General features: G+C 72.0%; 40 protein-coding genes and 1 pseudogene. 23 read left to right on the plus strand and 18 right to left on the minus strand.

Translation table 11 applies throughout. The features are described 5' to 3' along the window. Positions 1–221: 221 nt before the first annotated feature. The 3 genes from ACFXPK_RS07070 to ACFXPK_RS07080 form a co-directional block, all read right to left on the minus strand. Positions 222–1013, minus strand: coding sequence for a sugar phosphate isomerase/epimerase family protein (locus tag ACFXPK_RS07070; RefSeq protein ID WP_384992308.1), 792 nt, complete (start codon positions 1011–1013; stop codon positions 222–224). 68 nt (positions 1014–1081) lie between these two features. Continuing rightward, positions 1082–2257, minus strand: a complete 1176-nt coding sequence (locus ACFXPK_RS07075) for a dihydrodipicolinate synthase family protein (protein WP_385072565.1) — start codon at positions 2255–2257, stop codon at positions 1082–1084. Further along, the gene (locus ACFXPK_RS07080) at positions 2254–3405 is read right to left on the minus strand and encodes a Gfo/Idh/MocA family protein (RefSeq protein WP_384992216.1); all 1152 of its coding nucleotides are present in this window, start codon (positions 3403–3405) and stop codon (positions 2254–2256) included. The genes ACFXPK_RS07075 and ACFXPK_RS07080 overlap by 4 nt, the downstream gene beginning before the upstream one ends. A 160-nt stretch (positions 3406–3565) precedes the next feature. Here ACFXPK_RS07080 and ACFXPK_RS07085 point away from each other — a divergent pair, with 160 nt between their 5' ends. The 3 genes from ACFXPK_RS07085 to ACFXPK_RS07095 all read left to right on the plus strand — a co-directional run bounded on the left by ACFXPK_RS07085 (position 3566) and on the right by ACFXPK_RS07095 (position 6606). Continuing rightward, positions 3566–4642, plus strand: coding sequence for a LacI family DNA-binding transcriptional regulator (locus ACFXPK_RS07085; protein WP_384992219.1), 1077 nt, complete (start codon positions 3566–3568; stop codon positions 4640–4642). A 183-nt stretch (positions 4643–4825) separates the two neighbouring features. Then, on the plus strand, positions 4826–5818 hold the full coding sequence (locus ACFXPK_RS07090) for a GNAT family N-acetyltransferase (protein WP_385072568.1): 993 nt from the start codon (positions 4826–4828) through the stop codon (positions 5816–5818). Continuing rightward, positions 5815–6606: a sugar phosphate isomerase/epimerase family protein gene (locus ACFXPK_RS07095; protein ID WP_384992223.1), complete on the plus strand. Its 792-nt coding sequence runs from the start codon at positions 5815–5817 to the stop codon at positions 6604–6606. The genes ACFXPK_RS07090 and ACFXPK_RS07095 overlap by 4 nt, the downstream gene beginning before the upstream one ends. A gap of 2 nt (positions 6607–6608) precedes the next feature. Here the strand turns inward: ACFXPK_RS07095 and ACFXPK_RS07100 are convergent, their stop codons facing one another. Continuing rightward, positions 6609–7250 carry a protease gene (locus ACFXPK_RS07100; protein ID WP_385072571.1) on the minus strand — a complete coding sequence of 214 codons (642 nt, stop codon included), beginning with the start codon at positions 7248–7250 and terminating at the stop codon, positions 6609–6611. Between the two features lie 381 nt (positions 7251–7631). On the opposite strand from ACFXPK_RS07100, the pseudogene ACFXPK_RS07105 reads away from it, so the two are divergent. Beyond that, a pseudogene (locus tag ACFXPK_RS07105) lies at positions 7632–8564 on the plus strand (GlxA family transcriptional regulator); the annotation flags it as partial. Here the strand turns inward: ACFXPK_RS07105 and ACFXPK_RS07110 are convergent. Further along, entirely contained in the window at positions 8518–9522 is a 1005-nt protein-coding gene (locus ACFXPK_RS07110; RefSeq protein WP_385072574.1) for an EamA family transporter, read from the minus strand. The pseudogene ACFXPK_RS07105 and the gene ACFXPK_RS07110 overlap by 47 nt on opposite strands. Before the next feature lie 112 nt (positions 9523–9634). On the opposite strand from ACFXPK_RS07110, the gene ACFXPK_RS07115 reads away from it, so the two are divergent. Together ACFXPK_RS07115 and ACFXPK_RS07120 are read left to right on the plus strand one after the other, a co-directional pair. Continuing rightward, on the plus strand, positions 9635–10564 hold the full coding sequence (locus ACFXPK_RS07115; RefSeq protein WP_385072577.1) for a LysR family transcriptional regulator: 930 nt from the start codon (positions 9635–9637) through the stop codon (positions 10562–10564). Between the two features lie 299 nt (positions 10565–10863). After that, positions 10864–12687, plus strand: a complete 1824-nt coding sequence (locus ACFXPK_RS07120) for a glycoside hydrolase family 3 protein (RefSeq protein ID WP_385072580.1) — start codon at positions 10864–10866, stop codon at positions 12685–12687. Positions 12688–12871: 184 nt separating this feature from the next. Here ACFXPK_RS07120 and ACFXPK_RS07125 read toward each other — a convergent pair whose 3' ends face one another. The 7 genes from ACFXPK_RS07125 to ACFXPK_RS07155 all read right to left on the minus strand — a co-directional run bounded on the left by ACFXPK_RS07125 (position 12872) and on the right by ACFXPK_RS07155 (position 24453). Continuing rightward, positions 12872–14314, minus strand: coding sequence for a S28 family serine protease (locus ACFXPK_RS07125; RefSeq protein ID WP_385072583.1), 1443 nt, complete (start codon positions 14312–14314; stop codon positions 12872–12874). Positions 14315–14424: 110 nt separating this feature from the next. Then, the gene (locus tag ACFXPK_RS07130; protein WP_384992310.1) at positions 14425–14787 is read right to left on the minus strand and encodes a hypothetical protein; all 363 of its coding nucleotides are present in this window, start codon (positions 14785–14787) and stop codon (positions 14425–14427) included. Between the two features lie 184 nt (positions 14788–14971). Further along, positions 14972–18811 (minus strand): ABC transporter ATP-binding protein, encoded by a 3840-nt coding sequence (locus tag ACFXPK_RS07135; protein WP_385072585.1) that lies wholly within the window; start codon positions 18809–18811, stop codon positions 14972–14974. A 140-nt stretch (positions 18812–18951) separates the two neighbouring features. Then, a complete protein-coding gene (locus tag ACFXPK_RS07140) occupies positions 18952–19971 on the minus strand; it encodes a serine hydrolase (protein ID WP_384992240.1) in 1020 nt (339 codons plus the stop codon). A gap of 152 nt (positions 19972–20123) precedes the next feature. After that, the gene (locus tag ACFXPK_RS07145; RefSeq protein ID WP_385072642.1) at positions 20124–21806 is read right to left on the minus strand and encodes a thiamine pyrophosphate-binding protein; all 1683 of its coding nucleotides are present in this window, start codon (positions 21804–21806) and stop codon (positions 20124–20126) included. After that, the gene (speB, locus tag ACFXPK_RS07150; RefSeq protein ID WP_385072589.1) at positions 21803–22834 is read right to left on the minus strand and encodes an agmatinase; all 1032 of its coding nucleotides are present in this window, start codon (positions 22832–22834) and stop codon (positions 21803–21805) included. Before speB ends, ACFXPK_RS07145 begins: the two co-directional genes overlap by 4 nt. 140 nt (positions 22835–22974) lie before the next feature. Beyond that, positions 22975–24453, minus strand: a complete 1479-nt coding sequence (locus ACFXPK_RS07155; protein WP_384992244.1) for a sodium:solute symporter — start codon at positions 24451–24453, stop codon at positions 22975–22977. A 170-nt stretch (positions 24454–24623) separates the two neighbouring features. Here ACFXPK_RS07155 and ACFXPK_RS07160 point away from each other — a divergent pair, with 170 nt between their 5' ends. After that, complete coding sequence (locus ACFXPK_RS07160; protein ID WP_385072591.1) at positions 24624–26105, plus strand: PucR family transcriptional regulator; 1482 nt, start codon at positions 24624–24626, stop codon at positions 26103–26105. A gap of 74 nt (positions 26106–26179) precedes the next feature. Here ACFXPK_RS07160 and ACFXPK_RS07165 read toward each other — a convergent pair whose 3' ends face one another. Further along, positions 26180–27394, minus strand: a complete 1215-nt coding sequence (locus ACFXPK_RS07165; protein ID WP_385072644.1) for an amidohydrolase family protein — start codon at positions 27392–27394, stop codon at positions 26180–26182. Between the two features lie 102 nt (positions 27395–27496). Here ACFXPK_RS07165 and ACFXPK_RS07170 point away from each other — a divergent pair, with 102 nt between their 5' ends. Beyond that, on the plus strand, positions 27497–27961 hold the full coding sequence (locus ACFXPK_RS07170; protein WP_385072593.1) for a MarR family winged helix-turn-helix transcriptional regulator: 465 nt from the start codon (positions 27497–27499) through the stop codon (positions 27959–27961). 42 nt (positions 27962–28003) lie between these two features. Here the strand turns inward: ACFXPK_RS07170 and ACFXPK_RS07175 are convergent, their stop codons facing one another. Then, positions 28004–28339, minus strand: coding sequence for a hypothetical protein (locus ACFXPK_RS07175; RefSeq protein WP_385072595.1), 336 nt, complete (start codon positions 28337–28339; stop codon positions 28004–28006). A 139-nt stretch (positions 28340–28478) separates the two neighbouring features. On the opposite strand from ACFXPK_RS07175, the gene ACFXPK_RS07180 reads away from it, so the two are divergent. Together ACFXPK_RS07180 and ACFXPK_RS07185 are read left to right on the plus strand one after the other, a co-directional pair. After that, the gene (locus tag ACFXPK_RS07180; RefSeq protein ID WP_385072598.1) at positions 28479–29288 is read left to right on the plus strand and encodes a helix-turn-helix domain-containing protein; all 810 of its coding nucleotides are present in this window, start codon (positions 28479–28481) and stop codon (positions 29286–29288) included. Then, positions 29275–29505, plus strand: coding sequence for a DUF397 domain-containing protein (locus tag ACFXPK_RS07185; protein ID WP_385072601.1), 231 nt, complete (start codon positions 29275–29277; stop codon positions 29503–29505). Before ACFXPK_RS07180 ends, ACFXPK_RS07185 begins: the two co-directional genes overlap by 14 nt. Here the strand turns inward: ACFXPK_RS07185 and ACFXPK_RS07190 are convergent. Both ACFXPK_RS07190 and ACFXPK_RS07195 read right to left on the minus strand, forming a co-directional pair. Further along, positions 29462–30475 (minus strand): GNAT family N-acetyltransferase, encoded by a 1014-nt coding sequence (locus ACFXPK_RS07190; RefSeq protein ID WP_385072603.1) that lies wholly within the window; start codon positions 30473–30475, stop codon positions 29462–29464. The genes ACFXPK_RS07185 and ACFXPK_RS07190 overlap by 44 nt on opposite strands. A gap of 61 nt (positions 30476–30536) precedes the next feature. After that, a complete protein-coding gene (locus ACFXPK_RS07195; RefSeq protein WP_384992264.1) occupies positions 30537–31103 on the minus strand; it encodes a TetR/AcrR family transcriptional regulator in 567 nt (188 codons plus the stop codon). A gap of 139 nt (positions 31104–31242) precedes the next feature. On the opposite strand from ACFXPK_RS07195, the gene ACFXPK_RS07200 reads away from it, so the two are divergent. The 3 genes from ACFXPK_RS07200 (at position 31243) to tesB (ending at position 34380) form a co-directional block, all read left to right on the plus strand. Then, positions 31243–32181 (plus strand): NmrA/HSCARG family protein, encoded by a 939-nt coding sequence (locus tag ACFXPK_RS07200; RefSeq protein WP_385072606.1) that lies wholly within the window; start codon positions 31243–31245, stop codon positions 32179–32181. Between the two features lie 114 nt (positions 32182–32295). After that, positions 32296–33453, plus strand: a complete 1158-nt coding sequence (locus tag ACFXPK_RS07205; RefSeq protein WP_385072609.1) for an acyl-CoA dehydrogenase family protein — start codon at positions 32296–32298, stop codon at positions 33451–33453. 9 nt (positions 33454–33462) lie between these two features. Then, positions 33463–34380, plus strand: coding sequence for an acyl-CoA thioesterase II (tesB, locus tag ACFXPK_RS07210; protein WP_385072612.1), 918 nt, complete (start codon positions 33463–33465; stop codon positions 34378–34380). A 36-nt stretch (positions 34381–34416) separates the two neighbouring features. Here tesB and ACFXPK_RS07215 read toward each other — a convergent pair whose 3' ends face one another. After that, complete coding sequence (locus tag ACFXPK_RS07215) at positions 34417–35196, minus strand: phosphatase (RefSeq protein ID WP_384992276.1); 780 nt, start codon at positions 35194–35196, stop codon at positions 34417–34419. A gap of 200 nt (positions 35197–35396) precedes the next feature. Between ACFXPK_RS07215 and ACFXPK_RS07220 the strand changes: the two genes are divergently transcribed. After that, complete coding sequence (locus tag ACFXPK_RS07220; protein WP_384992277.1) at positions 35397–35882, plus strand: peroxiredoxin; 486 nt, start codon at positions 35397–35399, stop codon at positions 35880–35882. Here ACFXPK_RS07220 and ACFXPK_RS07225 read toward each other — a convergent pair. Then, entirely contained in the window at positions 35869–36531 is a 663-nt protein-coding gene (locus ACFXPK_RS07225; protein ID WP_384992280.1) for a TetR/AcrR family transcriptional regulator, read from the minus strand. The two genes, ACFXPK_RS07220 and ACFXPK_RS07225, sit on opposite strands and share 14 nt — an antisense overlap. Before the next feature lie 218 nt (positions 36532–36749). Between ACFXPK_RS07225 and ACFXPK_RS07230 the strand changes: the two genes are divergently transcribed. The 9 genes from ACFXPK_RS07230 (at position 36750) to ACFXPK_RS07270 (ending at position 49426) form a co-directional block, all read left to right on the plus strand. Further along, positions 36750–38351, plus strand: coding sequence for a carboxyl transferase domain-containing protein (locus ACFXPK_RS07230; RefSeq protein WP_385072647.1), 1602 nt, complete (start codon positions 36750–36752; stop codon positions 38349–38351). Positions 38352–38379: 28 nt separating this feature from the next. Continuing rightward, positions 38380–40533, plus strand: a complete 2154-nt coding sequence (locus ACFXPK_RS07235; RefSeq protein ID WP_385072616.1) for a biotin carboxylase N-terminal domain-containing protein — start codon at positions 38380–38382, stop codon at positions 40531–40533. Next, complete coding sequence (locus ACFXPK_RS07240) at positions 40530–41504, plus strand: hydroxymethylglutaryl-CoA lyase (protein WP_384992285.1); 975 nt, start codon at positions 40530–40532, stop codon at positions 41502–41504. Before ACFXPK_RS07235 ends, ACFXPK_RS07240 begins: the two co-directional genes overlap by 4 nt. Before the next feature lie 4 nt (positions 41505–41508). Next, a complete protein-coding gene (locus ACFXPK_RS07245; protein WP_384992288.1) occupies positions 41509–42669 on the plus strand; it encodes an acyl-CoA dehydrogenase family protein in 1161 nt (386 codons plus the stop codon). Between the two features lie 245 nt (positions 42670–42914). Next, positions 42915–43814 carry a siderophore-interacting protein gene (locus tag ACFXPK_RS07250; RefSeq protein WP_385072619.1) on the plus strand — a complete coding sequence of 300 codons (900 nt, stop codon included), beginning with the start codon at positions 42915–42917 and terminating at the stop codon, positions 43812–43814. Positions 43815–44159: 345 nt separating this feature from the next. Beyond that, entirely contained in the window at positions 44160–45602 is a 1443-nt protein-coding gene (locus ACFXPK_RS07255; protein WP_384992294.1) for a pyridoxal phosphate-dependent decarboxylase family protein, read from the plus strand. Beyond that, positions 45586–46881 carry a lysine N(6)-hydroxylase/L-ornithine N(5)-oxygenase family protein gene (locus tag ACFXPK_RS07260; protein ID WP_385072622.1) on the plus strand — a complete coding sequence of 432 codons (1296 nt, stop codon included), beginning with the start codon at positions 45586–45588 and terminating at the stop codon, positions 46879–46881. Before ACFXPK_RS07255 ends, ACFXPK_RS07260 begins: the two co-directional genes overlap by 17 nt. Further along, positions 46878–47615, plus strand: a complete 738-nt coding sequence (locus tag ACFXPK_RS07265; protein WP_385072625.1) for a GNAT family N-acetyltransferase — start codon at positions 46878–46880, stop codon at positions 47613–47615. Before ACFXPK_RS07260 ends, ACFXPK_RS07265 begins: the two co-directional genes overlap by 4 nt. Next, on the plus strand, positions 47612–49426 hold the full coding sequence (locus ACFXPK_RS07270; RefSeq protein WP_384992300.1) for an IucA/IucC family protein: 1815 nt from the start codon (positions 47612–47614) through the stop codon (positions 49424–49426). Before ACFXPK_RS07265 ends, ACFXPK_RS07270 begins: the two co-directional genes overlap by 4 nt. The last annotated feature ends 150 nt before the right edge of the window (positions 49427–49576 follow it).

Genomic DNA, 49576 nt, shown 5'->3' on the forward strand with positions numbered 1-49576 from the left:
GCAGACCCCGCGCGCGCGCGCGCGCGCGGCGCTGGGGCGCGCGCCGCCCGGGCTGCCGCCCCCCCGCCAGAGCGGGGTCGCCCGTCCCCGCCGCCCCCCCCCCCACGCGCTCCCCCTCCGGCAGAGCTTTCAATCCCCCCGGATCTACCCCCCGAAAGCCCTGCTGACATATACGACTCACGTCACCGCAGAAGGGTTGCACGGTTCCGCAGAGTTATTTTTCAGAGCGCGTGCCGCACGTACCGCTCCGCGGTCTCCGTGAGGAGTTCGACGCCGTCCCGCTGCCAGAGGTCGTCGTTGAACAGCTCCACCTCGATCGGGCCCGAGTAGCCGGCGGCGTCGACCCGTTCACGCCAGACCCGCAGGTCGACGGCGCCGTCACCGAGCTGGCCGCGCCCGTTGAGCACCCCGGCGGGGAGCGGCGTCGTCCAGTCGGCGAGCTGGAAGGTGAAGATCCGCTCCGCCGCGCGGGCGACCGCCGCGGGGGCCCGGTCGTCCCACCAGATGTGGTAGGTGTCCACGGCCACCCCGACCTGGTCCGCGGGGAACCGTTCCGCCAGGTCGAGTGCCTGGTCGAGGGTGGAGACCACACAGCGGTCGGAGGCGAACATCGGGTGCAGCGGCTCGATGGCCAGCCTGACCCCGCGCTCCGCGCCGTACGGCGCCAGCTCGCCCAGGGCGTCGGCGATGCGTTCACGCGCCCCGTGGAGGTCCTTGTCGCCCTCGGGGAGGCCGCCGGAGACCAGCACCAGGGTGTCCGTGCCGAGCGCCGCCGCCTCGTCGACGGCGGCGCGGTTGTCGGCCAGGGCCTCGGCGCGCCGCGCCGGGTCGACCGCGGTGAGGAAGCCGCCGCGGCAGAGCGTGGTGACCGCCAGCCCGGCGTCCCGTACGAGCTTGGCCGCGGCCTCGACCCCGTACGCCTGGACCGGCTCGCGCCACAGGCCGACGCCGGGTACTCCGAGGCGTACGCATGCCTCGGTCAGCTCGGGCAGGCCGAGCTGTCTGACGGTCATCTGGTTGATGCTGAAGCGCGTCAGATCGCCTGTCGGTGAGGTGTTCACGGATCCGCCCACTGTTCCGGTCACTGTGCCACCCCGCCCACGTGGAGCAGGGATTTCATCCTGGCCGCGGCCACCGCGGGGTCCGGGAAGAGCCCGAGCCCGTCGGCCAGTTCGTACGCCGTCGCGAGGTGCGGCAGCGAGCGCGCCGACTGGAGGCCGCCGACCATCGTGAAGTGGTCCTGGTGGCCCGCCAGCCAGGCGAGGAGAACCACGCCCGTCTTGTAGAAGCGGGTCGGTGTCCGGAAGAGGTGACGGGAGAGTTCGACGGTGGGGTCGAGGAGTTCCCGGAAGCCCTTGGTGTCGCCGGTGTCCAGGACCCGTACGGCCGCCGCCGCGAGCGGCCCCAGCGGGTCGAAGATGCCGAGCAGCGCGTGGCTGAAGCCCTGCTCGTCGCCCGCGATCAGCTCGGGGTAGTTGAAGTCGTCGCCCGTGTAGCAGCGCACGCCCTTCGGCAGCCGGCGGCGCAGCTCGATCTCGCGCTGGGCGTCCAGCAGGGAGATCTTGATGCCGTCGACCTTGTCGGGGTGTTCGGAGATGACCTGGAGGAAGGTCTCGGTGGCCGCGTCGAGATCGGCGCTGCCCCAGTACCCGTCCAGCGCGGGGTCGAACATGGGCCCGAGCCAGTGCAGCACGACCGGTTCCGACGCCTGGCGGAGCAGGTGGGAGTAGAGGTTCAGATAGTCGTCGGGGGTGGTCGCGGTGGCGGCGAGGGCGCGGGAGGCCATCAGGATCGCCTGCGAACCGGTGTCCTCGACGAGCGTCAACTGCTCCTCGTACGCGGCTCGGACCTCGTCCAGCGAACGGGGCCCCGGCGCGAGCTGGTCGGTGCCCACGCCGCAGGCGATCCGGCCGCCGACCGCCTTCGCCTCGGCGGCGGAGCGGCGGATCAGCTCGGCGGCGCCCGCCCAGTCCAGGCCCATCCCGCGCTGCGCGGTGTCCATGGCCTCGGCGACCCCGAGACCGTGCGACCAGAGGTGGCGGCGGAAGGCGAGGGTGGCGTCCCAGTCGACGGCGGCCGGTTCGTCCGGGCCGATGTCGGCGTACGGGTCGGCGACGACATGGGCGGCGGAGAAGACCCTGCGGGAGGCGAGGGCGGCTCCGCCCGCCGTACCGGCCACTACGAAGGGCGCCGGTTCCGAGCGGGGCGTATAGGCGCGTGAACCGCCGCCGGGGGAAGGAAGGCGGAGCGTGGTCACAGCGTCAGCTCCGGTACGTCGAAGCGGCGGCCCTCGGTCGAGGAACGGAGCCCCAGCTCGGCGAGTTGCACGCCGCGCGCGCCGGCGAGGAGGTCCCACTGGTAGGGCTCGTCGAGGACGACATGGCGCAGGAAAAGCTCCCACTGCGCCTTGAACCCGTTGTCGAACTCCTCGTTGTCGGGCACTTCCTGCCACTGGTCGCGGAAGGACTCGGTGGCGGGGAGGTCCGGGTTCCAGACCGGCTTGGGGGTGGCGCTGCGGTGCTGGACCCGGCAGCGGCGCAGCCCGGCGACGGCCGAGCCCTGGACGCCGTCGACCTGGAACTCGACGAGTTCGTCGCGGTTGACGCGGACGGTCCAGGAGGAGTTGATCTGGGCGACGGCGCCGCCGTCCAGTTCGAAGATGCCGTAGGCCGCGTCGTCGGCGGTCGCGGCGTAGGGCTTGCCGTGTTCGTCCCAGCGCTGCGGGATGTGCGTGGTGATGTGCGCCTGGACGCTGGCGACGCGCCCGAACAGCTCGTGCAGGACGTACTCCCAGTGGGGGAACATGTCGACGGTGATGCCGCCGCCGTCCTCGGAGCGGTAGTTCCAGGAGGGCCGCTGGGCGTCCTGCCAGTCGCCTTCGAAGACCCAGTAGCCGAACTCTCCCCGGATGGAGAGGATCTCGCCGAAGAAGCCGCCGTCGATGAGGCGCTTCAGCTTGAGCAGTCCCGGCAGGAAGATCTTGTCCTGGACGACGCCGTGCTTGATCCCGGCGGTACGGGCCAGCCTGGCCAGCTCCAGGGCGCCTTCGAGGTCGGTCGCGGTCGGCTTCTCGGTGTAGATGTGCTTGCCCGCGTCGATCGCCTTCTTGATGGCCTCCACGCGGGCGGAGGTGACCTGGGCGTCGAAGTAGATGTCGATGGTCTCGTCCGCGAGGACGGCGTCGAGATCGGTCGACCACTCCGTGAGGCCGTGCTGTTCGGCGATCTCCTTGAGGGCGTGTTCCCTGCGGCCGATGAGGACGGGCTCGGGCCAGAGCGTCTCGCCGCCCCCGAGGTCGAGTCCGCCCTGTTCACGGAGGGCGAGGATGGAGCGCAGCAGGTGCTGTCGGTACCCCATCCGCCCGGTGACGCCGTTCATGGCGATCCGCACTGTCCTGCGTGTCACGAAGTTCCTCCATGGGCCGTGGCAGCCGTGGCGAGCGATATGGCCGTATGGCCGTAGCAAGCGCTTTCTATGAGGTAAGAAGCTAGCCTGCGACAGCGGTCCGGACAAGAGCCCGGCCCGATCACCGCCCGAACTCACCCGTACCCCTCGGAGGAAAGCGATGACAGTCACCCTGGCGGATGTGGCGGCCCGCGCCCGGGTGTCACCCGCCACCGTCTCGCGCGTGCTGAACGGCAACTACCCGGTCGCCGCAGCCACCAGGGAGCGGGTGCTGCGGGCGGTGGACGACCTGGACTACGTGCTGAACGGCCCCGCCAGCTCGCTCGCCGCCGCCACCTCCGACCTGGTCGGCATCCTCGTCAACGACATCGCGGACCCGTTCTTCGGAATCATGGCGGGGGCGGCGCAGACCGAGATCGGCGGCCAGGAGGGGACCGGACGCGCGGGCGGCGAGAAGCTGGCCGTCGTCTGCAACACCGGCGGGTCCCCCGAGCGCGAACTGACGTATCTGACCCTGCTCCAGCGCCAGCGCGCCGCCGCGGTCGTCCTCACCGGCGGGGCGCTCGAAGACCCCGGGCACATCGCCGCGATGACCACGAAACTGGCGAAGCTCGCGGACGCGGGGACCCGGGTGGTGCTGTGCGGACGGCCGCCCCTGCCCGGCGGCGACTCGGCCGTCGCCTCGCTGGCCTTCGACAACCGGGGCGGCGGACAGCGGCTGACGGAACATCTGCTGGCGCTGGGACACCGCAGGATCGGTTACGTCGCCGGGCCGGCGGAGCGGACGACGACCCGGCACCGGCTGGAGGGACACCGGGCGGCGATGACGGCGGCGGGGATCGGCGGGAGCGGCGGCGGGGCGCAGGATCCGCTGACGGTGCACGGCCCGTACACCCGCCGGTCGGGGTACGAGGCGACGCTGGAACTGCTGCGGCGCGCGCCGGATCTGACGGCGGTGGTCGCGGCGAACGACACGGTGGCGCTGGGCGCCTGCGCGGCGGTGCGCGAGCGGGGGCTGCGGATCCCGGAGGACGTCTCGGTGGCGGGCTTCGACGACCTGCCGTTCTCGGTGGACGCGACACCGGCACTGACGACCGTACGGCTGCCGCTGCACGAGGCGGGGGCGCGGGCGGGCCGGCTGGCGATGGGGACGGAGACGCCCCCGCCGGGCGGGATCGCGACGATCGCGGCGGAGCTGATGGCACGGGCGTCGACGGCGCCGCCCCGGTCGGCCTGAGCACGGGCGCCGGCGGGGGCGAACGGCCCCTGACCTCGGTCTCGGACGGGCCGGTGAGCGGGCGACGGGGGCCTGTTGGCGTGTGGACGCCAAAGCGTCGGGAGGGCCTTGCCAGGCGTCGGCGGCCCGATCTACCGTTGACTCAGTCAAAGGTGTGGTGGCGCGGGCATCCGGAGGTGGACCATGGCTGTGCAGGAAATGCGTGCGTTCAACCGTTTTTACACGAATCTGATCGGTGCGCTGGACTACGGCAAACATCTCTATACCCCGTACACCCTCACCGAGTCGCGGGTCCTGTACGAGCTGGCGCACGCGCCGCGCACGGACGCGGCCGACCTGCGTGCCGAACTGTCGCTCGACGCCGGGTATCTGAGCCGACTGCTGACCAAGTTCGAGCGGGACGGGCTGGTCGGCCGCGCGCCGTCGGAGGAGGACGCGCGGCGGCAGCGGATCACCCTCACCTCGCGGGGGCGCGAGGCGGCGGCGCTGCTGGACGAGCGGTCACGGGAGGCCGTGATCTCGCTCCTCGACCGGGTCGAGCCGGAGCGCCGTCCCGAACTCGCCGACGCGATGCGGACGGTGCGGGACCTCCTGCGGACGGACGGGGCCGCGGTCCGCGGCGGGCGGGGGACGCCCATCCTGCGCGAGCCGATCCCGGGCGAGCTGGGCTGGATGGTGCAGCGCCACGGCGCCGTGTACGCGGCGCACTACGGATTCGACACGGAATTCGAGGGGCTCGTCGCCCGGATCGTCGCGGACTTCGCCCAGGACCACGACCCACGGCTGGAGCGGGTGTGGATCGCCGAGGTGGACGGCATACCGGTGGGCTCGATCATGTGTGTACGGGACGACAAGCCGGGTGTACGGGGTGACGACGACGGGCCGGTGACCGCCAGACTCCGTCTGCTCCTGGTCGAGCCCGAGGCCCGGGGCCAGGGCATCGGCGAACTCCTGGTCGGCGCGGTGGTGGATTTCGCCCGCGAGGCGGGGTATGAGGAACTGACGCTCTGGACCAATGACGTCCTCTCCGCCGCCCGCGTTCTCTACCAGCGTGCCGGATTCACCCTCGTGGCCGAGCAACCGCACCACTCCTACGGGGCGGACCTGACAGGCCAGGACTGGCGGCTTCTCCTGAAGGAAGGAGCCGCCGCACGCCAGAAAGGAACACCACAGTGAAGTTCGCTTTCTCCACCCTCGGAATCCCGGGCCTGCCCATCCCCGAGGTCGTCGCCCTCGCCTCCGCGGCCGGCTATCAGGGGGTCGAGCTGCGTACGCACCCGGAGGAGCCGGTGCACCGGGGCCTGGGCCGCCGCGAGCGCGCCCAGGTGGTCGAGGAATTCCAACGGGCCGGCGTCGAGATAGTGGGGCTGGCCGGGTACGCCCGGGTGGCCAAGGCGGATGTGGACGAGGACGAGTTGCGCCAGGAGCTGGAGGAACTGCTCTCCCTGGCAGGCGACCTCGGCGCCCCGTTCATCCGTGTCTTCCCCGGCGGCGGTGACCAGCCCGCCGACGAGGCGGACGCGCTGGCGGCGCGACGGCTGGCCGCGGCGGCGGAGACGGCCACGGACCATGGCGTACGCATCCTGCTGGAGACCCACGACTCGCACCGCACGGGCAAGGACGCGGCCCGGGTGCTGGGCCCGGTCGGGCATCAGCAGGTGGGGGCGCTCTGGGACGTGATGCACACCTGGCTGGGCGGCGAGTCCCCGATCACCACCCACGGGATACTCGCCCCGCACCTGGGCTACGTGCAGGTGAAGGACATCGCCTCCGCCGAGGACACCACACCGCTGCCCCTGGGGGCCGGGGTGCTGCCGCTGGGCGAGTGCCTGTCCCTGCTCGACGACGACGCCTGGGTCTGCTGGGAGTACGAGAAGCGCTGGTACCCGCAGGCGGCGGACCTCCCCGAGCTGCTGGCGCCGGGGCGGGCGTACCTGGAGGGACTGATACGCGGGCGCGGCTGAGGTCAGGCGCCGGTGGTGGAGCCGGGCCTGATGATCATCAGGACGGTGACCGCGGCCCACAGGAGGTTGAAGACGCCGGTGAACATCGCGAGCTGAACCGTCGTGGACCTCGGCACCGATGTGGTCGGGTCCTCCTCCCGCACGCCGGGCACGCCCGGAGTGCCCAGGGCTGCCGGGGCTGCCGGAGTGCCCGGGGCGCTTGAGGTGGCCGGGGTGCCCGAGGTACTTGCGGCGCCCGGGGTGCTTGCGATGGGCGGGGCGTCGGGGGTGGTTCCTCCGGCCGGGGCCGCCGCGCGCTCGGGGCTCTCCAGCAGCTCCAGCAGGGCGCTCTGGCGCGGGAGTACCAGGGCGCCCAGGACCACCGCCGCCACCAGCGTCAGGGCGATGGAGACAATCAGCCAGGTGTCTCCCAGGACGCCCATGTTCTTCGCCGTGGCGAAACCGAAGACGGGGACCGCGACGCCGAACACGGCGTATACGCGGCAGATGCGGTGCAGCAGGGCCACGTTCGCCGAGGCGCTCCGGTCGTCGGACGAGGCCATCGCGTGACGGACGGCCGGGGGGAACATGCTGGCCGCCACGGTGACCGGACCTATGGCGACGATCGCCGCGATGACATGGAGGGAGAGGAGGAGCTTGGTCATGGTGAGAAAGGCCCGTCAGATGCGGCCGGCGGAAGCCGGGACGGCGGAGACGACGAGAGCGGCGGGGACGGCGGGAGCGGCGGGAGCCGCTGCGGGGCGCCGGACGGTGCACCGGCGTCCGTCGGCGACAGCCGACCTGTCGGGCCCGTCGGACCTGTCGGGCCCGTCGGACGACATGAGCTGGACGAGCACGCGCGTTCCGTCCCTTTCACCTGGTCGAGGCGCCCGGTCGGGCGCCGCTGCCGAACGTAGTGATCAGCCGGAACCCGGGACAGTGGCTGGAGTGCCACACTCCAACGGATTCTCGCCACGCCCCTCCACCGCACCGCCCCGGACCACCCCGGGCGTGGCGGGAATCCGTGGGACCTCTAGGTTTTCGCCATGCACATCCTGGCCGTTCTCGCTCTCGACGGAGTCATCGCCTTCGACCTCGCCACCCCCATCGAGGTCTTCTCCCGGGTCCGGCTGCCCGACGGCGGACCCGCCTACGAGGTACGGATCTGCGCGGCGGGCGACGAGGTCGACACGGGGACCTTCACGCTGCGGGCACCGTGGGGGCTGGAGGCGCTGGCCGAGGCCGACACGATCGTGCTGCCGGGGCTCGCCGACCCGACCGCGCCCGTCCCCGGGGAGGTCCTGGACGCGCTGCGGCGGGCGGCGGCCGGTGGCACCCGTATCGTCTCGATCTGCGCCGGAGCGTTCACGCTGGCCGCCACCGGACTGCTGGACGGGCTGCGGGCCACCACGCACTGGGTGGGCGCTCCGCTGCTGGCCGAGATGTATCCGGCGGTCGAGGTGGACGCGGCGGTGCTGTACGTGGACAACGGGCAGTTCCTGACCTCGGCCGGAGCCGCCGCCGGGCTCGATCTCTGTCTGCACCTCATCCGGCGGGACCACGGCTCCGCGATGGCCGCCGACGCGGCGCGGCTGTCCGTGATGCCGCTCGAACGGGACGGCGGCCAGGCCCAGTTCATCGTCCATGCCCGGCCTCCGGCGCCCCGGGGATCCGCCTTGGAGCCGCTGCTGCGCTGGCTGGAGGAGAACGCGGGACAGGATCTGACACTCGACGACATCGCCGACCGGGCCGGCATGAGCACCCGTACCCTCAACCGGCGCTTCCGGGAGCAGACCGGGACCACGCCGCTCCAGTGGCTGCACCGGGCGCGGATCCGTGAGGCGCAGTATCTGCTGGAGACGACCCCGCACCCCGTCGACCGGATCGCCACACGGGTCGGCTTCGGTTCCCCGACCGCCTTCCGCGACCGCTTCAAGCGCCTCGTGGGGACGAGTCCGCAGGCGTACCGGCAGGCGTTCCGGCGGGTACCGGAGCCTGCGGGGAACGCGGGGAAGCCGCATTCCGCGGAGAACGAGGGGATCGCGGGGATCGCGGGGATCGCGGAGCCCGCGCGGACGGGGTGCCGCCCCGGGTCAGCGATGCCAGCGCCACTCCCCCGACCAGCAGGGCCGCCGCGCACCAGCGCAGTGGGCTGACCGACTCCCCGAGCAGTACGGCGGCCGAGGACATCCCGAAGACGGGCACGAGCAGCGAGAAAGGAGCGACGGAGGAGGCCGGGTAGCGGCGCAGCAGATAGCCCCAGGCGCCGAAGCCGAAGACGGTCGTGACCCAGGCCACGTAGAGGACCGTACCGGCGCCGGACCAGTCCAGCGCGCGCAGCGCGGCCAGGTCGGCTTCCGGGCCCTCGAAAAGGAGGGAGAGTCCGAGCAGCGGGAGGACGGGGACGACGGAGACCCACACCATGAAGTTCAGGGCGTCCGGCGGGGACGCCTTGCGGGTGAGCACGTTGGAGACGCCCCAGCAGGCCGCGGCGGCGATGACCAGGGCGAAGGCGAGCACCGGCCCCGAGCTTCCCTCGTCGGCCGCCGCGACCGCGATCCCGGCGAGCGCGACCCCCATGCCCAGCAGCCGCACCCGCCCCGGCCGTTCGCCGAGGGCCACCGCGGCGAACACCAGAGTGAAGACCGCCTGGATCTGGAGAACGAGGGAGGAGAGCCCGGCCGGCATGCCCCGGTCCATCCCCACGAAGAGCAGCCCGAACTTGGCGACGCCCAGCGCCAGACCGACCCCGATCACCCAGGTCCACGCGACCTTCGGCCGGCCCACGAAGAAGACCGCGGGCAGCGCGGCGACCAGGAAGCGCAGAGCGGAGAAGAGCAGCGGAGGGAAGTGGCCGAGACCGACCTCGATCACGACGAAGTTGACCCCCCAGAGGGCGGCCACGAGGACGGCGAGAGCCTTGTGTGCGGTACGCATATGGAGAGGATCACCGGTGACCATCATGTAGCACCAGCGAACATTTCTTCATGGTTGAATTGAGCACTGCTTACGATTCTGCTGACGATTCCACCTTCCGGAAGGGGCGCCCGTGCTCGATCTCGCCCGGCTGCGCGCGCTGCACGCCGTCTCCGTGCACGGCTCTGTGGCGGCAGCGGCGGCCGCCCTCGGCTACACCCCCTCGGCCGTCTCGCAGCAGATCACCAAGTTGGAGCGGGAGACCCGGACGACCCTGCTGGAGCGGCGGGGGCGCGGCGTCGCGCTCACGGACGAGGCGCGGCATCTCGCGGCCACCGCCGAGGAACTCCTCGCCCTCGTCGAGCGTGCCGAGACCACCCTTGAGGAGCGCAGGGGGCAGCCGACGGGGCAGCTCGTCGTCGGCGCGTTCGCCTCCTCGGCGCGCGGGCTGCTCCCCGGCGTGCTGGCGGAGCTGGCCCGGCTCCACCCCACCCTCGACGTCCGGCTGCGCGAGATCGACCCGCACCTCTCCGTCGATCTGGTCGCCCGTGGCGCCCTCGACCTCGCCGTCGCCCACGACTGGGACATCGCCCCGCTGCCCGCGCCCGAGGGTGTGGAGCAGGCGGTCATCGGGGACGACCTGTGCGACGTACTCGTCCATGTCTCGCACCCGCTGGCCGTACGTCCCTCCGTCCGCAGGGAGGATCTGGCGGGCGAACGCTGGATCTGCCAGCCGCCGGGCACGGTCTGCCACGACTGGCTGGTGCGTACGTTGCGCACGGCCGGCTGCGAGCCGGATCTCGCACACCAGGCCGAGGAGAACCACACCCAGGTCGCGCTGGTGGCCGCGGGCCTCGGCATCGCCATGATCCCCCGGCTGGGGCGCGGGCCGCTGCCCGGGGAGGTACGGGCGGTCGCGCTGGAACCGGTGCCGACGCGCCGGCTCTACGCCCTGTGGCGCACCGGCGCCGCCCGGCGCCCGGCGGTCACGGCGGCGGTGGACGCCCTGCGCCGCCACTGGCCTGCGGTCGCCACAGCCACAGACACAGCCACCGCAGCCTGAGCCACCCCGGCCCACCCCTGCCCACGCCTCGCCCGAGCCGCCCCGGCCGCACCCCGGGCCCGCCTGGCCCGTACCGCATCCCGCCCCGGCCGCACCCGGACCCGCCTGGCCTGTACCGCATCCCGCCCCCGGCCACACCCGGGACCCGCCTCGCCCGCACCGCATCCCGCCCACGGGACCGACCCGCCGCGACCGCCGTGAATGGCAGATCTCTTGACCGGCAGTTACTTTCCGGATAACCGTGAACCCCTGGAAGTTTCCTTCACTTCCCTCGCAGCACACGGCCGGAAGGAGCACCCGTGCACGACCGGACCATCTCCAGACGCACCCTCCTCACCGCAACCGCCGTAGCGGCGGCTGCCGTTACCGCCCCGGGCGCCGTCGCGGCCCCCGCGTCCGCCCGCACCCCCGTCGCCGTCCGCGAACGGCTCCGGCGTCTCGTCGCCCGGATGAGCCTGGAGGAGAAGGTCGGCCAGCTCTTCGTCATGCGGGTGTACGGGCACTCCGCGACCGCCCCCGACCAGGCGGACATCGACGCCAATCTCACCGAGATCGGCGTGCGTACCGCCGCCGAGCTGATCTCCACGTACCACGTCGGCGGGATCATCTATTTCGCCTGGGCCCACAACACCCGCGATCCGCATCAGATCGCCGGGCTCTCCAACGGCATCCAGCGGGCGGGGCTGGCCCAGCGCACCCCCGTGCCGCTCCTCGTCGCCACCGATCAGGAGCACGGCATCGTCGCCCGGGTCGGCAAGCCCGCCACCCTGCTGCCGGGCGCGATGGCGCTCGGCGCCTCCCGGTCGCGCTCAGGCGCCCGCGAGGCCGCCCGGATCGCCGGTGCGGAGCTGGCCGCGATGGGCATCAACCAGAACTACGCGCCCGACGCGGACGTCAACGTCAACCCGGCCAACCCGGTCATCGGCGTACGTTCCTTCGGCGCCGACCCGCAGGCGGTGGCCGGGATGGTCGCCGCGCAGGTGACGGGGTACCAGAGCGCCGGGATCGCCACCGCGGCCAAGCACTTCCCAGGCCACGGGGACACGAAGGACGACAGCCACTACTCCCTCCCCACGATCCACCACACCCGTGAGCAGTGGGCGGAACTGGACGCTCCGCCGTTCCGCGCCGCGATCGCCGCCGGTGTCACCTCGATCATGACCGCGCATATCGTCGTCCCGGCCCTCGACCCGAGCGAGGACCCGGCGACCCTCTCGCACCCCATCGTCACCGGTGTCCTGCGCGAACAGCTCGGCTACCGGGGCGTGGTGGTCACGGACGCGCTCGGCATGGAGGGCGTCCGGCAGAAGTACGGCGACGCCCGCGTCCCGGTCCTCGCACTCAAGGCGGGCGTGGACCAGTTGCTCAACCCGCCGGATCTCAAGCTCGCCCGGGACGCGGTCCTGACGGCGGTCGAGAACGGCGAGCTGACCGTCCGGCGCATCGAGGAATCGGTTCTGCGGATCCTCGAACTCAAGGAACACCTCGGCCTGTTCCGGGATCCTTATGTGACCGGCCGCGACGTGGACCGTACCGTCGGCACCCGCGCCCACCTCGCCGCCGCCGACCGGATCGCCGACACCACGACCACCCTGCTCACCAACGAGCGCGGGCTGCTGCCGCTGAGCCGTCGCCGGGAGCGGAACGTCCTGGTCGTCGGCGCCGACCCGGCCTCGCCCTCCGGTTCGACCGGGCCGCCGACCACCGTGCTCGCCGGCGCCCTGAACGAGCTGGGGTTCAGCGCGACCGCCCTCTCCACCGGTACGGCGCCGGCCGCCGCCAGGATCGACGAGGCCGTGACGGCGGCGCGGGGCAAGGACGCGGTGGTCGTGGCGACGTACAACGTCTCGGCCACCAGTTCGCAGCGCACCCTGGTAGAGGCGCTGGCCGCGACCGGGGTGCCGGTCGTGACCGTCGCGATCCGCAACCCGTACGACATCGCGCGGCTGTCCGGTGTGGCCGCTTCCCTCGCCACGTACTCCTGGACGGATGTGGAACTGCGCGCCGCCGCGCGGGTGATCGCGGGCCGGGTCCGGCCGAGGGGGCTGCTGCCCGTTCCCGTGCAGCGGGCGGACGATCCGGCGCAGGTGCTGTACCCGGTCGGCCACGGCCTGGGCTACTGAGCCACGGGCCACCGGGCCATAGGCCCACAGAGCTACAGAGCTACAGAGCTACGGGGCTACGGGGCCACAGAGCCGCGCAGCCGCGCAGCCGCAGCGCGACAGAGCGGCGGAACAGCAGGAACACCGCCTCGGACAGCACGGTGGGGAGTCACCGGCCGGTGACTCCCCACCCCGCCGTCAGGTGTTACGGGCGCAGCGCGTGCTCCCGCTGCACCTTCTGCCGGTCGAGCTTGCTGTCGAACGGCGCCAGCGGCTTCGCCTTCGCCGCGTCCGCCTGGACCGCGGCCGGGGCGACGCCCGCCCACTCCAGGATCCGGGCCGTGGCCTTCGCCTGCTGGTCGGGGACAAGACCCGCGACATTGGCACCGTGGTTGGCGCCCGGCGCGACATACACGTAGCTGTCGCGCGCGCCCTTGCCGAGGCGGAAGGGCTCGGCGCCCCACGGGTCGTTCTGCCCGTACACGAACAGCATCTGCTGCGCGTGGTGGCGGACCCAGCCGTCGACGGCGGGCATCGCCAGCGGGTTGAACCTCATCGGGATGGAGCGCGGCACGAAGTTGCGCGGCGCCTGGTACCCGTACCGGCTCAGCTTGCCGAGGTGCGGCAGCTTGATGGTGGGCGAGCCCAGCTCGGTGCCCGCCTGGTAGTAGTACGGCGTGTACGGCTCAAGGCCCTGGTCCGTGTAGAAGGAGAATCCGGAGATCGAGTCGATGACGTCGTAGATCTCCTGGTCGGAGGCGGTGGCCTCCGGGATGTACGCGCAGTCGGACTCCGCGCTGTACTGCCAGAAGGCCCAGACGAAGTCGAGGACCACGGCTTCGTACGCCTTGTCGAGCGAGCCGACCGTCGTGAAGGTCGCGCCCTCGGACCGCGCCCACTCCTCGTACCGCTTCTCCAGCGGTGCGCGCCGGACCAGCGCCTCGCGCTGCACGGCGTTGAGCCGGTCGCGGCACTCCTTGGTGCCGACGCGCTCGAAGAACCGGTCGTACGCCGAGTCCTCCTTGTTCACCACGTCGTTGGGGGCGACGTACGCGACGACGCCGTCCATGTCGCGCGGGTAGAAGCGCTCGTAGTACGTGGCGGTCATGCCGCCCTTGGAGCCGCCCGTGGCGAGCCACTTCTTGGCGTAGATCTTCTTCAGCGCGGTGAAGATCCGGTGCTGGTCACTGGCCGCCTGCCAGATCGTCAGCTTCGACCAGTCGGCCGGCTGCGGCCGGGACGGGGTGAAGAATCGGTACTCCAGCGAGACCTGGTTGCCGTCGACGATCCGGGTCGGCTCGCTGCGGCTCGGGTTGGTGGAGACGTTGTAGCCGCTGGTGTAGAAGACGGTGGGGCGGCTGGTGTCCTTGTGCAGCAGCGTGAGCCGCTGCTGGAAGGTGCCCTTGGACGGGTTCCGGTGATCGACCGGCTGGGTGTAGTTGAGAACGAAGTAGCGGTACCCCTCGTACGGCTTCTCCTGGATCAGACTCATCCCCGGGATGGCGAGGATTCGGTCCTTGATGTCGGCGGTGTCGGCGACCGTGCCGTTATCCGCGGCGGTGGCCGCTCCCGCCGTGGCCGCACCGGCCGTGGTCACGGTGCCTATGACCAGTACGAGCGACAACACCCATCTCAGCGCCTTGCGCATTCACGCTCCCTGTGTTCATGACAGACGCCGTGAACTTAGCCGGATCCGCACCCGACCCGCCAGACCCACGCCCGCGCAGCCGGTGAACCGCGCCCCGACCGCGCCCGTGATCAGCAGAGGATCCAGCCCGTGGAAGCCTTCTTCCCCGAGACCACCCCGGAGGCCCGTACGCAGCGGTTCAGCGCGTGGACCGTGACCGGCCCCGCCTGGCGCGTGAAGCTGCCGCTGTCCACCACCGGGTTTCCACCGCGCGGCTGGAGACTGACCGACATGGGGCGCCTCTTGCCCGGGTTCTTGGCGACCGTGATCGCGCAGGCGTAGCCGCGCGCCTTGTAGACGCGCAGTTCACCGGTGGCGAAGGGCACGGTCTTGGTCGGCCGCCCCGAGCAGACGGACACCGCCTCGGCGCCCGGAGCGCCCGGAGCGCCCACCACGAGGGCGCCGGTGGCGGTCAGCGTCACCAGGCCGTGCAGCAGAACGCCGCGCGCCCCACCGCCGTCGAATCCGAACACACGCCCTCCAATGAGCGATTTCGTGGACGTATGTACGACGCCGACGGCGGTGCGGATGGTTGCGAAGGGACGCGGGTGACGACGCGGGAGCCTATGGGGGACGGACACGGGAGCCCGGGGAGGGAGGGACGCGGAGGGGCCGGGGTCAGGAGACGACCGCGGGCTCCTCCTCCCCGATGAAGCTCCGCCACAGCCGCGTGTACCGGCCGTCCAGCGCGAGCAGTTCCTCGTGCGTGCCGTCCTCGACCACCCGTCCGTGGTCCATCACGACCACCCGGTCCGCGCGCGCCGCCGTGGTCAGCCGGTGCGCGACGATCAGGGTGGTACGGCTCGACGGGGCGTGGCCGCCGGGCGTACGGCGGGCGGCGAGCCGGTCGGTGGCCTGGTTGACCAGCGCCTCGGTGGCCAGGTCCAGCGCGGCGGTCGCCTCGTCCAGCAGCAGGACGTCCGGGTCGACCAGTTCGGCACGGGCCAGGGCGACGAGCTGGCGCTGCCCGGCCGAGAGGTTGCGGCCGCGTTCGGCGACCTCGTGCAGATAGCCGCCGTCCAGCGTGGCGATCATCTCGTGCGCGCCGACCGCGCGCGCCGCCGCCTCGACCTCCGCGTCGGTCGCCTCGGGGCGCCCGTACGCGATGGCGTCCCGGACCGTACCGGCGAAGAGGTACGCCTCCTGCGGTACGACGCCGAGCCTCCTGCGGTACGCCGTCAGATCGAGGTCGCGCAGATCCGTACCGTCCGCCGTGACCCGGCCGCCGGTCGGGTCGTAGAACCGCGCGACCAGCTTGACCAGCGTCGACTTGCCCGCGCCCGTCTCGCCGACGAAGGCGACGGTCTGTCCGGCCGGGATGTGCAGGCTCACGCCCTGGAGCGCGGTCTCCCCCTCGGCGTCGTCGCCGCCGTACGCGAAGCCGACGTCCTCGAAGGCGATCTCCCCGCGCAGCGACAGCACGTCGAGGGCCTTGCGCGGCGCCGCCGTCGAGGTCGGCTCGCGCAGCAGTTCCTGGATCCGGCCGAGCGAGACGGTGGCCTGCTGGTAGCCGTCGAAGACCTGCGAGAGCTGCTGCACCGGGGCGAAGAACAGATCGATGTAGAGGAGGTACGCGACGAGCGCGCCCGTCGTCAGCGTCCCGGCCTCCACCCGCCCCGCGCCCACGATCAGCACGGCCGCCGCGGCGACCGAGGAGAGGAGCTGGACGAAGGGGAAGTAGACCGATATCAGCCACTGACCGCGCACCCGCGCCGCGCGGTAGTGGTCGCTGCGGGCCGCGAAGCGCGCGCCGCTGTCGCCCTCGCGCCGGAACGCCTGCACGATGCGCAGCCCGGACACGGACTCCTGGAGGTCGGCGTTGACCACGCTGATGCGCTCGCGCGCCAGCTCGTACGCCTGGACGCTCCTGCGGCGGAAGAAGACCGTACCGACGATCAGCACGGGCAGGGTCGCGAAGACGACGAGCGCCAGCTCCAGATCGATCACCAGCAGCACGACGAGGATGCCCGCGAAGGTGACGACGGAGACGAACGCGGTGACCAGCCCGGTCTGGAGGAACGTCGACAGGGCGTCGACGTCCGTGGTCATCCGGGTCATGATGCGGCCGGTCAGCTCGCGTTCGTAGTAGTCGAGTCCGAGCCGCTGGAGCTGCGCGAAGATCTTCAGGCGCAGGGAGTAGAGAATCCGTTCGCCGGTGCGTCCGGTCTTCCGGGTCTCGCCGATCTGCGCCGCCCACTGGAGCAGTACGGTCAGCAGGCCGAGCGAGGCGGCCACCCAGACCGCGCCGAGGGCGAGCTGTTCGACGCCCTGGTCGATGCCGTGGCGGATGAGGACCGGCAGCAGCAGCCCCATCCCGGCGTCCACGGCGACCAGCCCCAGGCTGATCAGCAGCGCCGGCCAGAAGCCGCGCAGCAGCCTGCGCAGTCCGTACGACTCCTCGGCGGCGACGGCGCGCGCCTCGTCGATCTCGGGGACGTCGGTGGCCGGGGGCAGCGCCTCGACCTGGGCGAGCAGTTCGGGGGTGGCGCCGGGGGCCGCCGTGTCACCGGCGACCGTGTCGTCCCGTATCCACAGGGCGGGGGTGACCCCGCGCTCCGCGTCGAACTCGGCGTCGATCTCCTGCTGGACCTGGTCGACCTCCGCGTGGACCTGCTGGGCCTGGACCTGGGAGTGCTGGGCCTGGGCCTGCTGGAGGGTGAGGTCGTCCGCCGGGCAGTCGTCCGTCACCGGACAGCCGCCGCGCGCGCCTCCCGGCGAGGTCCCTGCCAGTTCGTCGGGCTCGGTCAGCAGCCGCCGGTAGAGCGCCGAACGCTCCTGAAGCTCCTCGTGGGTGCCCACGTCGGAGAGGCGTCCGCCGTCCAGTACGGCGATACGGTCGGCCAGGCCGAGGGTGGAGCGGCGGTGGGCGATGAGCAGGGTGGTGCGCCCGGCCATCACCGCGCGCAGCGCCTCGTGGATCTCGTGCTCCACCCGGGAGTCGACGGCGGAGGTGGCGTCGTCCAGGACGAGCAGCCGGGGGTCGGTGAGGATCGCGCGGGCCAGGGCGATGCGCTGACGCTGGCCGCCGGAGAGGGTGAGGCCCTGTTCGCCGACCGCGGTGTCGTAGCCGGCGGGCAGTTCGCTGATGAAGCCGTGGGCCTGGGCGGCGCGCGTGGCCCGGACGATCTCCTCGTCGGTGGCGTCGGGTCTGCCGTACGCGAGGTTGGCGCGGATGGTGTCGGAGAAGAGGAAGCTGTCCTCCGGTACGAGGCCGATCGCGGAGCGCAGCGAGGCGAAGGTGAGTTCGCGTACGTCGTGGCCGCCGACGAGGACGGCGCCGTGGGTCACGTCGTAGAAGCGGGGCAGCAGCAGCGAGAGGGTGGACTTGCCGCTTCCGGAGGCGCCGACGACGGCGACGGTCTCGCCGGGCGCCAGCTCCAGCGAGAAGCCGTCGAGGACGGGGCGGCCGTCCTCGTACGCGAAGGTCACGTCGTCGAACTCGACGGACGCCTCGGCGGTCGCGGCCAGCTCCTTCGTCCCGTCCTGGAGGGTGGGCTCGGTGTCGATCAGCTCCAGTACGCGTTCCACACCGGCGCGTGCCTGCTGGCCGACGGTCAGGACCATGGCGAGCATCCTGACGGGGCCGACGAGCTGGGCCAGATAGGTGGAGAAGGCGACGAAGGTGCCGAGGGTGATCTGGCCCCGGGTGGCCAGCCAGCCGCCGAGGGCGAGCATCGCGACCTGCCCGAGCGCGGGGACCGCCTGGAGGGCGGGGGTGTAGCGGGAGTTGAACCGGATGGTCCGCAGCCGGCCCGCGAACAGCTTCCGTCCGGCCTCGCGCAGCTTCCCCGTCTCCTGGTCCTCCTGGCCGAAGCCCTTGACGACCCGGACGCCGGAGACGGCGCCGTCCACGACCCCGGCGACGGCACCGGCCTGCGCCTGCGCGTACCAGGTGGCGGGGTGCAACTTGGTACGGCTGCGGCGGGCGATGTACCAGAGGGCGGGCGCGACGGCCAGGGCTATCAGGGTCAGCGGCGGTGACAGCCACGCCATGATCGCCAGGGACATCAGGAAGAGCAGGACGTTGCCGATCGTCATCGGCAGCATGAAGAGCAGACCCTGGATGAGCTGGAGGTCGCTGGTGGCGCGGCCGATGACCTGCCCGGTGGAGAGGGTGTCCTGACGGCGTCCGTCGAGGCGGGCGATCGTGGTGTACATCTCCGTACGGAGATCGTGCTGGACGTCGAGCGCGAGCCGTCCGCCGTAGTACCGGCGGACGTAGGTGGCCGCGTAGACGACGAGGGCCGCCGCGACGAGCAGCCCGGTCCAGACGAGGAGCGAGCGGTGTCCGGCCCCGATCACATCGTCGATGACCACCTTGGTGATCAGCGGGACGAGGGCCATCACCGCCATGCCGACGAGGGACGATCCGAGCGCGAGCACCACGTTGCGCCGGTACCGCCACGCGTACCCGGTCAGCCGCCGTGCCCAGCTCTCCCCTGCCGACGCCTCCGCCACCACATGCCTCCTGATCGCCCGCGTCCGTCCTGATCTGCCGGAAGGCACCAACGCGGTGGGCGGCGGATTTCATCCCTCCGCAACAAAGACGGGTCCCGGGACCTAGGACCCGGGACCCGCACATCAGTTCGGAGGATGGCTCAGCGCGTCGCGGGGACGGCCTCCCTGGCGGCCTTCTCCGGGGTCGCGGGGACGGCCTCGTACGGCGTCTCGGGTACGGAGTGGACGGCGGCCCCCGCCTTCTTCGTCGCCGGGTTCAGGTCCTTGTGGACGGCCTTCGCGACGGCCTGGATGGTGTTGACGCCGTCGTTCATCGTGCTGTTGTCATGGGTGAGCACGCTGATCGTATAGTCGTGCCCCTTGCCGGTGAACGCGCCGACGCTGTGCACGCGCCAGCCGTGGGTGGAGCGGGAGAGCCAGCCGTTCTTGAGCTGGACAGTGGCGGTCGCCGGGGCTCCGGCGGGCACGCCCCAGCGCTGGGAGGTGACGACCTTGCGCATCCGCTCCAGGAGGAAGGCGCGCGCGTTGTCGCTGAGCACGGTGTTCTTCGCGGTCACCAGGGCCAGCAGCTTCTGCTCGTCCTGGGCGGTGATCTGGGTGAGGCCCCAGTAGCCGTCGGTGCCCGGGACGGTTCGGGTCATGCCCGCGGCCTTCACGAACCCCTTGATCTTCGTCAGGCCGAGCTGCTTCCACAGGGTGGTGGTCGCCGCGTTGTCCGACTTGGTGATCATGGCCGTGGAGAGATCGACCTCACGCTGGGTCAGATAGCGGTTCGTCTTCTTCGCGTCCCAGAGCAGGGTGGCGAGGACGGTCACCTTGACCACGCTGGCGGAGTCGAACTTCTGCGTGGCCCGCAGGGTGCAGCTCGTTTTGGTCGTACGGTCCTGGACGGCGACGGCGGTCGTGGACTTCCGGTTCTTGAGCGCCGCGGTGATGTCCTTGGTGAGCTGGGCCGCGAGCCCCGCCTTGCCCGAGGTGCAGACCACGGCCGGTGCGGCGGCGGCGGGCGCGGCGGCCGGTGCGGCGGCAGCGGCGGGCGCGGCTCCCGCGACGGCCGCGACCGGGACGAGCGCGCCCGCGGCGAGCGTCATGGAGAGCGCGCCGCGCGCCCGCCGGGAGGGACGCCCTGCTCCGTGCCCGGGTATCTGCTGGTGTGTCATGTCGGCTTCCCACCCCTTGGTGTCGGCGGGTGCGCCCCCGCGGCGCACCCACCCGTAGGACACCCAGGCGTCGGGGAACGGTTGTACGGAACAACGTCACGCTTCCGTACTAAGCCTCGGGGACCGGCCTCATGGCACGTACGCACCTGGCCTCATGGCGCGTCCAGGTGGGTCGGGGCGAACATGCGCAGCAGGGCGGGGAGGACGACGACGGAGGGGCCGGGCTCCGCGAGCGCCTTGGCCAGGTCCTCGCGCAGGGACTCCGGCGCGGTACGGACCGCGGGGACGCCGAAGGACTCCGCGAGGGCCACGAAGTCCGGCCGGGCCAGCTCCGTCCCCTCGGGTTCGCCGAAGGCGTCCGTCATGTACTCGCGCAGGATGCCGTACCCCCCGTCGTCCACGATCAGCCACGTCACCGGTAGGTCGTACTGGCGGGCGGTGGCCAGCTCCGCGATCGAGTACATCGCGCCGCCGTCGCCGGACACCGCGAGGACCGGCCTCGTACGGTCGGCCACGGCGGCGCCGAGCGCGGCGGGGAAGCCGTAGCCGAGACCGCCCGCGCCCTGGCCGGAGTGCATCGGGCCAGGCCACGCCGACCAGGCCCAGTAGGCGAGGATCGTCATGTCCCAGAAGCTGGGCGACGCGGCGGGCAGGGCCTCGCGGACGGCGGCCAGCACCCGCCGCTCCAGCGTGAGGTCCTGGGCGTCGATCCGTTCCCGTACCTTCGCCAGGACCGTCGCGACGGCCGCTGCGGCGGCCGGGTCCTCGCGGCGGGTCACCGACTCCAGCAGCGCGGAGAGCGCGTTCCGCGCGTCGGCGTGGATGCCGAGCGCCGGGTGGTTGGACTCCAGCTTGCCCGCGTCCGCCTCGATCTGGATCATCCGGCCGCGCGGGCGGAACGTGTGGTAGTTGGAGGACAGCTCGCCCAGCCCGGAGCCGACCACCAGCACCACGTCCGCGTCCTCCAGAAAGTCCGTGGTGTGGCGGTCCTCCATCCAGGACTGGAGGGAGAGCGGGTGCTCCCAGGGGAACGCGCCCTTGCCGCCGGCCGTCGTGACGACCGGCGCGGCCAGCTTCTCCGCGAGCGCCCGGAGCTTGCCGGAGGCGTCCGACCTGACCACCCCGCCGCCCGCGATGATCACCGGCCGCCGCGCGTGCGACAGGGCGTGCGCGGCGACGGCGGTCAGTTCGGGGCGCGGACGCAGCTCGCGCGGTGTGGCGTCCATCGGCGTGACGACCGGCAGCGCGACCTCGGCGAGCAGCACGTCCTGCGGGATCTCCACCCAGACCGGGCCGTGCGGGGCGGTGAGCGCGGACTCCCAGGCGGCGGCGATCGCGGACGGGATCTGCGAGGGCGTACGGACGGGGTGCACGGACTTCACGATGTCGCGGAAGGACGCCTGCTGGTCGCGCAGTTCGTGCAGATACCCGTGGCGCCCGCCGCCCAGACCGGCCGCCGGGACCTGGCTGGAGATCGCCAGGACCGGCGCCGAGGCCGCCGCCGCCTCCTGGAGCGCGGGGAGCGCGGTCAGCGCGCCGGGGCCGGTGGAGAGGAGCAGCGGGGCGACCTCGCCGGTGACCCGGCCGTACGCGTCGGCGGCGAACCCCGCGTTGTTCTCCACGCGCAGCCCGATGTACTGGAGCGAGGAGCGGCGCAGGGCGTCGAACATGCCGAGCGCGTGCTGTCCCGGCAGGCCGAAGACGGTCGTGGCGCCGAGGCCGTACAGCGTCTCGACGACCAGGTCGCCGCCGCGCCGGCCGGGCGGCGGGTCGAGCGCCGCGGCGGTCTGCTCGGGGGTGAGGCTCACGGGTTCGTGGTCGTGGTCGTGCATCAGCGCGCCTCCGCCGGGGAGCGTTCAGCGGCGTCGGCACCCTCTGCGGCCTCCGCAGCCTCCGCGGCGATCTGCCGGGACATGACCGTCGTCAGCTCGTACGCCGTGTGGGAGGCGGCGACGGAGGTGATCTCCGCGTGGTCGTACGCGGGCGCGACCTCCACCACGTCCGCGGAGACCAGTCGGCAGGAGGCCAGCCCGCGGATGATCTCCAGGAGTTCGCGCGAGGTCAGCCCGCCCGCCTCGGGCGTGCCGGTGCCCGGCGCGTGCGCCGGGTCCAGGACGTCGATGTCGATGGAGATGTACAGCGGCCGGTCGCCGATGCGCTGCCGGAGCTGATCGGTGATCTCGTCCACGCCCCGGCGCATCACATCGGCGGACGTGACGATCCCGAACCCCATCCTGGCGTCCTCGTCCAGGTCCCGCTTGCCGTACAGCGGGCCGCGCGTACCGACGTGGGACAGCGCCTCCGTGTCGAGGATGCCCTCCTCGAAGGCCCGGCGGAACGGTGTGCCGTGCGTGTACTCCGCACCGAAGTAGGTGTCCCAGGTGTCGAGATGGGCGTCGAAGTGGAGCAGCGCGACCGGTCCGTGCCGCTTCGCGACCGAGCGGAGCAGCGGGAGCGCGATCGTGTGGTCGCCGCCGAGGGTCATCAGCCGCGCGCCGGTCCCCAGCAGTTCGTCGGCCGCCGCCTCGATCGTCTCGACCGCCTCGCCGATGTCGAACGGGTTGGCGGCGATGTCCCCGGCGTCCGCGACCTGCGCGAGCGCGAACGGCGAGGCGTCCTGCGCCGGGTTGTACGGGCGCAGCAGCCGTGACGCCTCGCGTATCGCGTTGCCGCCGAAGCGGGCGCCGGGCCGGTAGGAGACACCGGTGTCGAAGGGGACGCCGACGACGGCGACATCGGCCCTGCCGACCTCGTCCAGCCGGGGGAGCCGGGCGAACGTGGCCGGTCCCGCGTACCTCGGGACACGGGACGAGTCGACGGGCCCGCGCGGGCCGTGGTGTCCGTGGTGTCCGTTGCTGCTCATCGTCGGGCCTCTCCGGGAATCGCTGTGTCGCCGCGTCACGTCGCCCGGCGCGTCACGCGGCGCACCGGGACGCCGACGCGCCATGACCGTTCTGTGGAACTCTGTCTCACTCTGCCGCGCTCTGCGGCAAGTGCTCCGTATCAAGAATGGACCAGCCCACTGACAGTGGACTCCCCGGCCTCCTCCGGCGCCTTCCCCGCGAGCCGGGCACGCCACACCGCGAGCACCGCCTCGTCGGTCGGCGGCGTCGCCAGGCTGACGATCACGTACGCGGCGAGCGAGGCCAGCAGGCCGTAGTAGATGGGCTGGTTGGCGAGGATCCCGTACGCGGCCATCAGCCCCACGACGGTGACCCCGCCGACGATCACGGCGGCCAGCGCGCCGTACACCGTGCCGCGCCGCCACAGCAGCCCGCCGAGGATCGGTACGAGCAATCCGCCGACCAGCAGGTTGTACGCGACGGTCAGCGCCTCGACGACGTTGTTCAGGGCGATGGCCACGGCGATCACGCCGACCCCCATGACCAGGATGAACAGCCGGTTGCCCCGCACCTCGTCCACCTCGCCGTGCGCGTCGCCGCCCCGTCCGACGGCTCCGCGCAGCCGCGCCCAGATGTCGTTGTTGGCCACGGTCGCGCAGGCGATCAGCGCGCCCGAGGAGGTCGACATCACGGCCGCGAGCGCGGCGGCCAGGACCAGTCCGCGTACCCCCGTGGGCAGTTCGTCCGTGACGATGGTCGCGAACGCGTCGTCCGCGCTGCCCAGGTCGGGGTAGAGCACCTTGGCGGCGGTGCCGATGACCGCGCCGGCCAGCGCGTACACCAGACAGTAGGTACCGGCGACGGTGCCGCCCCAGCGCGCGACCTTGTCGCCGCGCGCGGTGAACACCCGCTGCCAGATGTCCTGTCCGATCAGCATCCCGAAGGTGTAGATCAGGACGTAGGTGAAGATCGTCTCGCCGCCGATGCCGAACGGCGAGAAGTACTCCGAGGGCAGCCGCTCCTTCATCTCCGCGAAGCCGCCCGCCTTGACGACGGCGATGGGCAGCAGGAGCAGCAGCACCCCGATGGTCTTCACGACGAACTGCACCATGTCGGTCAGCGTGATGGACCACATACCGCCGAGCGTCGAGTACGCGACGACGACCGCCCCGCCCAGGATGATCGCGACGGTGCGGTGCAGGTCGAAGAGGACGTCGAAGATCGTGGCGTACGCGATGGTCGAGGTGACGGCGAGCATCAGGGTGTACGCCCACATCACGATGCCCGAGATCAGCCCGGCCCGGCCGCCGTAGCGCAGGTCGAGCATCTCGGAGACGGTGTAGACCTTCAGCCGGGCGATCCGCGCGGAGAAGAAGACGGAGAGGGCGAGCAGTCCGAGGCCGATGGCGAAGACCATCCAGGCGCCGGAGAGGCCGTGCCGGTAGCCGAGGCCGACGCCGCCGATGGTCGAGGCGCCGCCCAGGACGATGGCGGCCATGGTGCCGGAGTACATCCAGGGGCCGAGCCTGCGGCCCGCCACCAGGAACTCGCTCTTGGACCGGGCGCGGCGCATGCCCCACCAGCCCATGGCGAGCATGCCGGCCAGATAGACGACGATCACCGCGTAGTCGACAGCCATGGGCTTCCTCCGTCTCGTCTCACGCCTGAAGGTGCCCGGATCCGTTCGCCTGCGTAAAAAGACGGAGGCGCCGCCGGCCGAGCGTGTGGGACATGACGGTAGGTGGCCGGTGGGCGGCGCTGAAGTGTACGTTTCATCCATTCTTTCCGCCGAGGACGGATGGATCATCCATGCCGGACATCACCACCGCCCCTTCCGCCCCGCCCGCTCCCCCGGTGCCGCTCGCCGATCTGCTGGCGGACCGGACGCTGGGCCTGCGCGGGATCGCGGGCCCGCAGGACGACGGTTCCCAGGTGGTGCAGTGGGTGCACACCTCGGAGATGGCCGACCCGTACCCGTATCTGCTCGGCGGCGAGCTGCTGCTGACGGCGGGCGTCCAGCTCACCGACGCCTACGCGGACACCTATGTGGGGCGCGTGGTCGAGGCGGGCGCGGCGGCGCTCGGCTTCGGGGTGACACCGGTGTACGACACGGTGCCGACCGCCCTGGTCGACGCCTGCGACCGGCACGGTCTGCCGCTGCTGGAGGTGCCGCCCCGTACCCCGTTCACGGCGGTGGTACGCGCGGTGTGGCGGTTGATGGCGGAGGCACGCCACCGGGAGCTGCGCCGGGTGACCCGGGCCCAGCAGGGCCTGGCCGCCGCGGCGGCCAGGCAGGATCCGGTGCCCGCGGTGCTGCACCAGCTCGCGGTGGGGCTCGACGGCCGCGCGGTCCTGTTCGCGCCGGACGGCGCGGAGCTGCACTCGACGGGCCGCTCCCCCTCCCCCGGCGCCCGTACGGCGCTCGCGCGCCTGGCCAGGGTGGTCAACCCGGCGCGGAACAGCACCGCGCCCTCCTCGGCCACGGACACGACACAGGGTGCCCATCTCGCCGCGTACGCGCTCGGCGGCGGCCAGGGCCTGGTCCTCGGCGTGGCGGCCGAGCGGCGCGAGCCCGGCGACCACACCGTCGCGGGGGTCGCCGTGGTCCTGCTCTCCCTCCTCACCGCGCCGCACCAGGGCGCGGCGGAGGCGGGCCGTTCGGCCGCGCTGGTACGGCTGCTGCTGGGCGCCACCCCGGCCGAGACGGCGCCGCTGCTCGGCCCGGGGCCCTGGCGGGTGGTCCAGGGGCGCGGCGGCGCCACCCCGTTCGCGGCGGGCGCGCTGGCGGCGGCCCTGGGCAGCGCGCTGGCCGACACGGACGGCACGACGGTCCGCGTCCTCACCGACCGCGAGGTCACCGCCAGGCCCGGCTGGACCCTCGGCGTCAGCGACCCGGTCGCCCCGCAGGACCTGGCCGGGGCGGCCACCCGCGCGCTGCGCGCCCTGGGCCGCGCGGAGGCCACCCGTACCGCCCTGGTACGCCACGACCCGGCGGGACCGGCGGCCGGGCTCACCTCCCTGATCCCCCCGGAGGAGGCCGCCTCCCACGCCCGCGCCCTCCTGGCCCCCCTCCTCGCGGCCCCGGGCGCCCCGGCCCTGACGGAGACGCTGCGCGCCTGGCTCTCGCTGCACGGAAGCTGGGACCGTACGGCGGTCGCCCTGAAGGTCCACCGCAACACGGTCCGCCACCGCGTCGCCCGCTGCGCGGCCCTGCTCGACCGGGACCTGGACGACCCCGACGTACGGATGGAGCTGTGGTTCGCGCTACGGGAGCCGCCGGAAACGCCCTGACCCGGCCGACCCGGCGCGCCGCCCCCGGGGCCGGGTCGGGTGGACGGGGGACGGGATCCGGGGAGGGACCGCGCTCACGCCGCCAGGCGGCTGCCGCGGCGCCAGACGGCACGGGTGTTGAGGGTGTCGCCGATGGTGGCGGTCGGGTCGCCGTCGACCAGCAGGAGGTCGGCCCTGAGCCCCTCGGCGATGCGGCCCCGGTCGCTGAGGCGGAAGCGGCGGGCGGTGGTCGCGGTGGCCGCGCGCAGGGCTCGTGCGGGTGTGAGGCCGGCCGCCACCAGGTACTGGAGTTCGTGGTGCAGGCTCGCCCCGTGCGCCAGGCCCCCGAAGAACGTCTCGGGCATGGAGACGTCGGTCCCGGCCAGCACGTCGACACCGGCGGCGTCCAGCGCGCGCACGGTGTCGTACACGTCGTGGAGCTTGCCCTGGGGGAAGCGGTTGTAGCTGGAGCGCAGGGTCCGGTCCCAGGCGGCGTCGAGACGCGCGGCGACCCGGGGGTCGTCGGCGAGTTCGCTGCCGTCGATCCCCATCATCGAAGCGTTGAGGGTGACGCAGGGGATGACGAACATGCCCGCGTCCTTGATCAGGGCGATGATCTCGGCGGAGTGCGGCTGGTCCATGAACACGTGGGTGAGGCCGTCGATGCCGGCTTCGGCGGCCGTCCTGGTGGCCTCCACGGTCAGCGCGTGGGCCACGGTCAGGGCGCCGTACTTCTTGGCCTCGGCGACACCGGCGTGCACAGTGGCCCGGTCGAGCACGGGCAGCCCGGGGTGTCCCTCCACGCTGCCGTCGTCGATCATGAACTTGATGAAGTCGGAGCCCCGGGCGAGGAGTTGCGGCACGAAGGCGGCGGCCTCCTCGGGCGTGGTGGAGAACGGCATCAGGGGCATCACCGGGGGAAGTTCCCACTTGGGCCGGAACCCCTCGGGCATCAGCTCGCTCGGGTGTCCGCCGGGCGGTGTGATGGCGAATCCGGAGGAGCGCACGTCGGCCTGTGTGTCGTCGTCGGTGACGGCCCCCCGGTTCTCCCGGGTGTTCATCCCCTGCATCTCCAGTTCGGTCGTCACCCCGAACCGCAGGGCGAGCGCCAGGGAGCCCGGGGCGGAGTGCACATGGGCGTCGATGAGTCCCGGCAGCAGTGTGGCACCGCTGCCGTCGACGATCTCGCTGCCCCGTGGGGCCTCGCCACCGACACGGGCGATCCTCCCGCCGTCGATGACCACGGTCCGCACGCCGACCGCCTGCTCCCCGTCGAAGATCTGCGCGTTGGTGATCGCCGTGAGCGCCATGACGGTCCGCCTCATTTCGTGGTTCGTTCAAGATTTACATACCCAATGCTATGCACTTGTTGAATGGTATGCAAATGTGCCGGCCGGGCCTAGACTCGGCACATGAGCAGCACGCCCCTCTCCGAGCCCCCCGAAGACCCGGCGCTGGATCAGATCGGCCCGGCACTGTCCCGGCTGCGGCGCCGCGCACCGGCATCGGGCAAGGACCTCTCCCGCAACCTCGTGCTCAACGTCATCGCCGACGCGCCGGGCGAGACGACCGTCGGGGGGCTCGCCGCCGAGATGGGCGTCGCGCAGCCGGTGGCAAGCCGGACCGTCGCGGCCTGCATAGCGGAGGGGCTGCTGCGGCGGGCGGCGTCCCAGTCCGACGGACGCCGCACCGTGCTCGAACTCACCGAGCACGGCGAGGCCGAACGCAACCGCTTCGCCGCCGAACAGCGAAAGGCGTTCCTGGAGATCACCGTCACCTGGTCACCGGAGGAGCGGACCCAGTTCGCACGGCTCCTGACCCGGTACGGAGTGGACGCCACCGCCTGGTCCAGGAGACAGGCCGCACACCGCGACTGACGGAGCGGCACCTCACGGGACCGGCCGGCCCGCCACCGGGGGTCAGCCCTCGGAGTCCTCCACATCGGGACACGGAGGCTCCGGGATACGGGCACCCCGGCTCTCCGCCACCCGGCAGACATCGCGCAGCGCCTCGGACATCCGGGCCACGAGAAAGCGGAGCTGCACGGAGGTGGTCCTGGACTCGGCGAGCATGTCGGCCGCGTGACCCAGGATTTCGGCAGCCATGTCGAGCTGCGCGTCCTCCATCTCGTCGGCCATCCGGGAGATGTAACCGTTCCCGCCACCGGCGAGGTAGCACGGCTTGCCGTCCTCGCCGGACCACGGAAGCAGGCGCAGCGCCTCCCTTGAACCATTGAGGGCAGACACACTGAACACGTCGTCAACTCCTGTTGCTCGAAGGGCACGCCCCACAGGAATGCCCTGTGTAGCGATTCCCTCACACAGTGCGACCGCGCTCGCTAGGCTCGCCAGAGGATTGCAGGTGACACCGCGTCTGTCGCAAGGGAGTCGGCACATGGGAAGCATCTACGGCGATTGGCTCAAGGAACAGCGAGTAGCGGCGGGCCTGACGCAACAGGAACTGGCGGACGCCGCGATCATGACCCGTTCGCACATCTCGCACATCGAGGCGGGGCGCCGTGTCCCGTCCAAAGAGGACGCGCAGCGGCTCGACAGGGCCCTGAATACGGGGAATGTACTGCGCAGCTTTCTGCCACGGGACGACTCGGTTGTCGCCGATCGATTCGAGGTCGCGCGACAACTCGAACAACAAGCCACCACAATCCGCGAGTTCGCGCTGTCCCTCGTGCCTGGAATTCTTCAGACCGAACGCTATATGCGCGCGGTTCTCGATACGGCTTCGCCGCCTTGGAGCAAGGAGGAGTGCGACAGGATCGTCGTCACGCGGCTGGGGCGGGCCAAGATCCTCGACTCCCCGGTAACCCCCGTAGTGTGTGCCCTGCTTGACGAATCGGTGCTACGTCGTGCAGTCGGCGGGCCGGAGGTCATGGCAGAGCAGATGAACCACATCGTGCACTTGGCGGAGGTTCGACGCGTACGGATTCACGTGCTGCCGCACAGCCTGGGGGCCCACCCGCTCCAGCAGAGCATGCTGTCGCTGATGTGGTTCGAGGATCAACCGCCCGTGGCGTACTCCGAAGCCATTTACATGGCCAAGCTTCACGATGACCCCACCATGGTCGAACGGATCCAAGCGGCCTACGCTCTAGCGCTGGGCGACGCGCTGCCCACAAGGGAATCGCTTGCCCTGCTCAGGGCAGCAGCAGAGGAATACGGACACAATGACCGAGATGACAGCCCCTGACGCCACCGGCACAAACCGCTGGCGCAAGTCGTCCTACAGCGGAAACGACGCGGACAGTTGCCTCGAAGTACTCGACAACCACCCCTCCGGCGTCCCCGTCCGCGACTCCAAGGCCCCCCACGCCCCCGCGCTCCTCTTCCCCCCGGCCCCCTGGACCTCGTTCGTGGCCGCCGTCAGGAGCGGAACGCTCCCCGGCCGAGCGGGCGCGCGTACGTGACGGCTTCGCGGGTCGCCGCGAAGCCCGATCTCTCGTACATGCCCAGCGCTCCCGACGGGTTGTCCGTGTCGACGGTGAGCGACACCGTGTCGTAACCGGCGTCGCCCGCCGTGCGCAGGACGTCCGTCAGGAGTGCCTGCGCCGCGCCCCGGCCGCGCCAGGAGCGGCGGGTGCCGAGGAAGCCGACGTGGCAGTCGCGGCTGCCCGTCTCGGCCGTCTCCGCCTCGCTCTCCTCCGCGAGGAGGTACGCGACGACCTCGTCGCCCGCGATCAGCAGCCGGGACATCGCGGGCCGGAACGAACCGGCGCCGGTGACCCAGGTGCGCCAGTCGGTGGCGTCGAACGGGGTGAAGTTCCAGTGGTCGCGGAACGCGTCGTTGTGGGCCAGCCGGGTGGCCTCGTCGTACGTCGCGTCGAACGCGACCGGAAGGGTGCCCTCCGGGGCGGGCCGGGGCTCGGGGCTCCGGTCGCCGGTGGGGGCCGGCTGCTTCATGTCGAACCACCAGCGGCACGGCCGGAAGCCCTGCCGCTGGGCGAGTTTCAGCAGCCCCGGGTCCCCGGCCAGCCCGTCCAGCAGCAGTTCGCCGCGCAGGGCGGAGAGCTGGGGGTCGGCCTTGAGGCGGGTTTCCGCGCGGGCCTCCAGCCAGTCGACGAGCCGGGTTCCGATGCCGTGCCGCCGCCGGTCGGGGTGGACCGCCGCGTCGCCCTGGAAACGGGCCACCTCCGGTGCGCCGTGCGGTGTGTGCAGGACCGCGTACGCGACGAGGCGCGACCCGCTCCACAGGCCCAGGCTGTCCCGGGCCGGGTCGAGTTTGGGGTCCTCCAGCATCTCGACGAGGTCTTCGGCGCTGACGTGCTCGCCCGCCCCGTCGACGCTCTCGATCTCCGCGCGGAGTCTCTGCCAGTCGGCGACGGAGCCCTGGTCCAGGGGGCGGGCCTCCAGGTCGTCCGCGGTGTGCTGTCGCGCCATGTCCATGGTCCTTTCGCGGATCCTCGCCGCCCCGGTCTCACCGTATTTCACGCACGCGTCCTCAGCTCTTCGGGCTGAGCCCCGCCACCGTCAGGCCCAGCAGCCGGTGCGCCTCGGCGGACGGGTCCCGGTGGTGTTCCGTGGCCCAGACGATGCCCGCGATCAGGGTGAGCAGGTCGGTGACGGTCAGGCCGGGCGCCACCGCCCCGTCCCGTTCGGCGCGGCGCAGGAGCGGGTCGAGCGCCTCGGTGAACTTCGCCGCGCAGGCGTTCAGGTGCGCGGCGTCCGCGGAGAGCGGCGCGTCGGGGGTCAGGGCGACGGCCAGGCCCCGGGCGGAGGCGGCGTACGCGGTGACGGCGGTCAGCCACTCCAGGAGCGCGGCGCGGGCGTCGGGCGAGGCGGAGAGTTCGTGGGCGCGGTCGCACAGGACGTCGAGGCGTTCGTGGAAGACCGCGTCCAGGAGCGCGCGGCGGCTGGGGAAGTGCCGGCGGACGGTGGCGGAGCCGACCCCCGCGACGCGTGCGATCTGCTCCAGGGAGGCGTCGGCGCCGTGTTCGGCGACCTCCGCCTCGGCCACGGCGAGGATCCGCGCGTAGTTGCGCCGGGCGTCCGCGCGCTGGACCGGCATGGCGTCATCTCCGGAATCGTCGAGGGGGGAGTTGCTAAGTGGCGGGGCCCTCCGTATCTTACCGAAGAAGAAACGGCGGACCCCGCCGTTTAGCGTCGGCGCCGGTCACGCACCGGACGCCCCCTGCCCGAGGAGTGCCATGCCCACAGCCGCCGTACCACCCGGATCCGCGCCCGTCCTGGTCACCGGCGCCACCGGCCGGCAGGGCGGCGCCACCGCCCGCGCCCTGCTCGCGGCGGGCGTCCCCGTCCGGGCGCTGGTCCGCGACCCGGCGAGCGCGCGGGCGAAGGCCGTCGAGGCGCTCGGGGCCGAGCTGGTCACCGGCGACCTCCTCGACCGCGCCTCCGTGACGAGGGCGGCCGAAGGGGCCCGCGCCGTCTTCTCCGTACAGATGCCCGCGATGAGCGAGGACGGCATCGACTTCGAAGGCGAGCTGGCCCAGGGCGCCAACCTGATCGAGGGCGCGAGGGCCGCCGGGGTGGAGCAGTTCGTGCACACCTCGGTCTCCGGCGCCGGGCAGCACACCGGGGCCCCCGGCTGGGCCGAGGGCCGCTGGGCGGCGATGGAGCCGTACTACACCACCAAGTCCGGACTCCAGGACCGGGTGCGCGAGGCGGGCTTCGCGCACTGGACGCTCATCAAGCCGGCCTTCTTCATGGACAACTTCCTGCCCTCCATGGCGTTCCTGTTCCCGCGCGGCGTCGCGGGCGGACTGGTGAGCGTCATCAAGCCCGGGACGACCCTGTCGCTGGTCGCGGTCGACGACATCGGCCGGGCCGCTGCCGCCGCCGTCGCCCGGCCGGAGCGGTTCGACGGGGTGGAGCTGGAGCTGGCGAGCGAGTGCCTGACGATGACGGAGGTCGCGGCGGTCCTCTCCCGGGTCCTGGGTACGGAGCTGACCGCGCCCGACATGACCGAGGAGGAGGCGTTCGCCGCCGGGATGCCGGGGATGGGCGCCGCGCACGAGTTCGTGAACGTGGCGGGCCAGCCGGCCCGCCCGGAGTTCGCGCGGGCCCTCGGCATCCCGCTCACCCCGTTCGAGGAGTGGGCGCGGGGGCATCTGCACGCCACCACGTGACCGCTTCACGCCACCGGCGACCTCTGGACACCCGGACGAACCGCCGGGTAACTTGGACTGAGCAAGCGCTTAATCGAATGCTCCGTCCCGTCGCGAACCGCAGGAGGTTTTCCCGTGCGCCGTACCGTTTACAACGAGGACCACGAGGCGTTCCGGGAGACCATACGCGCTTTCGTCGAAGCCGAGGTCGTCCCTGTCTACGACGAGTGGTACGCGGCGGGGCAGGCGCCCCGCGACTTCTACCACACCCTCGGTGAGCTGGGCATCTTCGGGATCGAGGTGCCCGAGGAGTACGGCGGCGCCGGCGAGGAGTCCTTCAAGTTCCAGGCCGTCATCACCGAGGAGTGCGCCCGCGCCGGGGTCTCCTTCGGAGGGTCGGGCGTGCATGTCGCGCTCTGTCTGCCGTATCTGAAGGCGTACGCCACCGACGAGCAGAAGAAGCGGTGGCTGCCCGACTTCGTCAGCGGCCGGACGATGTACGCGATCGCCATGACCGAGCCCGGCACCGGCTCCGACCTGGCCGGGATGAAGACGACGGCCAAGCTCTCCGAGGACGGGACGCACTACGTCCTCAACGGCGCGAAGACGTTCATCACCGGCGGTGTCCACGCGGACCGCGTCATCGTCTGCGCCCGTACCGCCGCCCCGACGCCCGAGGACCGGCGGCACGGGATCTCGCTGCTGGTCGTGGACACGAAGGCGGAGGGGTACGCGGTCGGCCGCAAGCTCGACAAGCTGGGGCTGAAGACCTCCGACACCGCCGAGCTGTCCTTCACCGACGTGAAGGTGCCGGTGGGGGATCTGCTCGGCGAGGAGAACAAGGGCTTCTCCTACCTCGGCCAGAACCTGCCGCAGGAGCGTCTGGGCATCGCGGTCGGGGCGTACGCGCAGGCCGCGGCGGCGGTCCGGTTCGCGCAGGCGTACGTGCAGGACCGTACGGTCTTCGGCAAGAGCGTGGCGTCCTTCCAGAACACCAAGTTCGAGCTGGCCGCCTGCAAGGCGGAGGTGGACGCGGCGGAGGCGGTCGTGGACCGCGCGCTGGAGGCGCACGACCTGGGCGAGCTGTCCGCCGCCGAGGCCGCCTCGGCGAAGCTCTTCACCACCGAGGTCGCGCACCGCGTGATCGACAAGTGCCTCCAGCTCCACGGCGGCTACGGCTACATGAACGAGTACCCGATCGCCCGCCTGTACGCGGACAACCGCGTCAACCGGATCTACGGCGGCACCAGCGAGGTCATGAAGATGATCATCGCCAAGTCGATGGGGCTGTAAGCCGCACCGATGGACGACGCCCCCGGCACTCCGGACGCTCCGAACACTCCGGACGCCCTGTCCTCGCTGCTCGATCTGCTCGACCTGGAGCGGATCGAGCAGGACATCTTCCGCGGCGAGAGCTCCTCCGCGTCCGCGGTCGTCCCGCGCGTCTTCGGCGGGCAGGTCGCCGCCCAGGCGCTGGTGGCCGCGGGCCGTACGGTCCCCGCCGACCGTACGGCCCACTCCCTGCACGCGTACTTCCTGCGGCCCGGCGACCCCGGCGCGCCGATCGTCTACACCGTCGACCGGATCAGGGACGGGCGCTCCTTCACCACGCGGCGGGTGGTCGCCGTCCAGCACGGCCGGCCCGTCTTCCATCTCTCGGCGTCCTTCCAGACGTACGAGGAGGGGCTGGAGCACCAGTCGGAGATGCCGGGGGCGCCGGATCCGGAGACGCTGCCGACGGGCGCGGAGCTGCTGCCCCGGTACGCCGACCGGTTCGTCCACCCGGGTGTGGTGGACCGGCTGATGGAGGCGCGCGCGGCGGTCGATCTGCGCTATGTGGACGCGCCGCCGTACGCCGGGGTGGGAGAGCCGCGCGAGCCGCGCTCCCAGGTGTGGTTCCGTACGGCGGGGAAGCTGAGCGACGATCCCCTGCTGCACGTCTGTCTGGCGACGTACGTCTCCGACATGACGCTGCTCGACTCGGTGCTGCTGGCCCACGGGCGGGGCGGCTGGACGGTCGGGGACGTGGTGGGGGCGAGTCTGGACCACGCCATGTGGTTCCACCGGCCGTTCCGGGCGGACGAGTGGCTGCTGTACGACCAGCAGTCCCCGTCGTCCTCGGGCGGGCGCGGGCTGGGGCAGGCGCGGATCTTCACCCGGGACGGCAGGCTGGCGATCTCGGTGATCCAGGAGGGCGTGATCCGGGTACCGCGCGAGTGAACCGGCCGTCCCGCTCCGCAGGGGGCGGCGGCGCCGTCAGAGCAGACCGGCGGCGTTGAGCAGATAGGCCGTCATCGGGTCGTAGAAACGCGGGTCCGTCACATGGTCGTCCAGCGGGACCGTCACACCGAGGGTGCCCTCCGCCTCGCCGAGGAAGAGCGCGGGGTCGTTGCAGTCCGCGTACCCCATCGAGTCGAGACCCCGCTGCCCCGCGCACCCCGCCCAGCCGTGGTCGGCGACCACCAGGTCGGGCTGGGGTCTGCCGTCGCGCTCCAGACCGTCGAGGATCGCCCGCATCGGCTCCGGGGAGTGCGTGTGCCACAGGGTCGCGCCGCGCTCCAGCACCGCGACGTCGGCGAACTGGAAGACCATGCCCTCGTCCGCCGTGAGCCCGGCGGGGATCGTGACGATCTCGCACCCGGCGGCGCGCAGCGCGTCGGCGGTCTGCCGGTGCACGTCCAGCAGCCCGCCCGGGTGACCGGTCGCGAAGAGGACGCGCTCCTGGGCGTCGGCGGCCTTGCGCAGCCGGGCGGCCATCCGCTCCAGGGCGTCGACGGTCAGCTCGGGGTCGATGGTGTCCTGGCCGGCGCGGTGCTCCGGGTCGTCGTTCACCCCGCAGCGCTCGGCCATCACGGCGAGCACGTCCTGCTCGTCGGTCCAGCGGTCGCCCAGCTCCAGGCCCAGCCAGTAGTGGCGGTCGCCGTTGGCGAGCTTGCGGTAGTGGCGGAGGTTGTTGTCGCGGGGTGTCGCGACATTGCCCGCGATGCGCGTACGGACGAGATGGTCGACGAGGGCGGGGCGGCTCGGTATCGGCATGAGCCCATTGTGCCGTCAGGCCGCCGCGCCGTCAGGCCCGCACGGCGCGGCGGGGGTCCGGCGGCCCGGGAGGGGCCGCCCCGGGCAATCCGGCGGGACCCCGGTGCCGAATGCCCCGCGAGGGGTGGTCCACTGTCCGTACGTCCGTCCCTCTCATCCGTCCCTCTCATCCGTCCCCGACCCTCGACCAGGAGTCTCCTGTGGCAGCTTCACCCGATCTCGGCCGTCCCGTAGAGCCCTTCACGCTGCCGGGCGGCGTGCTCGACGGCGACACCTTCGTACGGCGGGAGTACCGGCTCGAAGAGCGGCAGGGGCATCCCCTGGTCCTCGCCTTCTACCCCGGGGACGACACCACCGTCTGCACCAAGCAGCTCTGCTCGTACTCCAGCGGTCTGGAGACGTTCACGGATCTGGGGGCCGAGGTCTGGGGCATCAGCCCGCAGGACGTCGACAGCCATGAGACCTTCGCACGTAAGTACGATCTTCGGATTCCGCTGCTCGCCGACACCGACCGGTCGGTCGCGAAGGCGTTCGGGGTGGCCGCGCCCGGGATCGGGGTGCGCCGGTCGGTGTTCCTGATCGCGCCGGACGGCTCGCTGCACTGGAAGCACGTCGCGCTGCTCGGGGTGACCTTCCAGCCCGTGGAGACGCTGGCCAGGGAGCTTTCGGGGCTCAAGGCCGCCTGAACCGGTCCCCTTCACCGCGTACGTCGCCCTCGTCGCCCAGCGCGGCGAAGGCGCCGTGCGCCAGGCGCCGCAGCAGCGCCTCCGTCCTGGCCCGGCCCGGCGCCCCGCCGCCGTAGGGGCCGAGGTGCGGCGTCGAGTTGAGCAGCCCGAAGACGGCGTGCACGGCGCCGCGCGCCTGCGCCTCCGGTACGCGCGGGTAGAGCTCCCGCACGACCGTGACCCACAGCTCCACGTACTGCCGCTGGAGCTGACGCACCAGCTTGCGGTCGCTGTCCCTGAGCCGGTCCAGCTCCCGGTCGTGGAGGGTGATCAGCGGCCGGTCGTCCAGCGCGAAGTCGATATGGCCGTCGATCAGCGAGGCCAGCAGCGCGGCCGGGTCCCGGCCCTCCCCCGCCCGGTCCGCCGCCCCGCCGGCCTCCCTGACGCGCAGCCGCCCGCCGTCCAGCAGCCGGCCGCTGATGCCCACCAGCAGCTCGGCGAGCATGGCGTCCTTGCCCGCGAAGTGGCGGTACAGCCCCGGTCCGCTGATCCCGACGGCCGCCCCTATCTCGTCGACGCCCACGCCGTGGAAACCACGCTCGGCGAAGAGGCGCGCGGCCTGCTTGAGGATCTGTTCGCGGCGGGTCGGCGCGGCGGTCCGGGTGCTCATGGGAAATCATTCTAGACAGGGTCGTTAGCGATCGTTAACCTGGAGACGCGAGGTTAACGCTCACTAACATCCGGGCAGGAACAGATGGCCGGACGCGGGTGGGCGGACGGACGCGGGCCGGAGCAAGGGAGCTACCAGCGATGCAGCAGCCGACAAGGCGGGTGGACGGGCACACGGCGGTACGGGAGGCCGTGCGGCCGGCGGCGCAGCGGGCCCCCGTGCTGACCAGCTCCGCCGACCCCGCGTCCGCGGCCTGGAAGGCCAACGAGGTGGCGCACGGCGCGCTGGCCGACGCGCTGCGCGCCCGGCTCGGCGCGGCGCGGCTGGGCGGCGGCGAGAAGGCCCGGGCCCGGCACACCGCGCGCGGGAAGCTGCTGCCGCGCGAGCGGGTGGACGCCCTCCTCGACCCCGGTTCGCCCTTCCTGGAGCTGGCGCCGCTGGCGGCGGAGGGGATGTACGGAGGGGCGGCCCCGGCCGCCGGGGTGATCGCCGGGATCGGCCGGGTCAGCGGCCGCGAGGTGGTGATCGTCGCCAATGACGCCACGGTCAAGGGCGGCACGTACTACCCCATGACGGTGAAGAAGCATCTGCGCGCCCAGGAGGTGGCCCTGGAGAACCGGCTGCCGTGCCTGTATCTCGTCGACTCGGGCGGCGCCTTCCTGCCGCTCCAGGACGAGGTCTTCCCCGACCGGGACCACTTCGGCCGGATCTTCTACAACCAGGCCAGGATGTCGGGCGCCGGCATCCCGCAGATCGCCGCCGTCCTCGGCTCCTGCACGGCGGGCGGGGCGTACGTCCCGGCGATGAGCGACGAGGCGGTGATCGTGCGCGGGCAGGGCACGATCTTCCTGGGCGGGCCGCCGCTGGTGAAGGCGGCGACGGGCGAGGTGGTCACGGCGGAGGAGCTGGGCGGCGGCGAGGTCCACTCCCGTACGTCCGGGGTGACCGACCATCTCGCGGAGGACGACGCGCACGCGCTGCGGATCATGCGCACCATCGTCTCGACACTGCCCGCGCGCGGGGCGCTGCCCTGGTCGGTGGAGCCGGTCGAGGATCCCGCGGTGGATCCGGCCGGGCTGTACGGCGCGGTGCCGGTGGACTCCCGTACGCCCTACGACGTGCGCGAGGTGATCGCGCGGGTGGTGGACGGCTCCCGGTTCGCCGAGTTCAAGGCCGAGTTCGGTACGACGCTGGTGACGGGGTTCGCGCATGTCCACGGCCATCCGGTCGGGATCGTCGCCAACAACGGCATCCTCTTCTCCGAGTCCGCGCAGAAGGGGGCGCACTTCATCGAGCTGTGCGACCAGCGCGGCATTCCCCTGCTCTTCCTCCAGAACATCTCGGGGTTCATGGTCGGCCGGGACTACGAGGCGGGCGGGATCGCCAAGCACGGCGCGAAGATGGTGACGGCGGTGGCCTGCGCGCGGGTCCCGAAGCTGACGGTCGTGGTGGGCGGTTCGTACGGGGCGGGCAACTACTCGATGTGCGGGCGGGCCTACTCCCCCCGCTTCCTGTGGATGTGGCCCAACGCCAAGATCTCCGTGATGGGCGGCGAGCAGGCCGCCTCCGTGCTCGCGACGGTCAAGCGGGACCAGATCGAGGGGCGCGGCGAGGAATGGGGCGCCGACGAGGAGGAGGCGTTCAAGGACCCGGTCCGCGCGCAGTACGAGACACAGGGCAACGCCTACTACGCGACGGCGCGCCTCTGGGACGACGGGGTGATCGACCCGCTGGAGACCCGTCAGGTGGTGGGTCTCGCCCTGACCGCGTGTGCCAACGCCCCGCTCGGTGAAGCGGGCTTCGGCGTCTTCCGGATGTGAGAGGGCGAGGGTGAGGGTGGGAGCGGCAATGTTCGACACGGTCCTGGTGGCCAATCGTGGCGAGATCGCGGTCCGCGTGATCCGTACGCTGCGCGCCCTCGGCGTGCGGTCGGTCGCGGTGTTCAGCGACGCGGACACGGACGCGCGCCACGTACGCGAGGCGGACACGGCGGTACGGATCGGGCCCGCGGCGGCGTCGGAGAGCTACCTCCGCGCCGACCGGCTGCTGGACGCGGCGGCGCGTACGGGCGCGCAGGCGGTCCACCCGGGATACGGCTTCCTCTCGGAGAACGCGGCGTTCGCGCGGGCCTGCGCCGACGCGGGGCTGGTCTTCATCGGACCGCCGGCCGCCGCGATCGAGCTGATGGGCGACAAGATCCGGGCGAAGGAGACGGTACGGGCGGCGGGCGTCCCCGTGGTGCCCGGCTCCTCGGGCAGCGGGCTGACGGACGCCCAGTTGACCGAGGCGGCTGCCCGGATCGGGATGCCGGTGCTGCTGAAGCCGTCGGCGGGCGGCGGCGGCAAGGGCATGCGGCTGGTGCGCGCGGAGGCGGCGCTCGCCGAGGAGATCGCGGCGGCGCGGCGCGAGGCCCGCTCCTCCTTCGGGGACGACACGCTGCTGTTGGAGCGGTGGGTGGACCGGCCGCGCCATATCGAGATCCAGGTCCTCGGCGACACGTACGGGAACGTGGTGCATCTGGGCGAGCGCGAGTGCTCGCTCCAGCGCCGCCACCAGAAGGTGGTGGAGGAGGCGCCGTCCGTGCTGCTGGACGCGGCGACGCGCGCGGCGATGGGCGAGGCGGCGGTCCGCGCGGCGCGCTCGTGCTGCTACACGGGGGCGGGGACGGTCGAGTTCATCGTCCCGGGCGACGACCCGGCGTCGTACTTCTTCATGGAGATGAACACCCGCCTCCAGGTCGAGCATCCGGTCACGGAGCTGATCACCGGTCTCGATCTGGTGGAGTGGCAGCTCCGGGTGGCCGCCGGGGAGGAACTTGCCCTCGCCCAGGAGGACATCACCTTCACCGGGCACGCGGTGGAGGCCAGGATCTACGCGGAGACGGTCTCCGTGAAGGAGGGCAGCCGGGGCTTCCTGCCCTCCGGGGGCACGGTGCTGGCGCTGCGCGAGCCGCAGGGCGGCGGCGTGCGGACGGACTCGGGCCTCGCGGTCGGCACGGAGGTCGGCAGTACGTACGACCCGATGCTGTCGAAGGTCGTCGCCCACGGCCCCGACCGGGCCACGGCGCTGCGCACCCTGCGGGCGGCCCTCGCGGACACGGTCACGCTCGGGGTCCCGACGAACGCCGGGTTCCTGCGCCGGCTGCTGGCCCTTCCCGCGGTGGTCGCGGGCGAGCTGGACACGGGGCTGGTGGAGCGCGAGATGGCCGCCCTGGTGCCGGACGGGGTGCCGCCGGAGGTGTACGCGGCGGCGGCGGCCGTCCGCCAGGCGGAGCTGGAGCCCTCCGCGGCGGAAGGCCCCACGGGAGCGGCGGGGTGGGTGGATCCCTTCTCCGTGCCGAGCGGCTGGCGGCTGGGCGGCGCGCCCGCGCCCGTACGCCACTCGCTGCGTGTCGCGGGACAGGACCCGGTGACGTACGAGATCTCGGCCTCGGACGGGTTCCGGGTGGAGCCCGGTCTCGTCACCGTCACCCTGGACGGAGTGACCCACACCTTCCACCGGGCGGGGCGGTGGCTCGGCAGGAACGGCGAGAGCTGGCACGTGCAGGACTTCGACCCGGTGGAGGCGGCGCTGCGGGGCGCCGGGGCGGCGGGCGGCGTGGACGCGCTGACCGCGCCGATGCCGGGGACGGTCACCGTGGTGAAGGTGGGCGTCGGGGACACGGTCGTGGCGGGACAGAGCCTGCTGGTCGTGGAGGCGATGAAGATGGAGCACGTCATCTCCGCCCCGCACGACGGGACGGTCGCCGAGCTGGACGTCACCCCCGGCGCCACGGTCGCCATGGACCAGGTGCTGGCCGTCGTCACCCCGGCAGGGCCGCCCGCGGCCCAGCCGCCCGGGGAGCCGGTCTCCGGGCCGCCCGGCGTACCGGCGCCCGGCGCACAGCCGCCCGGCGTACCGGCGCCCGGCGCACAGCCGCCCGGCGTACCGGTGCCAGGCGCACCGATGCCAGGCGCACCGGTCTCCCGCGCACCGATCTCCGGCGTACAGGAGGAGTCATGACCGACGGGCTGCCCATGGCCGTTCCCGCGCAGGGGCTGCCGCCCCGGGTCCGTATCCACGAGGTGGGCGCGCGGGACGGGCTCCAGAACGAGACGAACGTCGTACCGACCGAGGTGAAGGCCGAGTTCATCCACCGGCTCGCGCACGCCGGGCTGACCACCGTCGAGGCCACCAGCTTCGTCCACCCGAAGTGGGTGCCCCAACTGGCGGACGCCGAGGCGCTCTTCCCGCTGCTGGCGGATCTGCGGGGCGAGGTGGAGCTGCCGGTCCTCGTGCCGAACGGGCACGGTCTGGACCGCGCGCTGGCGCTCGGGGCCCGCCGGGTCGCCGTGTTCGCCAGCGTCACCGAGTCCTTCGCCAAGGCCAATCTGAACCGGACCGTGGACGAATCGCTCGCCATGTTCGCGCCGGTCGTCGCCCGCGCCCGTGAGGAGCGGATGGGGGTGCGCGGCTATCTCTCCATGTGCTTCGGCGACCCGTGGGAGGGGCCCGTCCCGATCCACCAGGTCGTCGCCGTCGCCAAGGCGCTGCGGGACATGGGGTGCGACGAGCTGAGCCTCGGCGACACCATCGGGGTGGCCACCCCCGGTCATGTCCAGGCGCTGCTCTCCGAGTTGAACGAGGAGGGGGTGGCGACCAGCACCCTCGCCGTGCACTTCCACGACACCTACGGCCAGGCGCTCGCCAACACGCTCGCCGCGCTCCAGCACGGCGTGACGACGGTGGACGCGTCGGCGGGCGGCCTGGGCGGCTGCCCGTTCGCCAGGAGCGCCACCGGGAACCTCGCCACCGAGGACCTGGTGTGGATGCTCGACGGCCTCGGGGTGGAGACCGGTGTCGACCTCGGCCGGCTCACCGCCACCAGCGTCTGGCTGGCCGGGGAGCTGGGCCGCCCCAGCCCCTCCCGTACCGTCCGCGCGCTGTCCGGCCGGACGGCGGCGTCCGACACGGCCCAGTCCCCCAAGGAGTGACCCGATGCCCCTGGACCACCGCCTCTCCACCGAGCACGAAGAACTGCGCCGTACCGTCGAGGAGTTCGCGCGCGAGGTGGTCGCGCCCAAGATCGGCGACTTCTACGAGCGCCACGAGTTCCCGTACGAGATCGTCCGTGAGATGGGGCGGATGGGGCTGTTCGGGCTGCCGTTCCCGGAGGAGTACGGCGGTATGGGCGGCGACTACCTCGCGCTCGGGATCGCGCTGGAGGAGCTGGCGCGCGTCGACTCCTCGGTGGCGATCACCCTGGAGGCCGGGGTCTCGCTGGGCGCCATGCCGGTGTACCGGTTCGGCACGGAGGAGCAGAAGCTCGCGTGGCTGCCCCGGCTCTGTTCGGGCGAGATGCTGGGCGCGTTCGGGCTGACCGAGCCCGACTGCGGTTCCGACGCGGGCGGTACGCGCACCACGGCGGTGCGCGAGGGCGACCAGTGGGTGATCAACGGCACCAAGTGCTTCATCACCAACTCGGGCACGGACATCACGGGTCTGGTGACGGTCACCGCCGTCACCGGCCGCAAGGCGGACGGGCGTCCGGAGATCTCCTCGATCATCGTCCCGTCCGGCACCCCCGGCTTCACGGTCGCCGCCCCGTACTCGAAGGTCGGGTGGAACGCGTCGGACACCCGCGAGCTGTCCTTCTCCGACGTACGGGTCCCGCTGGCGAATCTGCTCGGCGAGGAGGGGCGCGGGTACGCGCAGTTCCTGCGGATCCTGGACGAGGGCCGGGTCGCGATCTCCGCGCTGGCGACGGGGCTCGCCCAGGGGTGTGTGGACGAGTCGGTGGCGTACGCGGCGCAGCGGCACGCCTTCGGCCGGCCGATCGGCGCCAACCAGGCGATCCAGTTCAAGATCGCGGACATGGAGACCCGCGCGCACATGGCGCGGATCGGCTGGCGGGACGCGGCCTCGCGGCTGACGCACGGGGAGCCGTTCAAGAAGGAGGCGGCGATCGCGAAGCTGTACTCGTCGACGGTCGCCGTGGACAACGCCCGGGACGCCACCCAGATCCACGGCGGTTACGGCTTCATGAACGAATATCCGGTGGCCCGGATGTGGCGCGACTCCAAGATCCTGGAGATCGGTGAGGGGACCAGCGAGGTCCAACGCATGCTCATCGCCCGTGAGCTGGGCCTGCCGGACTGATCCGGGCCGCTCCCCGGCCGCCCGTCGCGCCGCCCGGCGGGGGCCGGGCCTCCGGCCCCCTGCTTTTCCGCGTCCGTGTGCCGGACGCACCCTGGGATACTCGGTGAGGTTAGGCTAACCTACCTTCGAATGAGCAACCTGGCTGTCACAGGCCGTACCCAGCACCCAGGGATGGGAATCGTCATGCCCACATACTCCGGTCCGGCCCAGGCAACCGAAACCGCGAGGAAGGTCGGCTGACCCCCATGAAGACGGCTGAGACAGCCCCGTTCCGTTTCTTCTCCCTCCAGGTCGTACGGACGCGGCGCCTCAGCCCGTCCCTGGTCCGCGTCACCTTCGGCGGCCGGAGCGACGGCGAGCTCGCCGGCTTCGCCGCCGGGGGCCGCGACCAGAGCCTGTCGCTCTTCCTCCCGCACCCGGGCCAGAGCGCGCCGGTCGTGCCGGTGGAGGAGGGCGAGGGCTGGTGGACGGCGTGGCGCGCGCTGCCCGACGACGTACGGGCCGTGATGCGCTCGTACACCCTGCGGGAGCAGCGCCGCGACCCGGACGAGGTCGACATCGACTTCGCGCTCCACCCCGACGGCGGCCCCGCCTGCCGCTGGGCGGGCCGGGCCTCGCCCGGCGACCAGGTGCTGGTGCTGGGCCCCGCCGTGGCGGAGAACACGGCGGTGCGGTTCCGGCCGCCGGCCGACGCCGACTCCGTACTGATCTGGGCCGACGAGACGGCGCTGCCCGCCGCGTCGGCGATCCTGGAGTGGCTGCCGGCGGGCCTGAAGGCCGATGTCTGGATCGATGTGCCGCACGCCGCGGACCGGCAGCCGCTGCCCACCGCCGCCGACGCCCGGATCACCTGGCTGGTACGGGACGAGGGCGCGCCGTCCGCACTGGAGGCCGTCCGCGCCTTCGAGCCGCGCGGGAGCGCCCCGTACGCGTGGATCGCCGGGGAGTCGGGCACGGTCAAGGCGCTGCGCCGCCATCTCGTACACGAACGGGGCGTCGACCGGCGCCGGGTGACGTTCGTCGGCTACTGGCGGCTCGGGCTGAGCGAGGAGCAACTGCGCGAGGCTGCGGCCGAGTCGGCCAGGAAGGGCGCCGCGGAGACGGTCCGCGAGCGGGCCGGGGAAGCGGCGCGGGCCGCCGCGTAGCCCGTACCCGCAGGGCGCGGAGGTCCGCCCAACAGGTCCGCGCGCACGCGCCCCCGCACGCGCGCGGACCGGCGCGCGGCGGGACGGCGGACAGCACGACGGCCGGCGGCGGACAGCGCGACAGCCAGTGGTGGACAGCGCGCGGCAGGCGACGGACAGCGCGACGGCCGGTGGCGAACGGCCGGGAGACGCACCACTCGACGCACCACGGAGGGACCCTCGCCGCACCGGCGGTGTGACGAGGACGGTTCGATGCGAGATTGAAACGAGAAGTTAGGTTAGGCTAACCTAACCAAGCCTCAGCAAGCCCCACCCCCGCACCCCCACATCCGGGAGGACCCCAGCATGCGTGCGCACCTGCTCAATGGCGCGACGGCGGACCGCTATCGGCGCTCCGTGACCGAAGGAGTCGAGCGGGTGGCGAACCGACTCGCCACAACGGAGAAGCCGTTCAGCGGTATCACCCCCGACGCACTGGCCCCCGTGGTCTCCGCGGTCGATCTGGACCAGCCGCTCGGAGACGCCTCGGCCGCGCTCGACGAGTTGGAGAGCGTCTATCTGCGGGACGCCGTCTACTTCCACCATCCGCGGTATCTCGCGCACCTCAACTGCCCGGTCGTCATACCCGCCGTGCTCGGCGAGGCCGTGCTCTCCGCCGTCAACTCCTCCCTGGACACCTGGGACCAGAGCGCCGGCGGCACCCTGATCGAGCGCCGGCTCATCGACTGGACCGCGCAGCGCATCGGGCTGGGCGCCGGTGCGGACGGTGTCTTCACCAGTGGCGGCACCCAGTCCAACCTCCAGGCGCTGCTCTTCGCCCGCGAGGAGGCCAAAGCCGACGAGCTGACGAAACTGCGTGTCTTCGCCTCCGAGTGCAGCCACTTCAGCGTGCAGAAGTCGGCCACCCTGCTCGGGCTCGGCCCGAACGCCGTGGTCTCGATCCCCTGCGACCGCGACAAGCGCATGCAGACCGTGGCCCTCGCCGCCGAGCTGGAGCGCTGCCGCGCCGAGGGGCTGACCCCGATGGCCGTCGTCGCGACCGCGGGCACCACCGACTTCGGCTCCATCGACCCGCTGCCGGAGATCGCCGCGCTCTGCGAGCAGTACGACACCTGGATGCACGTCGACGCGGCGTACGGCTGCGGGCTGCTGACCTCCCTCACCCGCCGGGCGCTCCTGAACGGCATCGAGCACGCCGACTCCGTCACCGTCGACTACCACAAGTCCTTCTTCCAGCCGGTGAGTTCGTCGGCCGTGCTGGTACGGGACGGGGCCACCCTGCGCCACGCCACGTACCACGCGGACTATCTGAACCCGCGCCGGACGGTCGAGGAGCGCATCCCCAACCAGGTCGACAAGTCCCTCCAGACCACGCGCCGCTTCGACGCCCTCAAACTGTGGATGACCCTGCGCGTCATGGGCGCCGACGGCATCGGGGAACTCTTCGACGAGGTCTGCGACCTGGCCGCCGAGGGATGGCAGCTCCTCGCCGCCGACCCGCGCTACGACGTCGTCGTGGAGCCCCGGCTCTCCACGCTGGTCTTCCGCTACATCCCCGACCACATCACCAGCCCCACCGAGATCGACCGCGCCAACCTGCACGCCCGCAAGGCGCTCTTCGCCTCGGGCGAGGCCGTGGTCGCCGGGACGACCGTGGGCGGACGCCAGTACCTGAAGTTCACCCTGCTCAACCCCGAGACCACCGTGCGCGACATCGCCGCCGTCCTCGATCTGATCTCCGGCCACGCCGAGCAGTACCTGGGAGAGAACCTTGTCCACGCTTCCTGAGCGCAGCGCGCCGTACGACTTCGTCGGCATCGGGCTCGGCCCCTTCAACCTGGGACTCGCCTGCCTGACCGAGCCGATCGACGAACTCGACGGTGTCTTCCTGGAGTCGAAACCCGACTTCGAGTGGCACTCGGGGATGTTCCTCGAAGGCGCCCACCTCCAGACGCCGTTCCTGTCGGACCTGGTCACGCTGGCCGACCCGACCTCGCCGTACTCCTTCCTCAACTACCTGAAGGAGTCCGGGCGGCTGTACTCGTTCTACATCCGCGAGAACTTCTATCCGCTGCGGACCGAGTACAACGACTACTGCCGCTGGGCCGCCGCCAAACTCTCCAGCGTGCGCTTCAACCGCACGGTGACCTCCGTCGCGTACGAGGAGGAGAGCGAGCTGTACGTGGTCCGCACCGCGGACGAGACCTACCGCGCCCGGCGTCTGGTGCTCGGCACCGGGACCCCGCCGTACGTCCCCGAGTCCTGCCAGGGGCTCGGCGGTGACGTCCTGCACAACTCCCGCTACCTCCAGGGCAAGGCGGAGCTCCAGAAAAAAGAGTCCATCACCCTGGTCGGCAGCGGGCAGAGCGCCGCGGAGATCTACTACGACCTGCTCTCCGACATCGACACGCACGGCTACCAGCTCAACTGGATCACCCGCTCGCCGCGCTTCTTCCCGCTCGAATACACCAAACTGACGCTGGAGATGACCTCCCCGGAGTACATCGACTACTTCCACGCGCTGCCGGAGGCCACCCGCTACCGGCTGGAGGCGGGGCAGAAGGGCCTGTTCAAGGGCATCGACTCGGAACTCATCAACCAGATCTTCGACCTGCTCTACCAGAAGAACCTCACGGGCCCGGTGCGCACCCGGCTGCTCGCCAACACCGCGCTGACCTCGGCCTCGTACGAGCACGGGACCTACACGCTCGGACTGCGCCAGGAGGAGCAGGAACGGGACTTCTCGCTCGCCTCCCAGGGCCTGGTCCTCGCCACCGGCTACAAGTACGTCGCCCCCGCCTTCCTGGAGCCGGTCGCGGACCGGATCAGGCTGGACGGCCACGGCCGCTACGACGTCGCCCGCAACTACAGCATCGACACGACCGGGCGCGGGATCTTCCTCCAGAACGCCGCCGTGCACACGCACAGCATCACCTCGCCCGACCTGGGCATGGGCCCGTACCGCAACGCGTACATCATCGGCGAGCTGCTGGGGCGCGAGTACTACCCGGTCGAGAAGGCCATCGCCTTCCAGGAGTTCGCCGCGCCGGAAGGCACCGTCCGATGACCGGGCGCGCGGAACACCCCGGGCACGCGGCGGAGCCGGAGATCCTGTTCTCCCGTACGGACGAGCGGCTGGGCCTCTTCGAGGTGCGCGCCGTCGACCCGTTCGCCGACATCGAACTGCTCCACGGCTGGGTCACGCACCCCAAGGCGGCCTTCTGGCTGATGCAGGGCGCGACGCTGCCGGACGTGGAGCGCGAGTACATGGGCATCGCCGCCGCCACGAACCACGACGCGTTCCTCGGGCTGCACGACGGCGTCCCCGCCTTCCTCATCGAGCGGTACGACCCGGCCGAGGTGGAGCTGAAGGGCCTGTACGACGCCGAGCCCGGCGACATCGGGATGCACTTCCTGGTCGCCCCCGTCGACGGCGCGCGGCGGCTGCACGGCTTCACCCGCGCCGTGATCACGACGGTGATGGCGCTGCTCTTCGACGACCCGTCCGTGACGCGTGTGGTCGTCGAGCCCGATGTGCGCAACGCCGCCGTCCACGCCCTCAACGAGGCGGTCGGCTTCCGGATCGAGAGAAAACTGGAGAAGCCGGAGAAGGACGCCTATCTGAGCGTCTGCACGCGCGAGATGTTCCACGCCGCGCTCGCCGCACGGACCGGGCAGACCGCACGGACCGAGCAGACCGTACAGAGCAAGCAGGCCGTACAGAACGAGCAGACCGTACGAGCCGAGCAGGCGCCCCCGGCCGAGCAGACCGCTCACGCAGCACAAGGAGTCACCCGATGAGCAGCCAGAAAGCACCCGCGAACGCCGCGGCGAAAACCACGGACAGCGTCGCCCACCTCACCCCCGAGCGCTGGGAGCAGGCCGGCCGGCTCCTCATCCGCAAAGCCCTCGCGGAGTTCTCCCACGAGCGCATCCTGACGCCCGAGCCCCTCGGCGAGGACCGTTACCGAGTACGGAGCGACGACGGCGCGACCGAGTACCGCTTCACCGCGCGCCGGTTCGCCCTCGACCACTGGCAGATACCCGCCGACTCCGTACGGCGCCACCGCGGCGACGCCGAACTGCCGCTGGACGCACTCGACTTCTTCATCGAGCTGCGCGAGACGCTGGGTCTGTCCGCCGCGATCCTGCCGGTCTACCTGGAGGAGATCTCCTCCACCCTCGCGGGCACGGCGTACAAACTCACCAAGAAGCCGGTCACCTCGGCGGAGCTGGCCACCGCCGGTTTCCAGGAGATCGAGACGGGGATGACCGAGGGCCACCCCTGCTTCGTCGCCAACAACGGCCGGCTCGGCTTCGGCGTGGACGAGTACCGCGCGTACGCCCCCGAGGCCGCGAACCCGGTCCGGCTCGTCTGGCTCGCCGCCCGCCGCGACCGGGCCACCTTCACCGCGGGCGCCGGGCTCGACTACTCCTCCCTGATGCGCGAGGAGCTGTCCGCCGCGACGCTGGAGCGGTTCGACGGGGTCCTGCGCGGCCAGGGTCTCGACCCGGACGACTACTTCCTGATCCCCGTCCACCCCTGGCAGTGGTGGAACAAACTCTCCGTCACCTTCGCCGCCGAGCTGGGCCGCCGCCATCTCGTCTGTCTCGGGGAGGGCGAGGACGACTACCTGGCCCAGCAGTCGATCCGTACCTTCTTCAACACCAGCGACCCGGCCAAGCACTATGTCAAAACCGCGCTCTCCGTCCTCAACATGGGCTTCATGCGCGGCCTGTCCGCCGCGTACATGGAGGCCACGCCCGCGATCAACGACTGGCTCGCCGGTCTGATCGAGAGCGACGCCACCCTGCGCGCGGCCCGCTTCTCGATCATCCGGGAGCGCGCGGCGATCGGCTACCACCACCGGCAGTACGAGGCGGCCACCGCCAAGGGCTCCCCGTATCTGAAAATGCTGGCCGCGCTCTGGCGCGAGAGCCCCGTGCCCTCGCTCAGGGGCGGGGAGCGGCTCGCCACGATGGCGTCCCTCCTCCACACCGACCGGGACGGTTCGTCCTTCGCGGGCGCGCTGATCGCCGCGTCGGGGCTGGCGCCCGCGGACTGGCTGCGCCGCTACCTGGACGCGTACCTGGTGCCGGTGCTGCACTCCTTCTACGCGTACGACCTGGTGTTCATGCCGCACGGCGAGAACGTCATCCTGGTCATCGAGGACGGCGTCGTCCAGCGGGCGGTCTTCAAGGACATCGCCGAGGAGATCGCGGTGATGGACCCGGACGCGGTGCTGCCGCCCGCGGTCGAGCGGATCCGCGCGGACGTGCCCGAGGACATGAAGGTCCTGTCGATCTTCACCGATGTCTTCGACTGCTTCCTCCGCTTCCTGAGCGCGGACCTCGTCTCGGACGGCACGCTGCCCGACGAGGACACGTTCTGGCGCACGGTCGCCGAGTGCGTCCGGGGGTACCAGGAGTCGCTGCCGCAACTGGCCGACAAATTCCGCCAGTACGACCTGTTCGACGAGGAGTTCGCGCTCTCCTGCCTCAACCGGCTCCAGCTCCGCAACAACGAGCAGATGGTCGACATCGCGGACCCGGCGGGCGCGCTCCAGCTCATCGGCACGCTGGCCAACCCGCTGGCCCGGTTCGCGCGGTAGCCGTACGAGCCGGCACAGTCCGGGGGGCGGGGGGTTGGGGGAGGCGCCCGCCCCCCGCCCCCCGCCCCCCCCCCGCCCCCCCCCCCCAGGGAGAAAAACCCGACGGGGGGCAAACAAAACAACGACCGCACCTCGACCTAACACAGCGAC

The organism is Streptomyces sp. NPDC059142 (genome assembly GCF_042755665.1).
GTDB lineage: Bacteria > Actinomycetota > Actinomycetes > Streptomycetales > Streptomycetaceae > Streptomyces.

What these genes read in the sequence shown, in the direction of transcription:
- ACFXPK_RS07070 (WP_384992308.1), bottom strand. Translation starts at nt 1,013, where the DNA reads ATGACCGTCAGACAGCTCGGCCTGCCCGAGCTGACCGAGGCATGCGTA.
- ACFXPK_RS07085 (WP_384992219.1), top strand. Translation starts at nt 3,566, where the DNA reads ATGACAGTCACCCTGGCGGATGTGGCGGCCCGCGCCCGGGTGTCACCC.
- ACFXPK_RS07090 (WP_385072568.1), top strand. Translation starts at nt 4,826, where the DNA reads ATGGCTGTGCAGGAAATGCGTGCGTTCAACCGTTTTTACACGAATCTG.
- ACFXPK_RS07100 (WP_385072571.1), bottom strand. Translation starts at nt 7,250, where the DNA reads ATGACCAAGCTCCTCCTCTCCCTCCATGTCATCGCGGCGATCGTCGCC.
- ACFXPK_RS07110 (WP_385072574.1), bottom strand. Translation starts at nt 9,522, where the DNA reads ATGCGTACCGCACACAAGGCTCTCGCCGTCCTCGTGGCCGCCCTCTGG.
- ACFXPK_RS07125 (WP_385072583.1), bottom strand. Translation starts at nt 14,314, where the DNA reads ATGCGCAAGGCGCTGAGATGGGTGTTGTCGCTCGTACTGGTCATAGGC.
- ACFXPK_RS07140 (WP_384992240.1), bottom strand. Translation starts at nt 19,971, where the DNA reads ATGACACACCAGCAGATACCCGGGCACGGAGCAGGGCGTCCCTCCCGG.
- speB (WP_385072589.1), bottom strand. Translation starts at nt 22,834, where the DNA reads ATGAGCAGCAACGGACACCACGGACACCACGGCCCGCGCGGGCCCGTC.
- ACFXPK_RS07155 (WP_384992244.1), bottom strand. Translation starts at nt 24,453, where the DNA reads ATGGCTGTCGACTACGCGGTGATCGTCGTCTATCTGGCCGGCATGCTC.
- ACFXPK_RS07160 (WP_385072591.1), top strand. Translation starts at nt 24,624, where the DNA reads ATGCCGGACATCACCACCGCCCCTTCCGCCCCGCCCGCTCCCCCGGTG.
- ACFXPK_RS07165 (WP_385072644.1), bottom strand. Translation starts at nt 27,394, where the DNA reads ATGGCGCTCACGGCGATCACCAACGCGCAGATCTTCGACGGGGAGCAG.
- ACFXPK_RS07170 (WP_385072593.1), top strand. Translation starts at nt 27,497, where the DNA reads ATGAGCAGCACGCCCCTCTCCGAGCCCCCCGAAGACCCGGCGCTGGAT.
- ACFXPK_RS07180 (WP_385072598.1), top strand. Translation starts at nt 28,479, where the DNA reads ATGGGAAGCATCTACGGCGATTGGCTCAAGGAACAGCGAGTAGCGGCG.
- ACFXPK_RS07185 (WP_385072601.1), top strand. Translation starts at nt 29,275, where the DNA reads ATGACAGCCCCTGACGCCACCGGCACAAACCGCTGGCGCAAGTCGTCC.
- ACFXPK_RS07190 (WP_385072603.1), bottom strand. Translation starts at nt 30,475, where the DNA reads ATGGCGCGACAGCACACCGCGGACGACCTGGAGGCCCGCCCCCTGGAC.
- ACFXPK_RS07195 (WP_384992264.1), bottom strand. Translation starts at nt 31,103, where the DNA reads ATGCCGGTCCAGCGCGCGGACGCCCGGCGCAACTACGCGCGGATCCTC.
- ACFXPK_RS07200 (WP_385072606.1), top strand. Translation starts at nt 31,243, where the DNA reads ATGCCCACAGCCGCCGTACCACCCGGATCCGCGCCCGTCCTGGTCACC.
- tesB (WP_385072612.1), top strand. Translation starts at nt 33,463, where the DNA reads ATGGACGACGCCCCCGGCACTCCGGACGCTCCGAACACTCCGGACGCC.
- ACFXPK_RS07215 (WP_384992276.1), bottom strand. Translation starts at nt 35,196, where the DNA reads ATGCCGATACCGAGCCGCCCCGCCCTCGTCGACCATCTCGTCCGTACG.
- ACFXPK_RS07225 (WP_384992280.1), bottom strand. Translation starts at nt 36,531, where the DNA reads ATGAGCACCCGGACCGCCGCGCCGACCCGCCGCGAACAGATCCTCAAG.
- ACFXPK_RS07235 (WP_385072616.1), top strand. Translation starts at nt 38,380, where the DNA reads ATGTTCGACACGGTCCTGGTGGCCAATCGTGGCGAGATCGCGGTCCGC.
- ACFXPK_RS07240 (WP_384992285.1), top strand. Translation starts at nt 40,530, where the DNA reads ATGACCGACGGGCTGCCCATGGCCGTTCCCGCGCAGGGGCTGCCGCCC.
- ACFXPK_RS07245 (WP_384992288.1), top strand. Translation starts at nt 41,509, where the DNA reads ATGCCCCTGGACCACCGCCTCTCCACCGAGCACGAAGAACTGCGCCGT.
- ACFXPK_RS07250 (WP_385072619.1), top strand. Translation starts at nt 42,915, where the DNA reads ATGAAGACGGCTGAGACAGCCCCGTTCCGTTTCTTCTCCCTCCAGGTC.
- ACFXPK_RS07255 (WP_384992294.1), top strand. Translation starts at nt 44,160, where the DNA reads ATGCGTGCGCACCTGCTCAATGGCGCGACGGCGGACCGCTATCGGCGC.
- ACFXPK_RS07265 (WP_385072625.1), top strand. Translation starts at nt 46,878, where the DNA reads ATGACCGGGCGCGCGGAACACCCCGGGCACGCGGCGGAGCCGGAGATC.
- ACFXPK_RS07270 (WP_384992300.1), top strand. Translation starts at nt 47,612, where the DNA reads ATGAGCAGCCAGAAAGCACCCGCGAACGCCGCGGCGAAAACCACGGAC.